Consider the following 57,671-nt stretch of genomic DNA (forward strand, 5'->3'; position numbering starts at 1 on the left):
AAAATTATTGTAAAATTTTAAACTTATAAGTCAAGTTAAATCAAATGCTTATGAAAAAAGTTTTAGTTCTTGGAGGAACAGGATTTATTGGGAGTTACTTAATACCTTATCTTTCAAAATCAGGTTATGAAATTTATCTTCTTACAAGAAATCCAGGAAAAGCAAAAAAATTTTCTTCAAAAATAAAAATAATAAAAGGAAATCCTCTGCAATTAAAAGATTGGAGTGAAATAGCTAAAAAGGTTGATATAGCTATAAATCTTGTAGGACAGAATATTTTCGGTAGATGGACAAAAAAATACAAAGAGCTAATTTTAGAAAGTAGAATAAAATCTACAGAAAATATTGTTTTTGCTTTAAAATCCGGAGCTATTCTTGTTAATGCTTCTGCAGTTGGATATTATGGAAATAAAGGGGAAGAACTTGTTACAGAAGAAAGCAAGCCAGGAAATGATTTTCTTTCTAAAGTCTGTATAGAATGGGAGAAAAAAGCTTTTGCTGGCAAAGAAAAAGATTTAAAAGTAATTATTCTTAGAATTGGTGTTGTCCTTGGAAAAGGAGGTATGTTTGCAAGAATATTACCTATTTTTAAATTAGGATTAGGAGGAACCATAGGAAATGGAAAGCAGTGGTTTCCCTGGATTCATATTGAAGATCTTGTGCAAGCAATTCATTTTTTAATACAAAAACCTTATGAAGGCATTTATAACCTTGTCTCTCCAAATCCTGTAACTAATAAAGAGTTTACAAAAATCTTGGCTAAAATCTTGAAAAGACCTGCTTTTTTAAAAATTCCTGATTTAATCTTAAAATTTATTCTGGGAGAGGTTTCTCAGCTTGCTATTGCAAGTATTAAAGCTTATCCCAAGGGTCTTTTAAGTCTGGGGTTTAATTTTAAATTTCCTTATCTGGAAGAGTCTTTGAGAGACTTAATTAAAAGGGAGAATTTATGAAATATGAATTATTAAAATTTTTAAAAAAAATTATTTTTTACCCTTTACTTAAAATAGGTGGAGTTTCTGTAAGCATTTTTTCTATTTTAAAATTCCTTCTTATTATATCTATCGGAATTTTTATTTTAAAATTTCTTAACCGTCGAATTAAAAAATTTTTTTCAAATAAACTACCTCTTCCAGAACATACTATAAATACAATTGTAACTATTTTTTATTATTCACTTTTGGTAATTTTATTTATAGTTGCTCTTTCTACAGTAGGGATTAATCTCACTCAAATAGGATTTCTCTTAGGTGCTCTTGGAGTAGGTATTGGATTTGGTCTTCAATCTATTTTTAGTAACTTTATTTCAGGGATAATTTTGCTTTTAGAAGGAAGTCTTAAAGTTGGTGATTTGGTGGAGCTTGAAGATGGTGTCTTAGGAGTGGTAAAAAAGATTGCTATGCGTTCCACTATAATTCGCACCTTTGATGGAAAGGATGTAATTGTTCCTAATTCTGAATTTATAACAAAACGCATTTCTACCTGGACTTATGAGGATGATTGGAGAAGAATTCACGTCCCTTTTGGTGTAGCTTACGGAAGTAACCCCGAAAAAGTAAGAGATGTAGTTTTAGAAGCAGCTAAAAAAGTACCCTTTACAAGTGAAGATTCTGAACATATTACCCAAGTAAGGTTTACTGAATTTGGGGATAATTCTTTAAATTTTGAATTAGTTGTATGGATTCGTCAAAGTCAAGTACGAAAAGCTTTAATAGGCATTAAAAGTGAATATTATTATGCTATTTACAAAGCTTTAGTAGAAGCTGGTATAGAAATTCCATTTCCTCAAAGAGATATTCATTTTAAAAGTTTAAGTCCTCAGATTTTAGAAGCTTTAAATGAAATTTTAAAGAAAAATAGTAATTGAATCTTTAAACTCTATAACAACTTTAATAAAGCTTCTTTTTCAGTTCTTTTTAAAAAAATTTAAAAGTTGCAAAATTTTTAATTAAAGATAAAATATTTTTTAATAAAATAAATTAATTTAGTTGGATATAATACAAATGAGCTCAGGACTTAAAGTTAGAAAAGCAGGGATATTTCTTTCTATAAGTTCTTTACCCTCATCTTTTGGAATAGGAGACTTTGGAGAGGAAGCTTATAATTTTGTTGATTTCCTTAAAAATAGCGGACAAAGTATCTGGCAAATTCTTCCTATCAATCCCACCTCTGAAAAATTTGGAAATTCTCCTTATCATGCTTTATCTCTTTATGCAGGAAATTATATCTTAATAAACCCGGAAAAGCTTCATCAAGAAGGGTTATTAAATAAAGAAGAGCTTAAAGATATTCCTTCTTTTCCAAAGGAAAAAATAGAATATAAAAAGATCTATAAATTCAAAGAAATGCTTTTAAGGAAAGCTTATAATAGATTTAAACCTGATTGGGAATATGAAAAATTTTGTCAGGAGAACAAAGATTGGCTTGAAGATTATGCTTTTTTTGAAGCTCTTAGGTTAAAAACAGATAAAGAATGGAAAGAATGGGATGAAGATTTAAAAAAAAGAAAATCTTCAGCTATTAAATCTGCTAAAGAAAAATTAAAAGAAGAAATAGGGTTTATTAAATTTATTCAATTCATTTTTTTTAAACAATGGTTTGCTCTTAAAAATTATGCCAATTCTAAAGGTATTCATATAATAGGTGATTTGCCTATTTATCCAGCTTATGAAAGTTTTGAAGTTTGGAAGAATCCAAAAATTTTCAAACTTGATAAAGAACTTAAGCCTTGTACTGTAGCAGGAGTGCCTCCTGATTATTTCAGTAAAACTGGACAATTATGGGGTAATCCTGTCTATAATTGGAGAAAATTAAAAGAAACATCTTTTGAATGGTGGATAAAAAGAATTGAACACAATCTAAAACTTTTTGATTTCATTAGATTAGATCATTTTAGAGGATTTATAGCTTATTGGGAAATTCCTGCGGGAGAAAAAACAGCAGTTAATGGTAAATGGATAAAGGCGCCTGCTGAGGAGTTTTTTGAGAGAATACTAAAAACATTTCCCTCAGCAGGTTTTATTGTTGAGGATCTTGGAGAAATAACCGAAGATGTAAAATACATTAAAAATAAATTCGATTTTCCTGGAATGAAAGTTCTTGAGTTTGCTTTTTATAAATCTAAAAGCCCTTATCTCCTTCATAATTGTGAAAGGAATTCTGTAATATACACATCAACTCATGATCTACCTCCTGTAAAAGCTTGGTTTAAAAAACTGGATAAAAAATACAAAGAAAAAATTTTTAAATATCTGGGAAAAAAAATAAAAGAAAGAGAAATAAGTTGGGAAATGATAAGGTTAGCTTATATGTCAAGATCAGCTTTTGTTATTATACCTATGCAGGATATCCTTTCTCTTGGAGAAGAAGCTATTATAAACACTCCTGCTAAACCTTTTGGTAATTGGGAATGGAAAATGAGTAAAAATTATTTTTCTTCTGAACTTATAGAAAAACTTCATGAGTATGTTTTGATTTTTGAACGTTAGGTTTTTTAAAATGAGATATATATGTATCCATGGACATTTTTACCAACCTCCAAGAGAAAATCCCTGGTTAGAGAGTGTAGAATTAGAAGATACAGCTTATCCTTATCATGATTGGAATGAGAGAATAACTGCTGAATGTTACGCTCCTAATACTGCTTCAAGAATTCTTAATCCTTATGGATTTATAGTTGATATAATAAATAATTACTCCAAAATAAGTTTTAATTTTGGTCCAACACTTCTTATCTGGCTAAAAGAAAATAAACCAGAGGTTTACAAAAAAATTTTAGAAGCAGATAGACTTAGTGCTAAGAGATTTTCAGGACATGGATCTGCTATAGCTCAGGCTTATAATCATATAATTTTACCCTTAGCTAATACTCAGGATAAGAAAACCCAAATTTATTGGGGTATAAGAGATTTTACCAGCAGATTTGAAAGATATCCTGAGGGTATGTGGCTCCCTGAAACAGCAGTAGATTATGAAACTTTGGAAATACTTGCTAAATACGGCATCAAATTTACTATTCTTGCTCCTCATCAGGCTAAAAGAGTTAAAAAAATAGAAAGTAAAGATTGGATAGAAGTAAATGAAAAAAATATAGACACAACCAAGTCTTATTTGTGCAAGCTTCCCTCTGGAAGAAATATAAATATCTTCTTCTATAACGGTAAGGTCTCTCATAAAGTTGCTTTTGGAAGGTTATTAGTAAATGGAGAAACTTTTGCAAAAGAATTAATCTTTAATTTAAAAAATGATAAAACAATTCCTCAAATAGTTAATATTGCTACTGATGGAGAAACTTATGGACATTATTATAGATTCGGAGATATGGCTTTATCTTATTGTCTTTATTATATAGAAACTAATCATTTAGCTGAGATAACCAATTATGCAGAGTATTTGATGAAATATCCACCGATTTATGAAGTGGAAATCAGAGAAAATACCTCTTGGAGTTGTATTCATGGAGTAGAAAGATGGAAAAATGATTGTGGATGTAATACTGGAAAGCATCCTCAATGGAATCAATCTTGGAGAAAACCCTTAAGAGAAGCCATGGATTGGTTAAGAGATCAACTTATATCTATTTATGAAGAAAAAGCCAGTAAGTATTTTGCTGATCCCTGGAAAGTAAAAAATGAATATATAGAAGTAATTCTTGATAGAAGTAGAACAGAAAAATTTTTTAAAACATATGCAATAAAAGAACTTAGTTTGGAAGAAAAAAGAGAGGCTTTAAAACTTTTAGAAATGCAAAGAAATGCACTTTTAATGTATACCAGTTGTGGATGGTATTTTGATGATATCTCAGGTATAGAATCTATTCAAATTATGAAATATGCTGCAAGAGCTATGCAACTTGCTGAAGAGATAACAGGAATTTCTTTAGAAGAAAAATATCTTGATATTTTGAAAGATGCTCTCAGTAATATACCCAAATTTGAAAATGGAGCCAAGGTTTATAAGTTATTTGTAAAACCAAGTATAGTGAAATTACAAAAAGTAGGTGTGCATTATGCTATATCTTCTTTATTTAGAGATTATACCCCTAAAACTCAAATATTTTGTTATACCATAGAAAAGAAAATGTATGAAAAATTTGAGGCTGGAAAGTTTGGATTAGCTATAGGAAGAGTTAAAATAACTTCTAATATTACTCTGGATGAGGAAATAGTTGATTTTGCTGCTTTACATTTTGGAGATCATAATAGCTGTGTAGGAGTTAGCTCATATAAAGATGACCAAATCTTTCAAAACATGTTTTTAGAAATAAAAAATGCTTTTGAGACAGGAGATATGACAGAAACTTTAAAAACTATTAATAAATATTTTAGTCCTGAGATTTATACATTGAGACATTTATTTAAAGATGAACAAAGAAAAATTTTAAAACAAGCTTTGAAGTTTGTTATAAAAGAAATAAAAAATATATTTAGAGATATATATGAAGAACAATATAATATTATGAATTTTTTAAGAACTTTGGATGTTCCTTTACCAGCTCCTATGTTTGTAGTAGCAGAGCTTGTAGTAAATGAAGAATTAAAAGATATGTTTAAAAAAGAAAAAATAAATATAGAAAATTTAGAAAAACTGGTTAAAGATGCTAAAAGATGGAAAATAAGATTACAGAAAGAAGGTATAGAGTTTCATGCTACTTCTTTTCTTGAAAAAAGAGCAGAAGAATTATATAACAAACCTGAAGATCTTCAAAACATGCAAGACTTAATAGCTATTTTGGATTTGTTAAAAGAAATTTCTATTGAGCCTAATCTATGGAAAATCCAAAATGAATGTTTTTATATCGCAAAGAAAATTTTCAAAATTGCAGAAAAAGAAGCAAAATCAGGAAATGAAAAATATCAAAAATGGCTTGAAAAATTTTTAGAACTTTGCAAAGTGCTAAAAATAAAAATAATAACATCTTAAATTCTTAATTGTAATATTAAAAAAACTTTAAAATAATAATTAAACTTGGTGTTTTAATAATTATATATTAAAATGTTAAAGTTATGAATTTTCAATTTTTTAAATATCTTAAAACAGTTGTTTTACCATTTTTCAAAAAAATTAATAAAGATGAAATTCCAGTGTATGCTCAAGCTTTAACTTTTAATACTTTACTTACTATTATTCCTATCCTTGGTCTTATAATTTCTTTAGCTCGTATTTTTGTGCCTCAACAAACCTTAGTTAATCAGATAATTTTAGAAGTAGCTAAATATTTAACACCTGAGGCTACTCAAAAAGTGATTAAAGTTATTTTTCAAATTTTAAAAGGTTTGGAGAAATTTCCCTTAGGTAAATTTAGTATTGTAACCTATTTTTTAATGGGTAGTGGTTTGCTTTTTCAAATAGAAGATGTTTTGAACAAAATTTTTGAAAGCTCAAAAAGAAGAACTTTTGTTCAAAGATTGACTTTTTTTTGGTTATTTATTACCCTTACTCCTTTAATCTTTTTAATGCCTCTTTCCTTTCATTCTTATATATCTAATTTCTCAAGTTTAATATTTTTTCTTATATTTCTTTTCTTTTTTTTAATGTATATCTATTTCCCTGCTAAAGATGTACCTAAAAAAGAAGCTTTAATAGGAGCTATATTTTCAACAGGTCTTTGGATCTTTTCTTCTTATATATATTCTATTTATATTAAATATGCTGTAAACTATTCTAAAATTTATGGATCCTTAGCTGCTATTCCACTTTTTCTTATCTGGATTTTTATAAACTGGTCTATTTTTCTTTTAGGTGCTGAATTAATTGTATTTTTAGAACAAAAAGCCTGGAAAAAAATTCACTTTGAATTACCACATTTATGGTTAAAACTTTACATAATGTATATAATTGGCAAAAATTTCTCTGAAGGTAAAAATTTAAATATCTATGAACTTTCAAAAATTTTAGATATTTCACCTATGTTAGTAGAATCAAGCCTGCAGGAATTGGAATCTCAGGGTTTTATCGTCATAAAAGAAGATAACATATTTTTAGCAAAACCCTTAGATAAAATTAAAATAACTGATATTATAGAATTAAAAACTTTATTACAAGCTCGCTCTTCAGAACTTAATGAATTTTTAAAAAAAGTTAAAAAATTGTTAACACATACTTTTGAGATAACTCTACAAGATCTTGTTACTTAGAGCTTTAAAATATCATCCCAGCTTAAAAGATGGACACCTTTTTCTTGTAAAATGGAAATACTTTTATCAAGATTATTTGTTTTTAAAACTACCACTGCTTTTTCCTTGGATTTTTCTACAAAGGCATAAATATATTCTACATTTATATCAGCATCATATAAATATTTTAATATTTCTGCCAAACCACCTGGTTCGTCTTTTACACCAACAGCTATAACATTGGTTATTTTTGTAGTAAATCCATTTTCCTCCAAAGCTTTTTTAGCTTCCTCAGGATTATTAACGATCATTCTTAAAATACCAAATTCAGAGGTATCAGCTATAGAAAGAGCCCTTATATTTATATTTTTATCTGCTACAGCTTTTAAAGCTTCATAAAGCCTTCCCTTTTTATTTTCTAAAAATACAGAAATTTGTTTTATTTTCATAACTTAGCCTCCTATTTTAAATTTCTCTTATCTATAATTCTTTTAGCCTTTCCTTCACTTCTTGGAATACTTTTAGGCTCAACCAATGTAACCTTTACTCTTACTCCTACAGCTTCTTCTACTCTTTTTTCCAATTTTTTACGAAGATTTTCTATAGTTTTTACATCATCAGAAAAAACCTCTTTTGACATTTCTACCTGAACTTCTATTTCATCCAAATAATGAGGTCTGGTAAGCACTATTTGATAATGAGGCTCTACTCCCTGCACTTCAAGAATAGCCTGTTCAATCTGATAAGGAAAAATCATTACACCTCTTACTTTTATCATATCATCACTTCTTCCTTTAATTCTTTCTATTCTGGCCAAAGTTCTTCCACAGTCGCATTTCTCTCTATGAAGAGTAGTTATATCTCTGGTTCTAAAACGTATCATCGGCATTCCTTCACGAGAGAGACTTGTTATTACAAGTTCTCCTTCCTGACCTTCGGGCAGAGTTTCTCCTGTCTCAGGATCAATAATTTCTACTAAGAAATGATCCTCCCAGATGTGCAATCCATTTTTAGCAGGACATTCATGAGCAACTCCTGGACCAATTATTTCGGTAAGTCCATAAACATTATACGCCTCTATTCCAAATCTTTTTTCAATTTCTTTTCTCATTTCTTCAGTCCACATCTCAGCACCAAAACTTCCTTTCTTAAGTTTCAAAGCTGAAGGATCAATCCCCATCTCTTCTTTGGCATATTCTGCTAAATAAAGAGCATAAGAAGGAGTGCAGGCAATTACTGTAGTTCCAAAGTCTTTCATAAGTTCAATTTGTCTTCTGGTATTTCCTGCAGAGGCAGGAACTACTGTTGCACCTATTTTTTGAGCTCCGTAATGAAATCCAAGTCCACCTGTGAATAATCCATAACCATAAGCAATTTGAATAATATCATCTTTAGTAACTCCTATCATTGTAAGAGAACGAGCTATCAGTTCTGCCCAAAGTTCTATATCCTTTCTGGTATAACCTGCTACAACAGGCTTACCTGTGGTTCCACTAGAGGTGTGAACTTCTACTATTTCACTTAAAGGCTCTGCAAATAGCCCAAAAGGATAGGCTTCTCTCATATCCATTTTACTTGTAAAAGGCAAATATTTTATATCATCTAAGGTTTTAATATCTTCTGGTTTTATCCCCTTTTCATCAAATTTCTTTTTATAAAAAGGAACTCTTTCATAAACTCTTTTAACTACTTCTTTTAATTTTTTTAATTGAAGCTCTCTTAACTTTTCTTCATCCATACATTCAATTTCTTTATTCCAAAACATAAAAACTTCCTCCTTTACTTTATATAATCCTTAGTAAGAAGATTATATCCATTATTTTTTAAGGCTCCAAGAGATTCTTCAAAATTATCAACCTCAAAAATAAAGAAGGCTTTTTTTCTACTTTCTGGAACATAAACTAAAGCATTTTCTATATTTACTCCTTTTGAAGAAATAAATTTAACTACTTCATGAAGCCCCCCTGGTTTATCTACTATTTCAATTCCTATAGCAGGAGTTATAGCTACAGCAAATCCCTTTTCTTTAAAAAGCTGATAGGCTTCTTGAGTTTTATCTACAAAAATTTTAATTACTCCAAAATCTTTAACACTGGTAATAGAAAAACCCAGAATATTTATTTGGCTATCAGCCAAAATTTTGGTTATTTTTTCTAATTTACCTGGCTTATTCTCTACAAATATAGAAATAATTTCTACTTTATGCATTTTATGCCTCCTATAAAGTCCTTTTATCTATTACTCTTTTCGCTTTTCCTTCACTTACTGGTAAGGTGCCGGGTTCTAATAATTCAACCTTTGGTCTTACCAAAATTGTCTTTCTTAATTTTTCTATAATTTCTTCTCTAAGCTTTAAAAGCCTTTCTACTCTACCATCAAAGAAATCTCTATCTATTTCTACTTTTACAATCATTTCATCATAATTTTCAAGCACAATTTGATAATTCTGAGCTACTCCTTTTATACTCATAAGCACAGCTTCTATTTGTTGTGGAAAAATATTTACTCCTCTAACTATAAACATATCATCGCTTCTTCCGAGAATTCTTGAAATTCTTCTATGAATTCTTCCGCAAGGACAAGGTTCGTTTATAAAATAAGTGAGATCTCTGGTTCTATATCTTATAAGAGGCATAGCTTCTCTATTAAGAGAAGTTAAAATCAGCTCTCCTATTTCTCCTTCTTTTACAGGTTCTCCTGTTTGTGGATTTATAATTTCTGCCAAGAAGGCATCTTCCCAAATATGAAGTCCATTTTTATAAACACATTCAAATCCAACACCAGGACCTCCCATTTCAGAAAGTCCATAACAATTATAGACATCTATCCCAAGCATATCTTCTATTTTTTTTCTTGTTTCTTCAGAATAAGGTTCAGCTCCTAAATAGGCTCTTTTTATTTTTAAATCTTTTCTTGGATCTATGCCTTTTTCCAGAATTACAGAAGCTACATAAAGGGCATAACTTGGTGTCATGTGAAAACAAGTAGTTCCAAAAGTTTTCATTAATTCTATTTGTCTTTCTGTATTTCCAGGCCCTGCAGGAATAACCATGACTCCTACTTTTTCAGCTCCATAATGCATTATAAAAGCACCTGTAAAAAGTCCATAGGTCATGGAATTTTGCAAAACATCTCCTTTAGTAGTTCCTGACATTACCAAACATCTGGCAATAAGTTCTGCACCAAAATCTATATCTTTTTTTGTAAAAAATATGGCTTTAGGTTTACCTGTAGTTCCACTGGAGGTGTGAAGCCTTATCACCTCTTCTTTTGGAACAGCTAAAAGTCCATAAGGATAATCCACAAAAAGATCCTCTTTTGTAGTAAAGGGTAGTTTTACAATATCTTCTAAGGTTTTAATATCTGAAGGTTTTACTCCTGCTTCTTCAAATTTTTTACGATAGTGAGGCACTTTATTATAAACAACTTCCACCACTCTTTTTAATCTTTCAAGTTGAAGTTTTTTTAGCTCCTTTTCTGGTAATGTCTCTATTTCCCGATTCCAGAAAGACACATCCACCTTTTATCCTCCTTTTTCTCAGTTTTCATATACTACTTTTCCCATATCTCTTATATCATATCCTCCTAATTTTATAACCATATTTCTAAAATCATTATCATTTCTTATAATATCAAGAAAAGCTTTTATAATTTCAAGATCTAAAAATTCCTTAGGAATGAGAATGTCATATCTCTCTTCTGTAAGAGGAATAAAATCCAGACCAAGTGCTTTTGCTGCAGCATATATACCTAATCCCACATCTGCTCTGCCGCTTAGCACTGCCTGAGCAACTCCCATGTGGGTATATTCTTCATTTTCATAGCCTTTTATTTTAATAGGGTCTATCCCAAGTTCTCTTAAATGTTTATCAAGAAGAAGTCTTGTTCCTGAACCTGACTGTCTGTTTATAAAAATTACATCTTTTCTAATAAGGTCTTCAAAACTTTTAATATTTTTGGGATTACCTTTTTTAATAATAAATCCCTGTGTTCTATAAACTAAGTTTATCAAAACTACTTTTTTTTCTGGTAAAAGTTTTTTTATAAAGGGTATATTATATTCTCCTGTTATTTCATCTAAAAGATGAGTGCCAGCTATATGAGCCTCTCTTTTTTTAATAGCAATTAACCCTCCCATAGAACCTACATGTGCAGAAGAAAGACTCACATGAGGATATTTTTTTCTAAGAAAATTATAAAGAATATCCAAGGTATTATCATGGCTTCCTATACAAACAATGGTATTATCTATCTCTTCTTTAGTTCTCCATAAATAAACCTCTACATTTTGGCCAGGAGAATATCCTTCAGAACCAGCAGGTATAACTATATAACCATCTGCTCTTACTACAGACATGAGAAGACCTGCTCCTCTTCCCATAGGAGAAACTATATACTTATTACCCACTTTACCGACTTTTACTCTTATAAATTCATCTACACCTATAGCTGATGAAATTTGTCTTGAAAGAATAGCTTGGATTCTTTCTTCTTTGGGAAGTTTTGTTCCCAAAAAAAGCTCCAAAAGAGGTCTTACAAATAAATAATAACAGAATATAGCTGAAACAGGGTATCCTGGAATACCTAAAACAGGTTTGTTATTTATAAATCCAGCTATAAAAGGTTTTCCTGGTTTAATAGCCACACCATTGATAATAACTTCACCAAGTTGGTTTATAATATAGTAAGTAAAATCCTCTTTCCCATAACCTGAACCTGCATTTAAAAGAACCATATCACATTCTTCCAAAGCCTTTAGAAGATTATTTTTTATATCATTTTCTTCATCCTTAGAAATAGAATAAACCTTAGGTTCTCCTCCATCTTCTCTTATAAGATTAGAAAGCACTGCAGAATTGTATTCTATAAGATATGGTGGTTTTAAAGTAAATTTTTTTAATTTTTCTGGTTCTATTAATTCCGACCCTGTAGGAATAATTCCTATTAAAGGTTTTTTTCTAACTTTTATTTCTGTGATACCACTTGCAAGAATAGCTCCGATTTCAACAGGTTTTATAAAATAATTCTCAGGAATTATCATTTCTGTAGCCACAATATCTTCCCCTATAGGCCGGACATCGTGATAAGGAGGATAGGATTTATAAATTTCTATATATCCATTTTTTATATTTACTTCTTCAACAGGAATTACAGCATCAAAGTTTTCGGGAAGAGGATCGCCTGTTTCAATCCAGATAGCTTCCTCTCCTATTTTTAGTCTCACAGGATCTTTTTCAGTAGCTGAAAATGTATCCTTTGATCTCACTGCATATCCATCCATAGCTGCAGAATGGAAATAAGGAGAAGAAAGCCTTGCAAAGACAGGTTCTGCCGTAATCCTACCTACAGAATCCTTTACACTTATAAATTCTCCTTCAAGAGGAAACTTGCACCTTTTTTCAAATTCTTTATTAAGTATATCAAGAGCAGCATTAAGGGTTATCAGCTTGTGAAAATGATGCCTTCCCATCTTTAAACCTTTCTTATACCCAGCACATTAGGAGACTTCCTTTCATAACCCCTTTCCTGTGCCACTACATCAAGAGGCAAACTTATAAGATCTATAAGAAATAGGTCTCTAAACCTATCAAATACATCTGCTTTAAAACTTTTTATATAACTTTTACAATTTTTGCACAAATCTATTCTTATTTCATCTTCATCCACAAGAAGGTCTATCTGGGTAGGATCTCTTACCAAACAATTTGCACAGCCTATCCTGAAAATTTTACCCCGAGTCTCACAAAGTGTGCAAACTATGTATCTGCGATTATCTTCGTCTATCAAGGCAAGAGAAGGAGAGCTTCCACATACTGGACACTTTCCCTCTTCAAAAGAGTATTCTCCTTTTCTTTCTGAAGCTAAATAAAAACCTTTCATTAAAATAAATAAAGACCTTTCAACTTCCTCTCCCTGCTCTTTTTCAAGAGGAAGATCTTTTAAACATAAAGGATTATTAAAGGGATCTTCGTTCAATTTCTTTATACTTTCTTTTAGAAAATCTACAAATTCATAGGGAACATCAAAAATCTCAGCAAAAGGGGTAAGCACTTCCTCTACTTTTGAAGCACCTTTAACTTTTTCCTTAAATTGCAAGAGCTTTTCATAAAGATTCAGTACCTCCTCCAAATGCGGTCTTTCTTTTTTTAAATTACTTATTAAAACACATTTATTCATTAATAATACCCCCTTATTAAGATTTAACCTTATCACAAAACTTGAGAAAAGACAAGAGAAGGGGAAAGGTTCTCTTTTCCTTTCCCCTTTTTATAATTTTTAAACTCTCACCAGAGTTTCTTTGCTTCCGAGAAACTTCCGGACTATAGAGGCATCAACTGGAATTCCTTTTTTGACAAGACCTCTAAGAAGTTCTCCTAAGGCTAACACATCTTCAGAAACTTTTGGATTTTCTACCAACTGATAAACCTTAGGAGGCTCATTAAGAGCGTATATTACTCCTAAACCACCTCTTTCTTTTTCTCCATATATGTATTTAAAGCCCTCTTTTTTGGCCTGAGCAATAAGTTCGTCTCTGTCTCCAAATCTGATAGCCCCTGTAGGACAGGCCTTGGCACAGGCAGGCTCAAGCCCTGCTTTAACCCTGTCAATGCACATGTGACACTTGGAAATTTTACCATTTTCGTCATATCTCGGAATATTGAAAGGACAGGCATAACTACATGCTCTACAACCAATACAAATACTTTTATCATAAAAAACTATACCTGTTTCCTTATCCTGCTGCAAAGCATGTACAGGACATACCTGTACACAAGCAGGATCTCCACAATGCCTGCATCTCTGACTTACAAAGAGCCATTTTAAATTGCCAAAGGCATCCGTAGTTTCTATAAAATGAATTTTATTATAAGTGCTTCCACTCAAATCTGGAGGATTTTCATGAGTTCCTCTATTTTTTGTTTTTTCAGCTGGCAATTGATTCCATGACTTACACGCCACCTGACAGGACCTGCATCCTATACAAAGCTCCGGTGTTATAAGCAGTGCCTTCCTTGCCATTTTTATACCCCCTTAAATTTCTTTTACATTTCTTTTTTGATAACAAGGGCAGGGCACAATCCCTGCCCTTATTTTATCTTTTTAAGCTTTTTCAATATTCACCATAAATACCTTGGTTTCAGGAATTGTTGTATTTGGATCACCCACATCCGGAGTAAGGAGGTTTGCACTGTCTCCACCACTTCCATCTTTTGGCCACTGCCAGCCAAAGTGCCAGGGAAGACCTACCACATGCACAGTCTTACCAAGCACCTTAAGAGGTTTAATTCTCTCAGTTACTATGGCAATTGCCCAGAGCTCACCTCTTGGAGACTTGACTATCACCTTGTCTCCAGACTTTATTCCTTTTTCCTGTGCAAATTCTTTGCTCATCTCCACAAAAATTTGTGGCTCAAGCTCAAGGAGCCAGTCCATGTGCCTTGTCATAACACCAGTTTGCCAGTGCTCAGTGACTCTGTAAGTGGTTCCCACAATGGGATATCTTGGATCATGAATAGCAAGTTTATCAACAGGTTTTGCCTTAAATATCTTGGCAAGTGGATTGAATTTGTACTTGGGATAAAGCGGGTTCTTACTAAGTGGGGACTCAACTGGCTCATAGTAAGTTGGGAATGGACCATCTGCCCTTCCCTTTCCAAAGATTACTCCCACTCCAAGAGGTTTCATAATAAAGGGCAGAACTCCTCCAAGGGCAAGAGGTGGCTGTGGGCCATCAGGCACATCTCCAACCCATTTCTTCTTACTTGCATCCCACTTAATAACTGGCCTTTCAGGATCCCAGGGCTTTCCATAAAGATCCACACTGGCACGGTTATAAAGAATTCTTCTATTAAGTGGCCAACACCAGGCCCACTTTGGATAAAGCCCAAGACCTGTAGGATCTTCTTTACCTCTCCTTGCCATCATATTGCCTTCTTCTGGATAGCTACCAGAATAGAGCCAGTTTCCACAGGCAGTAGAACCATCATCTTGGAGATATACAAAATTTGGCACCTGTTGACCCTTACTGAATTTCTTGCCCTTCACCACTTTATCAGCGGTAAAGTATCCATTGATCTCCTTGGCAATAATAGTGGTGTCAACTTTTTCATCTCCATAATTCCAGTTGAGGTGAAGAATAGGCTCTGGAAATACCCCACCTTCTTTCTCATAAAGTGCTTTTATTCTTTTATAAAGTTCATTCATTATTTCAGCATCGGGTTTACATTCACCGGGTGGTTCAACTGCCTTATAACGCCACTGGGCAAGTCTTCCAGAATTTGTAATACTTCCTTCCTTTTCTACAGATGCTGCACAAGGTAGGAAAAATACTTCTGTCTTTATCTTCTTGGGATCCATTCCAGGACCTTTCCAGAAAGAGGCTGTCTCATTGTCCCAGAGATTTACAGTTACCATCCAGTCAAGTTTAGCAAGAGCCTCTCTAACTTTATTAGCATTTGCTGTAGAGCATGCAGGATTCTGACCCCAGGCAAAAAATCCCTTAATCTCACCATTATACATGGCATCAAAAAGATTAAGCCAGGCATAACTTTTATTCTCATCCCTCTTGGGCAAATATTGATAACAGAACTCATTTTCAGGCTTAGCATAATTTCCATAAAATGCCTTAAGCAAGCTTACTATATACTTAGGACGATGTTTCCACCAGTTAAGGCTCTTTGGCTCCTTGGTGATAGGAGTATAGTTCTTGATATAGGTCTTTAAATCTACATCTGTTGCTTTTGGTGTAGGAAGATATCCAGGCAGGATGTGAAAGAGTATGCAATGGTCTGTTGAACCCTGCACATTAGATTCACCTCTAAGTGCGTTAACTCCACCACCTGCCATTCCGATGTTTCCAAGAAGAAGCTGGATAATGGCCATAGCCCTGATGTTCTGCACACCAGTTGTGTGCTGAGTCCAACCCATGGCATAGCACTCTGTCATCACCCTATTGGGTTTACCAGTAGAGGCAATAATTTCATAAATTTCAAGAATCTTATCCTTGGGGATACCAGTGATTTCAGAGACTTTTTCAGGGGTATACCTTGCAAAGTGCCTCTGAAGGAGTCTTAACACGCACCGAGGATGCTTCAGTGTAGGATCTTTCTTTGGCACTCCGTTTTCATCAAGTTCAAATTTCCATGTGGACTTATCATACTTCTTAGTCTTTGGATCAAAACCAGAAAATACGCCATCCAAATCATCAGGAAGCTTAAACTCTGGTACCACTATAAAAGGAGCATCTGTGTAATTTACCACATAGTCTTTAAAATAAAGTTCGTTGTCAATGATGTACTTAATAAGACCTCCAAGAAAAGCAATGTCAGTACCTGGGCGGATCTGGGCATAGATATCAGCTTTGGCAGCAGTACGGGAAAACTTGGGATCTATAACAATGAGCTTGGCACCTCTCTCTTTCTTGGCCTTCATTATCCATTTCATTGAGACTGGGTGGTTTTCTGCAGGGTTACCACCCATTACCAAAATTACATCGGAATTCTTGAGGTCAATCCAGTGATTTGTCATTGCGCCTCTTCCGAACGACTCTGCCAGAGCCGCCACGGTGGCGCTGTGTCATATTCGCGCTTGGTGTTCAATATAAACAATTCCTAATGCTCGCATGAGTTTTTGAAGAATGTAACACTCCTCATTATCAAGAGCAGCAGAACCTACATGAGCAATTGCCTCAATTCTGTTTACTACCCTTCCCTTTTCATCCTTGTGAATAAAATACTTGTCTCTGGTTTCTTTTACCAACTTAGCAATCCTATCAAGAGCCCAATCCCAGGAAACCTCCTTCCAGGTATCACTATAGGGAGCACGATAAAGTGGTTTTAGCACTCTGTAAGGATTGTTGACAAGCTGATAAAGAGATGAACCCTTAGGACAAAGGCTTCCCTCATTAATAGGGCTATCTGGATCACCCTCAGTAGCAACCACCTTACCACCCTTGGCATATACAATAATACTACAACCAACTGAGCAATAGGGGCAAACAGTGGTTATTTCTTTAGCATTTTTTATCCTGAGCTCCTTAGCATAGGCCTTAACAGAACTAAGATCCAAACTAAAGGAGCTCAGGACAAGGGAACTTATTGAAAGCTTTAGAAAATCTCTACGAGTTAACTTCATCTTTTCCCCTCCATTTTTAAAAGTATTTTTATAATATTTAGCTAATTTATAGTCTCTTTTAATAAATTTAAAAAATTCAGAACAAAAGGCAAGTTTAAAAATTTTATAAATAATTAAAATCTCTAAATTTATCATTTATTTTCCTTTATTTTAGAATGTTATTCTTTTAATTTTTGCAATTTTTTTAAGAAATTGCATAGTAACAGGCAACGCGATGTTCTTCACTATAAAGAATGGAGGGAGAAAATTTGCATTCCTCCATAGCCAAAGAACAGCAGAGATGAAACTTACAACCTGAAGAGGGATTTTTTGGATTGAGTGCATCTCCTAAAACTTAGGGATATCAACTGGAGCAAAGGTTCTTTCCTGTAAGGGCCAACTCCTCCTGCAGTCTGGTCAGGTCTGAAAAGGTACCCGAAAGAATTTTTTCAGGTTGCTTCTCTTGGAGTGAAATATATCTTATCAAATAAGAAGACTTCTCCTTATTCCACTAACGTCAGTAAACGCTTAATTAAAATCACCCAAACTTCATTTTGAGATACAGGATTAGCTCTCCGGCTTCCAAAAATACTATGCCTCTCTCGGAGAAATTCTTATAAGATGAAAAATAATAAAACTTTTAGAAATCAAGGCATCTTCTTATGTTCCTCTTAAAAAAATATCAGGTTTAAAGCAATTTTTAAAAGATTTTAAAGAAAGAGCTCTTTTGGGTTGATAGTTTATCCAAGAAAGAAAATTTTTAAGGCATCTGAAATATTTTTTTTATTTTCTGGAGCTCTGTGCTAATAAAAGAAAAAGGTGTATAATAACAAACATGCTGGATAAGGGTTATCTTTCAAGAAAAAAAGCCCTTGAACTGCTTTTATCTCACCTAAAATTTAGAGTTCTTGAAGCCGAGACAATTCCTATAGAAAAAGCCTATGGAAGGGTAGTTTACGAAGATATAAAAGCCCCTGAGGATCTCCCAGGGTTTGAACGCTCAACAGTTGACGGCTATGCTGTAAATGCTGCTGATACCTTTGGTGCAAAGGAAACATCCCCTACTTATCTCACCCTCAAAGGTGAAATCTCCATGGGAGAAATACCTTCCTTTGAATTAAAAAGGGGGGAGTGTGCCTACATCCATACAGGTGGAATGCTTCCTCCTGGAGCTAATGCAGTAGTAATGGTTGAGCATACAAGCCTGGCTGGAGGAAATTTGGTAGAAATTTTTAAAGCCGTTTCCCCATACGAAAATGTGATTCTAAGAGATGAAGACGCAAAAAAAGGAGAAGTAATAATACCTGCGGGAAAAAGGCTTAAACCTCAGGATATAGGAGCACTTGCAGGCTTAGGAATTTCTGAAATAAAGGTTGTTAAAAAGCCTAAAATTGCTATTATCCTTACAGGAGATGAAATTATTCCTCATACTGAAAAAATTACACCTGGAAAGGTCAGAGATATAAATTCTTTCACTTTATCTGGTCTGATAGATGAAACAGGTGGAGTTTCTTTAAAAATGGGAATTGTAGAAGATAATTATGAAAAAATTAAAGAAATGGTGCAGAAGGCATACGAATTAGCAGATATAATTTTAATTACAGGGGGAACAAGTGCAGGAACTAAGGATATGACAGCCCAAATTATTAATGAATTAGGTAAACCTGGTATTTTATTTCATGGAGTTTCTATAAAACCTGGCAAACCTATTATTGCAGGAATTTGCAATGACAAACCTGTTTTTGGATTGCCAGGACATCCTGTAGCGGTATATATTTGCTTTGATCTTTTTGTAAAACCTGTTATAGAAAAAATGATGGGATTAAATAAAAGATCCTTTAAGCCTAAGATAAAAGCAAAAATATCTAAAAGTATATATTCTCAAGCTGGAAGGACAGATTTTATAAGGGTTTTTTTGGAAAAAAGAGATGGAGAACTTTGGGCTGTTCCACTTTTAAGTAAATCTGGATTAATAATGAGCTTGGTTAAAGCTGATGGTTTAATTTGTATTCCAGAAAACTTGTTAGGATATGAAAAAGGAAAAGAAGTAGAAGTAGAGTTAATATAAAGAGGCCTCTTCATCTTATTTTGCTGAAGAGGCCTCTTCAATCTCTCAATTTTTAGAAGAAATAATAAAAACTTAACATAAAGCGATTAACAATCCCATCATCTCCATCACTTTTTCTGTAATCAGTAATAGCACGGAGATATTCAAACCCTGTTCCAAGTTCAGGCACGAACCTGTAAAGAAAATGTGCATAATACATCTGTTGTTGAAGTCTTGCACCAGGTACATACTTCAAGTCACTATTTAATGGATTATCCACACCCCATCCAAACCAGCTCTGAAGTTTTGGAGTGAGTTTCACTCCAAGTTCCACCCATCCTCCCACAGCATGAATAGGAGTAATAGAAACTATTTTATCTGCAGTTTTATCAAATTTAGTTAAATCTGTAGCATAAGCATAACCGCCTGCACTATTATCATAATATTTAATTCTTGCAGTTTGTCCTACAGCACCTGTATAATAACCGCCTAATCCCTGTCCATACCAGAATTCTCCTGAAAGAGTAGGTTTAAACTTTGCTAAAACTGGTAAAGGTAAACGCAATTCCAGTCCTGTAGAAAAACTTGTAGTTTTTACAGCTCCTGTTAGACTTTTATAGTCTTTTTTATATTCTTGTCCTGAATAATGACCAAACAAGGCAAATAAAGCGGGGCTGTCAAAGAGTTTAGTTTGATAAGCAACTCTTGCTTCAACCCCAGGAGCTCCAAAATCCGCATTAGGCTCGTTATCAAATACCACCACTCCATTTAATTTCCCAAAATTAAAAGGTTTATCAAGAGCTAACTGGAATTTTAAAAGATCTTTATTAGATAGTTTAAAGTTTTTTGTAAGCCTTATTTGAGTTAATCTATAACCCAAATTCCCCATATAAGATCCTGCTGGAAAGTTTGATAGATGAGGATAAAGCTGAGCAATGGTCATCCAGTCATGTCCAACTCTGAATTCCCAAGAATTTTTAATAACTTCAAGATAAGCAAGTCTTGCTCTTAAAGGAGCATGCTGAGGATTCCAGGGAGTTTGTTCTTCATTGTGAGATTCTGTGTAAAAATCCATCTCAAATTTTCCTTTTATAGTAAAATCTTTGTAAGGTTTTATTAAATCTAACCCAAATCTGCTGTGTCTAAAAGTAAGAGTTGAAGTAGAATCATGTCTTCCTTTGCTTTTTGGCAAAGCCCACAATAAGTATATTGTTCCTACTGAAGCAGAATCTTGCCAAATTAAATCACCCTTTATATAACCATAAAAATCTACTTTTGACTTTCCTGCACCATACCCACCTTTAGAAAAAAAGCCAGAAAGCATTCCTCCTTCTTTTGTTTTGGCAAGCTTTTCTTTAGTTTCTGCAACTTCTTTTTTAACTTCTTTAATCTCGACTTTCTGCTGGGCTTTTAATCTTTCAATTTCACTTTTTAAATACTGGTTTTCTTGCTTTAACTCTTTAACTTCCTTAATCAATTCTTGAACAAGTTTGTACATCTCTTCATCTGTTACAGAAAAACCCGAAGAAGGTAAAGAAAGAAGACCACAGGTTAATAAAATTGCTCCCAATTTCTTCATTTGATCTCCTCCTCTTTATAAAATTTTATTCTTTATATTTATTTAAATTTAAAAATTTTAAAAAAATTTCTATAACATTGTTTATCAATTTTTTCAAGACTTTGTTTGAAAAAATCTTTTAATTTAGAAATTTTTTACTTCTAATTGATGCTATTGCCAGTAGTAAAACACAAACAACTATAAAAATTCGTGCAACAATTAAATTCCAAGACATGTGTGAAAAATACTGAGGAAACTTTACAATTGCCCAGAAATAAAAAAGAACTCCTATAAAAATAAGAGACAAGCTATAAAATATATAAACAAAAATTTTGGGAATTCTTAAAAAGGCGTTTTTATTCAATTCTTTATGAAAAGAATCTACTCCAAAAAGCCATACAAAGGCAAAGATCTCTATAAAACCGAAAATAATAAGAAATAAAGTTCCTGCCCAGAAATCCAGCTCGTCAAGAAACTCGGGAATAAAAGCTGAAAGAAAAGCTCCTAAGGAAACCATAAGCACAGCTATACTTACAGCTTTATTATGAGACCATTTCATTTCATCTTCAAAAAGAGCAATTAATGGCTGAGTCAAAGCAAGGGATGAGGTTAAAGCTGCTATAAAAAGCAAAAAAAACCAAATAAAAGAAAGAAACCAGCCAAAAGGAAGACTCATCAAAATAGCAGGCATGCTTATAAAACCCAATCTAAAAGTGCCTTCATTGGCAAGAGTGGGAATAGAAGAAGCACCAAAGATTGCAAAAGCTGCAGGAATAGCAATAGATCCTCCTATTACTATCTCTACAAATTCATTTAATCCTGCAGTATAAAGACCTATTTTTAGAACATCTTCATTTTCTTTTACATAACTTGCATAAGTAGCAATAGCTCCCATAGCTAAGGATAAAGTAAAAAAAATTTGTCCTGCTGCTTCTACCCAGACTTGAGGATTCAAAAGTTTATTAAAATTAGGTTTAAAAATAAAACAAAGGCCTTCAAGGCCTTTCCAATGGTTCAAAGATAAAGAAACAATTGATAAAATTATTCCCATAAGAAAAAGGAGAGGAATTCCTATTTTAGCTGTAAATTCAATACCTTTTACAACCCCTTTATATAAAAGATAAGCATTAATACATAAAGTTATGATTAAAAACACAATAGCCCATAAACAGGGCCGAGTGTAATTCCTATAAAAATCCAAAAAGGGCATCATAGCTAATTGAGGATCGGAAGAATGTACAGGATGTGGCATTTTGTGAAAAATAGATAAAATAGCAAAACCCAAAGTCCAGGATTCAATATAGATATAATAACAAACTATAAGAAAAGGAATAGTAACCCCTAAGCTTCCAACAGCTCTTGCTAAGGATGATTGATTAAAAAATTCTCCCATAATGCCAGCCATAGAGCCATGGCCTTTAGAACCTGCATATCTACCTATTACCCATTCTAAGATCATAAGAGGAATTCCGAGAACTATCAAAGAGATAAAATAAGGAATAATAAATGCTCCGCCTCCATAAAGAGCAACCTTAGAGGGAAAACGAAGAATATTACCCAGACCTATAGCATTTCCTGCAGCAGCAAAAACAAGCCCTATTTTGGAAGCCCATGTTTCTCTTTTATGCATAATTTTTCAATATATATCGCTTAAAAAAATTTTTGTCAATAAGGTAAAAATACACTGCTTAAATTCCAGTTGAAAAGTTTAGAACCTGAAGTAAAATTCCTTTCAATTAAGCCCTGATTTTGATCAAAGCAGAAAAAGAGAATCGGCAAAGACTTTTATTTCTTATATTTTAGAATGTTTAAAAAATTCAAAAAATATAAAAATTTAATAGTCTTTATACTTCTTTATTTTTCTTTTAAACTTCTCTATCTTTATCACTTAAAACTTCCTTTGTCTTATGATGAAGCTTATTACTGGGATTGGTCAAGAATTTTAGATTGGGGATATTATAGCAAACCCCCTATGGTAGCTTGGCTGATAAAAATTTCTACTGAGATATTTGGAATATCTGAATTTGCTGTAAGATTTCCTGCTTTGGTTTGCAATACTCTCTCTTTGCTCTTTTCTTATCTCTTGGTTGATCGTTATTTTGAAAGAATTAAAGCAAATTATTTGGTTCTAACATTAGCTTTTCTTCCTATTTTAACAGTTTACAGTTTTATAATGACTATAGATCCACCTTTTATTCTTTTCTGGATTATAGCAACTTATTTCTTCTGTTTATATTTAGAAAACCCTAATTACAAAAATGCTTTTTTAACAGGTATTTTCACAGGACTTGGACTTCTAAGTAAACAAACTATGTTTGCATTCTGGATATTAAGTTTATTTTATTTAATATTTTTTAGAAAAAATTTAGCTTTTAAAAAGTCAAGCTTATTTTTAATCTTAATACCATTTTTGATTTATTTTCCTAATTTATGCTGGAATTATACACATCAATTTGTTATGTTTAAACACACAGAACATCATTTTTCCAAAATTGGTTTTTCTTTTGAAAAATTTTTTTCTTTTTTTATAGAATGTTTAGTAATTTATTCTTTTTTTCTTTTGATTTTTCTATATAAAGGCATAGAATATATTAAAAGAGAGAGTTTTTTTTCACAAATTTTAAATTTTTTGTATATTTTATCTTTTCCTTTAAGTTTATTTTTTATTTTAATAAGCATTTATATTAGATTGAATATTAATTGGATAATGCCTTTCATACTTTCTGGATTTCTTTTCACTTTTGCTTATTTAAAATTTGACAAAAATTATAAAAGTTTTTTTTATTTAAATCTAATTTTTATAATTTTAGTTTCTGGTATTACCTTATATTCGGGCTTTATATATAATAAAGCTCCATCTTTAATTCAGCCAATTTTTAGTAAATTCAAGGGTTGGAAAGAACTCGCTAAGGAAGTAGAAAAATTTTATAAACCAAATATTCCAATTGTTGTATCTCATAGAGAAATAGCATCTTCTTTAGCTTTTTATATAAAAGAACATCCTTATATTTATGTAATTAAAACTCAAAATTTTCCAGAAAATCAGTATCAAATCTGGAGAGATGATAGAGAACTTAATGGTAAAATAGTTTTGGTAGTTAAAAAATGGGGCTCTCCACCTGAATATTTAAAAAAAGCCTTTAAACTTTCTGAAATAAGAATTAAAATAACAGAAAAGAAATATAAGGATTATTCCATTTGGCAAGGAATTTGGAAAAAAAGTGATTGAAAAATGGCTTATTATTGTCAAGAGTGCGGTTATAAAAGTTTAAAATGGCTGGGTAGATGTCCTGAATGTGGAGCCTGGAATTCCTTTGTAGAAGAAAAAGCATCTAAAAAAAGAAAAATTTCTTCATTCAAGGCTAAGATCTTAAAACTTTCTGAAGTAAGATATGAAACTAAAAAAAGATTAAAAACAGGGCTTAGTGAATTTGATTTGGTTTTAGGCGGAGGCATAGTTCCCTCTTCTCTTATTCTTATTGGAGGAGATCCAGGAATAGGAAAATCTACTCTTCTTACCCAAATAGCTGGACTTCTTGCTGAAAAAAATTTAAAAGTTGTTTATGTTTCTGCTGAGGAATCTGCTGAACAGGTGAAATTAAGAGTTGATAGATTAAAGGTTAGCAAGGATTTTTATTTTATTTCAGATACAGATTTATCAGCCATTTTAGAGACTGCAGAAGAGATTAATCCTCAGCTTCTTATTGTAGATTCTATTCAGACCGTTTATCTTCCGGAATTACAGAGCTCCCCTGGAGGAGTCTCTCAAATAAAAGAATGCACCAATGCTCTAATGCGTTTAGCCAAAGAAAAAAACATAGTGGTAATTTTAGTAGGACATATTACCAAGGGTGGAATAATTGCTGGTCCTAAAATTTTAGAACATTTGGTAGATGTTGTGCTTTATTTAGAAGGAGAAAAAGAAACGGGTTTTAGAATTCTCAGAGCTGTTAAAAATCGCTTTGGTCCTGTAAATGAAATAGGTGTTTTTATAATGACAGAAAATGGTTTAATTCCTCATTCTCAGTATGAAGATATTTTTCTTGCTGGAGAAGAAGGAGCTATTTTTTGCATTATAGAAGGCACTCGTCCTCTTCTGGTAGAAGTTCAGGCTCTGGTAACAAAAAGTTATTTATCTATGCCAAGGAGAACAGCAGTTGGGTTTGATCCTGTAAGACTTTCTTTATTGGTAGCTATTTTGGAAAAAAAAGTTGGTTTTAATTTTAGCCAGCAGGATATTTATGTAAAAATATCAGGTGGTTTGAGAATAACTGATCCTGCAGCTGATCTTGCAGTAGCTATGGCTTTAATTTCAAGCTTAATAGAAAAAAGTCTACCTAAAAATACTGTTTTCATAGGAGAAATTGGCCTTTCAGCAGAACTAAGACCTGTTAGAGATATAGGTTTGAGGCTGAAAGAGGTCGAAAAAAAGGGTATGAAAAAAGCTTTTATCCCTGCAGGAGTTAGTTTAAACAAAAAAGAATTTAAAATGGAAATTGTTCCTTGTAAAAAGGTTTCTGAAGTCTGTAGATATATTTTTAAATGAGGCTTGAATGTTTGATCAATTTTTTTCTCTCTGGAACAATAGAGACGAGCTAAGAGCTTTTATTAGTATTCATCCTTATTTAGGAATTGTTGTATTTATAGCTCTTCAAGTTTTACAGGTAGTTATAGCTCCTTTGCCAGGAGAAGCTACAGGTTTTTTGGCGGGTTTTTTCTTTGGAGCATTTAAAGGGCTTATCATAAGCATGATAGGTATTATCATCGGTTCTTCCATAGCTTTTTATGTAGCGAAAGTCTGTGAAAAAAAATGGTTTAAAAAATACGAAAAATCTCCAATATACTTAAAAATAAAAAAAATCTTTAAAAAACATGGATTAACAGGAGTTTTTATTTTATATCTATTTCCGGGGTTTCCCAAAGATTTGCTTAACTATTTTTTAGGTTTTATGCCTATTACTTTTAAGGGTTTTATAACTATTTGTGCTTTGGGAAGGATACCTGCAACTTTTGCTTTAACCTTGCAAGGAGATGTAGTTTATAAAGGAGATCCTAAAAGAGTTTTAATAAGTTCTACTATTTTTGTAATAGCTTTTTTAACTTTTCTTTTAATAAAAAAAAGAATTTATTTTTGGCTGGAAAACAACGCTACCACTTAATTCTTACTTTAACTCCTCTATTATTTAGATAATCTTTTATTTCTTTTATAGAATACATACCATAATGAACCATGGAAGCAATTAAAGCTGCATCAGCCTTTCCTTTTGTTAAAACCTGATAAAGATGTTCTGGACACCCGGCTCCACCAGAGGCAATCACAGGAATATTAACCGCTTCTGCAATCATTTTGGTAATAGTTAATTCATAACCTTCTTTAGTTCCATCTGCATCTATAGAATTTAAACATATTTCTCCTGCTCCCAAGTTTTCTGCTTCCTTAGCCCACCAGACCGCATCAATTCCCATGGGTTGTCTTCCACCTTTTATCCATACTTCGTATCCAGAAGGGATTTTAGAAGAAGGCTCAACTTTTTTTACATCCATTCCAAGAACAATACATTGAGAGCCAAAAGCTTTAGCACCTTCATAAATCAGTTTAGGATTAAGTACCGCTGCTGTATTAATAGAAACTTTTTCTGCTCCTGCTAATAAAACATCTCTCATATCATCCAAACTTTTTATTCCACCCCCTACTGAAAAGGGAATGAAAATTCTTTCAGCAGTCCTACGAACTACATCAAGCATAATGCCTCTATGTTCAGCACTGGCTGTAATATCATAAAATACTATTTCATCTGCTCCTTCTAAATAATATTTTTCAGCCATTTCCACAGGATCTCCAACCTCTACGTTATTTTTAAATTTTACACCTTTAGTAGTTTTTCCATCTTTAACATCTAAACAAACTATAATTCTTTTACTAAGCATAGTTTCTACTCCAATTTTAAAGATTTTTTTAAAAAGATTACAATAAAGTTTTAAAATTAAAAGAGGGAAACCCCCCTCTTTCTAATTTTAAGCTCAGCTAAATCTACCGCTTCCACAAGAAAACCCGTTAGATTTACTTTTAACTGAAGAAAAACTTGTTACAAGTTTTTCTATTTTTTTAGAACCACAATAAGGACAATTTATTTCTTTTTCTTCTTCTCTTTTAAAGATTAATTTTTCAAAATTTTTACCACAATTATAGCATTTAAATTCATAAATAGGCATATTTATTCCCTCCTTTTTATTTTTAAAGCATTTAAGTAATATAAGAAATAACTTATGATTTTCAATATTCAAAAGATTATAACGATTTTCTTTAGATCAATAAAATTTTCAGGTATTAGGATTTTTCTGTTTCTTTAAAAAGCCAATTTATAAAACATTCAATTCCTTCTTTAATTTCAGAAAGTTGAACAATACAGGGACAGGTATAGGAATGTAGTTCTAAAATTTTCTGTTTTACCTTTTCATAAAGAGAAGAGCGGGTTTTAATAAATAAGATACTTTCTTTAGACTCTTCTATCTTCCCTTCCCACCAATACATGGAAATTACATTAGTATAAATATTTACACAAGCACTAAGTTTATTTTCAAGAAGAGCTTTAGCAATTTTTTTAGCCTCTTCTTCAGAACTACAGGTTACATAAACTAAAATAAGTTTATCTTCCATAAGTAAGCCCCTTTATATAAAATTTTAGATATATAAAATTATTTATAAAACCTAATTCTTTAAAGTCAAGTTTTACCACTTCTTAAAGCGGTAATAAGGTAGTTATAAAGTTCTTTTGCAGACAAATTATATTTTTTTGCTAAAATTTTAGCAATTTCTTTATGTTTTAATCCATCGGCTTTTAAATTTTTGACTTCTTCTTTAAGTTTTTTCCAATCTATCTTTTGTGGTTCTTCCTGTTTCTCTGGCATTATAATCAAAGTTATTTCTCCTAAAAATTCTTCTCTCTTACTAAGTGTTTGCAAATCTGTCCACAAAAGTTCTTCGTGTATTTTTGTTAATTCTCTGGCAAAAAAACAATCCCTGTTCCCAAAAATTTCTAAAAAATTTTTAAGGGTCTTATTTATTCGATGAGGAGCTTCAAAAATAACAATAGGTAAATTCTTAGGTAAACTTTCTAGAATTTTTTTCTGTTCCTGCTTTTTTCTTGGCAAAAATCCTAAAAATATGAAACCTTTATCTAATTGTATTCCTGAAGCACTCAAAGCACATGTTAAAGCAGATGGCCCTGGTATAGGAATAACTTTAATACTTCTTTTGTAAGCTTCTCTAACTAAATAAGATCCTGGATCAGAAATAATAGGAGATCCAGCTTCACTTACTAAGGCTACATCTATCCCCTCTTCTAAAAGCTTTAGAACCTTCTCGCTTTTTTCTTTTTCTACATCTTTATAAAAACTTATTAGCTTCTTTGAACTACATCCGTAATGACTTAAAAGTTTCTTTAAAGTCCTTGTATCTTCACAAGCTATATATTCCACAGTTTGCAATACATCTAAAGCTCTAAAAGTAATATCTCTTAAATTTCCTATAGGCAAAGCTACTACAAACAGCTGTCCTTTTTGGGTATTAGAATCCATTTTTAAATTATATTTTCATCTCTATGAGGAACCCAAACATATTTAAAAAATTTTTGCTCGTTTTTAAGCAATTCTTTAGGAACATTTTCAATTATATTTTTAGCCCAATCTTCAATTTTTTTACCAATTTCTTTTCCCCATTTTATAAAAATTTCTCTTTTATAATCTTCGGAAGAAAGAATTTTACCTGCTACATAAGGTTTACTATCATATGCTGCAAGTTTAAAAATATTAAAAGTCTTCCAATCAAGGGCTTCTAATTCTTTGCTTTTTCTTTTTTCTTCTTCAATTCTATAATTTCTTATAGAATGAGCTAATTTTTTAAAAATGGCATATTTTAAAGCTTCGGCAATCCCTATAGCCTCTGCTAAATCTTCTGGATATCCTAATTTTAAAGCTCTATATTTTTGTAAAGCAGCCATTTTAGGAAATCTGTTAATTACTATTTTTCCCATTTTAATTTTAAAATATAAGTCTAAAAATTAAAATTAACACCAATTTGTAGCTTTAAATCTCTGTGTTAAAATGATTAAAACTTTAACAGGAGATTCTATATGGAATATAAGAACAAAAAATTATTGAAACTTAAAGAATTTTTAGAAAAAAATCAACTTTCTGCTTTTCTTTTTTCTTCCTCTTCTAATGTATTTTATCTTTCAAAATTTAAATCTACTAATGCCTATATAATTATTACCAAAAACAATCAATATTTTCTTACAGACGCAAGGTATTATGAAAAAGCTAAAGAGGAAATAAAAGACTATGAAGTTATTCAAATAAAAGATAACACTATAAAATTTCTAAAAAATTTTTTAAGAAGCTTAGAAATTAAAACCCTTGGCTTTGAAAAAGACAAAGTAAGTTGTGAATTTAAAGAGAAATTAAGAACTAAAGGCATAAAACTGAAAGGCTTTTCTCGAGTGCTTAAAGATTTTAGAATAATAAAAGATGAAGAAGAGATAAAAATAATAAAAGATGGAATAAAAAAAACAGATAAAGTTTATAAAAGTTTTTTAGAGGAGCTAAAGAAACAATTAAAAAAACAAATTTTTCTGACAGAACTTAATTTAAGAGGGATTTTAGTTTATAAAATGTTTGAAGTTGGTGCTTCAGGAGAAAGTTTTCCTTCTATTATAGCCAGTGGTTCTCATTCTGCTATACCTCACTGGGAAAGTTCCTATCAAGAAATAAAATTAAATGCTCCTTTACTTGTAGACATGGGGCTTATCTGGAAAGGTTATTGCACAGATTTCACCAGAACCTTATTTATAGGAAAACCTGACGAGGAGTTTAAAAAGATGTATGAAATAGTAAAAACAGCTTGGTATAAAGGATTTGAAAGGGTTAAAAGAGGAGTCTCTATAGCAGAAATTGATAAAACTATAAGGGAATATTTCCAAGAAAAAGGTCTGGCAGAATACTTTATCCATGCTACAGGCCATGGGGTAGGTGTAGAAATTCACGAAGCTCCCAGAATTTTTTATAAAAATTCAGAAGAAGGAATCATAGAAGATGGTATGGTTTTTACTATAGAACCAGGTTTGTATTTTCCTGGAAAATACGGTATTCGTTTAGAGAATATAATCATAGTTGAAAATGGTAGAGGAGAAAATTTTTCAGAAATAGATCTGGATTTAAAAGTTATTGATCTTTTGTAAGGGATAGATTATGAAAATTATAAAAGTTGCACTGGTAGGAAATCCTAATGTAGGTAAAACAAGTATTCTTAATCACTTAGTTGGAACAAATTTAAAAATTGGAAACTGGTCAGGAGTAACTGTTGAAAAAAAGGAAGGTTATATCAATTATTTAGATTATAAGATCCATTTTATAGATTTACCAGGAGTGTATACTTTAGAAAATATAACTTCTGAAGACGAAAAAGTAGCTTTAGAATATTTAACCAAGGAAGATTATGATGTGATTTTAAATGTCATAGAGACCCCAAAAATAGAGAGGGACTTATATCTTACCTGTCAGCTTTTGGATTTGAATAAGCCTATGGTTTTAGCATTAAATATGATAGATGAAGCAGAAAAATTAGGAATTGAAGTTGATAAGGAAAGACTTTCGCAATTATTAAAAACAAAAGTTGTAAAAACCGTAGGTAGAACAGGACAAGGAGTGAAAGATCTTTTGCCTGCTATTGTAGAAACCTATGAAAACAATTTAAAACCAATAAATATAAAATATCCTGAAAAAGTAGAAAGATATTTAAAGAAAAAAGAAATGTTTAATACAAATATTTCTAAATTTAGTTTAGTAGAAAAAATAAAAGAAGAAAATCCTAGTTTATATGAATTAGTTAAAGCTAAAAGATTTAGATTTTCTCAAGGGGTTGCTAAAGAGGTTACTCGTAAAAAACTCATACCCAAACAAAATTTGAGTGATTTTTTAGATAGATTTTTACTTCACCCTTTTATAGGAAGCGTTTTATTTTTATTGATTATGTATTTATTTTTTAAAATTTCTTTTGATTTTTCTTCTCCTTTTATAGATTGGATAGATGGATTTTTAAATGAATTTTTAGCACCTTTAGTATATGAGGTATTCCATAAAATAGGTACACCAGAATTTTTAAATAATTTCTTTTCTGAAGCTATTATAGGTGGGGTAGGAGCAGTATTAACCTTTTTACCACTTATTTTTATTATGTATTTTCTTTTAACTTTACTTGAAACTTCCGGTTATTTACCAAGAGTAGCCTTTTTAATGGATAGTTTTACTCATAAAATTGGGTTACATGGACAAAGTGTAATTCCTTTAATGCTTGCTTTAGGGTGTAATGTGCCTGCAGTTATTGCTACAAGAACTTTTCAAGATATTAAAGATAAACTTTTAGTAATAGCTATGATTCCTTTCATTTCTTGTCCAGCAAGATTGGTAGTTTTTGCCTATATATCCTTTTTATTTTTCAAAAATCCAGTATTTATAATATTTTCTTTATATTTATTAGGAATTCTTTTTTCTATTTTAACAAGTGTAATTTTAAGAAAAACCTTCTTAAAAAAAACATTGGCTCATTTTGTAATGGACTTACCTCCTTATCGTATTCCTTCATTTAAAGTAATTTTTAATATAACCATGGTTTATGTAAAAGAATTTTTATACAGAGCAGGAACTATAATATTTTTTGTATCCATAGTAGTTTGGCTTTTGTTAAATTTACCTCCAGGTGAAAAAAATATAGAAAACACTTATGCAGGAAAACTTGGGAAAACTTTAAGTTATGTATTTAAACCTATTGGCTTAGGAGACTGGAGAATCACCACTTCTTTACTTTCGGGATTTCTGGCAAGAGAGGCTATAATAAGCAATATGGGAGTAATCATTTCAAAGGAAAAGGGGAAAAAACCTAAAAATATTGAAATAACAATAGCTTTTAAAAAACAAATAAAAAATCTGACTTCAACTATTAAAAATGCAATAATAACCTTATTAGATCCTTTACCTAAATCCTTAGAAATAAAAAAAGAAGATATAGGAATAAAAAAACAAATAAAAAAAATAATAAATTCTAAAGAAGCTATATCTCTATTGCTTTTTGTTTTAATTTATAATTCCTGTGTAGCTACAGTAGTTGCTATGGGAAAAGAAGGGAACTGGAAATTTGCATTAGGATTTTTGATTTATAGTTTTATCTTGGCCTGGTTAGCAGCTTTTATAAACTGTTTGATTTGTAATTTTGTTCATTTATAAATAAATTTTTCAGTTGCCCTTTCAAATTTTAAAAAAATTTTTGAAAATTTTTATTTTAAGAGGGTTTACTCCAAATGTGATATTCTAAAATAGTAATCAAGTGTGCCATTTTAAAATTGTAACCACAATTGGATAAAAAACACTTGACTTAATAAAAAAATTATGTTACGATGGGTTTTATGAATTTTTATTTTTTTACTAAATATTTTTTTATAAAAATCTTTATTGTTTTATATTTAATTTTAAATTTATTTCTCAGTTTGGGTATATGTGCAGAAAGTGCAAAAACTCCAAGTTCTGAAGAAGCGATTTTACAAGAAAAAGGTGGAGTTTTACTTCCAAAAGGCACTTTAGTTATTGAACCAGGATTTCAATACTCGCATACATCAAGAGCAAGAATAGCTATAAGTGGATTTACCATTTTAGAAGCGATAGTAATAGGTAAAATCAAGACAGAAGATATTAAAAAAGATGTGTTTATGGGATATCTTAATTTTCGTTATGGCCTTTTAAATAATCTTCAATTAGAAGCACAGGTCCCTTATATGTATCGTAAAGAGCGCTATGCTTACAAAGAGGATTCTTCTACTACAGAAAAAACAGTTACAGATTCAAACATTGGTGATATCTCTTTTGGCGCTTCCTATCAAATTTTGTATGAAAAAGGAAGTATTCCGGATGTGGTGCTTAATTTTAAAGTTAAAACAAAAACTGGTAAAGATCCTTATCATATAGAAACCAATGATAAAGGTATACCCAAGGAACTTCCTACAGGAAATGGTCACTGGGGAATTTCTGGAGGTATAACATTAGTAAAAAGAAGCGATCCAGCTGTTTTGTTTGGTAGCTTAGCCTATTTTTATAATTTTAAACGGAATGTAGAAGGCTACGGAGAGATGAAACCTGGTAGCAGCATTGATTTTAGTATAGGTATGGCTTATGCTTTAAATGAAAAACTTTCTACTTATATTTCGTATGATCAAAAAATATATTCTCATACAACACAAGAAGGTGAAGATGTTGTAGGAACTGATTTTAATGTAGGTATGCTTTATTTTGGGACTTCTTATGTAATATCCCCTAAAACATCTCTTAATTTTTCAGTAGGAGTAGGACTCACTAATGATGCTCCGGATGTTACTGTTGAGATCAGACTTCCTATAAAATTTTAATTTTATTTAGGTATGTTTATTTCGTAATATTTGATAAGATTATAGATTGTTGGTCTACTTACATTCAAAGCTTTAGCTGTTTTACTTATGTTAAAATTGTAATTTTCAAGTGTTTTTATCAGTTTATTTTTATCTATATATGATCTTCTTCTATATTTTTTATTTTCTTGAGAAAAATTTATCATTGGTTCTGTTAATTCATCAATCCCGAGATCTTTAGAGGTGACTTCTGTACTTTCAGATAATACTAAAGCTCTTCGAATTTTATTAATCAACTCTCTTACATTTCCTGGCCAATCATATTCCATAATAGCTTTTTTGGCATCCTCAGAAAATTGTTTAAAATTTATATTATATTCTTTAGCAAATCTTTTTAAAAAATAATTAGCTAAAACAATTTTATCATTTCCTCTATCTTTTAAAGATGGCAGCTCTATAGTAAATACACTTAAACGGTAATATAAATCTGCCCTAAAATTCCCATTTTTTACTTCATTTTCAAGATCTCTATTTGTTGCAGCAATAACTCTTACATCAACTTTTTTAGATTTTTCACTTCCTATTCTTTCAACAATTCCATCTTCTAAAAATCTTAAAATTTTTGCTTGTAAAGATAAAGGCAGTTCTCCTATTTCATCAAGGAAAAGTATTCCTCCATTAGCTAATTCTACTTTTCCGTTTTTAACATTATATGCTCCTGTAAAAGCACCTTTTTCATATCCAAAAAGTTCTGCTTCCAGTAAATTTTCTGGAATAGATGCGCAATTTATTACTATAAAAGGTCTACCTTTTCTCGAACTCTTTTCATAAATAGCTTTAGCTACCAACTCTTTACCTGTGCCACTTTCTCCCAAAATCAAGACCGGAATATCTAATGGAGCTACTTTTCTTATTAGAGAAAAAATTTTTAGCATCTTCTCACAAGTCCCTACAAATTCTACATTTTCATCATAATTTCCTTTGGATAACAAAGATTTATTAAAGTTTATGTAAAATTCAATTAAATCATCAATTTTTATTTGATTTGATAAGTTTTTAAGTCTATATAAAAATGTCTGTTTAAAATGATTAAACACATATTCAGAATTAAATATTTCTAAAGAAAAATGACAATTTGGACAAACAACGTCATTATCAAGTAAAGAATTACAATATGGACAAGTTTCCCAAGAAGTAGAATATAAATTACTACAGATGAATTTCCAAAGCTTTAAAAATATTTCTTTTTCTGTAATTAAAAATTCTAAAGCAGTTCCTTTATCATCTTCTCTTATCTTCTTTGCAGGAATTCTTAATTCTGTATCTTTATAAGGTATTAAAATTTCTATAATATCTTTTTTTGATGGAATTTTATTTTTTAAAAAACATCCGCTTAAACTTAAGCCTTCTAATATTACTCTTTTTTTTTCAAATTCTTCAGAAGATATAATAGCATTTACAGGTTTTTTAAGGCGAATATCTAAACGCATTTTTAATTATCTTTATTTAATAAATTATTTTATAATAAAAATGTCTATAATAGATTTTAAAATAATGCAAAAAAATATAGTTTCAAGGAATAAAAAAACAAAAAATTTAAAGTATTTTTATAAAACTGTAATATAGTCAATTTACAATCTTTTACATCTTTTTACATTTTTTACACATTTTACAGTTTCTATTTTCTCTTTCATTAAGGAAATCCACAGTTTAAGTTCTGGCATGATTATTGCGGTATATAAAATATTATGAAAATAAAATCCAAAATAAAAAATTTAACTATTATAAGCCTGCTCACCTTTTTCTTACTTTTACCTAACATTGGGGAAAGCGAAGAAAATTTATTTTTATACCCTGATCTTAAAATTTTTAATTCCCGTTCTTTAAATGAGGTAATTGGTGGTAAAGAAACTGGATCTATTTATTACATAGAAAAAAATAAAATTATTTTATGGGATGAAGCTAATGAAGCTAAAAAAGTTAAAATTACCCAGTTAAACATTTTTAAAGGTGATAATAACATAGGTTACTCTACACTTATAATATCTTCTAAATAGGAGAAACATGATGAAAAAATTAGTAATAACTTCAATAATCTCTCTTTTATTTCTTAGTAGTGGAGTCTTGAGTGGAGAAATTAACAAAACCACAATTACAGATCATGTATTTTCAGGTGCTTCTGGAGTAGCAGGGATAAATATGGCTTCTGGAAATAACCATGTTCAAGCTAATACGTGGAGAATAGGATTAGGAGAATATAATTTTGGACTTTTAAAACAGGATACAATATGTGTGAGTAAACCACCTGATAAATCTATAGATTTAATTGGAGGCAATGCTTTTTCTGGTGTAAAAGGCATTTTTTCTATAAATCAGGCTTCTGGTTCTGGAAGCGCTGAGGCTAATTTAGTTTCTATTTCTTTTGGTAAAAAATTGGGAAGTTCAGCTCTTGCTCAAACTGTAGCAAAAATAGATAAGCAAAATCTATATTCTGGTGAATCTTTAGATATTATTTCTGGAGCAGCCTTTTTTGAATCAAAAGGGGTAATACAGGTTAATCAATCAGCTGGGATAGGAAATGGTATTGCCAATACCTTTCATTTAAATTTTAACAGGGCAACTCTTAAATAACATAAAAAACTTAAAAGGAGGTGTATGATGTTAAAAAGAGTGCTTAGAAAAAAATTGGTTTTAGCAGGTGTTTTAGTAGTTTCAGTATCTTTATTAGCTCCTATGGGAGTTAAAGCTCAAGATGGAAATGGATATTGTGATGAGTCTTGTTCAGAATCACAGATTGGGAATTATGAAGTATCTCAAATAATGAACATTGAAGACACGCAAAGTTATTCTTCTACCATCATTACTGAAATTTCAATTACAGGTGAAGATGTAGAAGTAAGCGGATTAGTAAGAGCTCTCAGTAAAAATGATCAATTTGTTATGTTCAATGAGATTGATAATTACGGAACTAAAAACGAAGGCTCAGTAAGTGGTGATGTTCTTAGTGGAGCGCAGGGTAACATAGGTACTAATGTAGTAGCAGGTGATTTTAATGCACAAAGTAATATAGTTGCAATTGCTACTGGAGAACAAGAAACTTCATTAGTTGAATCTAAGACTTTCAGTGTTCAAAAGGCTGAGTATAACTATGTAAATAATGAAGGAGTAACAAATACTGCTTCCGCAAGTGATAATGTATTATCAGGTGCACAAGGAAATATCGGACTTAATATTGCTGCTGGAGTTGATAACGCTCAAACAAATCAATTAGGTATAGCTGTTGGTTCAGCTAAGGTTGGAATAGCTGTAGCATATGTTCAGCAGAAATCTAAGTATAACATAGTAAGCAATCAGCCTATCGTAGAAGAAACAGAAGGAGAAGGAATTCCCATTGAATTGGAAGTTCAAATGAACGAAGATATTTCTGGTAATTTGGATGGTAGTTATACTGGAACAGAAGAAGGAACAATATGGGATAGCTTTGGTAATCCAGAAAATACTTATACTGGAGATGCAGAGGGGACAGTTAGTGGAGATATAGGTATAGAGAATATTGAACTTACTGGAACTATTACAGGTTCTATACCTATAGGTATAGCAAATATTAACACCACAAATACAGCTTCTTTAAGTGGTAGTGTACTTTCAAGTGCAGTAGGGAACATAGGTGTTAATGTTGCAGCAGGAAGCAACAACCTTCAGACAAATACTCTTTCTGTAAGTTATACATCCGCAGGTGAATCTGTAATTCCTGTTTCATCTGGAATTTAAGTAATATTTAAATATGTTATAAAGGGGGGACTTTGTCTCCCCTCATTTTTGTTTTTAGGAGTTTTTAAAAAATGGTTTTTAAGATAATAAAAAATTTAAGTTTGAGTTTCTTTTTCTTTAGCTTTTTTCTATATCAAGGTGCTTATTCAGGAGAGGTAGAAGTTAAAACAGGTTCTTGTGGAGGTTATATCCAAAAACATGTATTGAGTATGAAAGAACTTCGTTTTAAAAATCTTATCAAACAAAAATATGATCTAAGTTGTGGAAGTGCTGCTCTTGCTTCTTTACTTAAATATTATTACAACTTTGATATTAATGAAGAAAATATAATAAAAAATATTTTAAAACACGCTGATATAAAAAAAATCAAAGCTCGTGGCTTTTCAATGTTAGATTTAAAAAAAGGAGCTGAAAGATTAGGTTTCAAAGCAGAAGGTTATAAAGTACCCTTTGAAAAGTTGTCTTTAATAAATATTCCTACTATCGTTCTTTTAAATATTAACAATTATAAACATTTTGTAATTTTAAAAGGTGTAAAAGGTAATAAAGTATTTTTAGCAGATCCAGCTTATGGTCATAAAGTAATGGATTTAAGTCAGTTTAAAAAGTCTTGGAATGGTATTCTTCTTGCTGTTTTTGGAAAAAGGCCAAAAGAAACAGTTTGGAAACTTGATAATAAAAAAGTTCCAAAAGAAAGTATTTGGGCATTAGAAAATAGTGTTATTACAAACTTTTTTTTAATAAAACAACCTTTTGAAATAAAACCTTAAAGGAGATTTGATATGTTTAAAAAAACTTTTTTAATTATAAGTTTTATATCAGTAATAACTCTATTTATAGGAGTATTTAAAGGATTTGCAATTGAAAATGAAATTAACAACATTTTTAATGACGAAAAATTAGTTAAAAGTGAGTCTTTACAGGAAATAAGAGGCGGTTATAAGGGGATTTATTTTCAAGTAATTTTTACAGGATATTGGGATGATTTGGGACACGATGTTCGTATAGAAGGTAGTAATGACTTTATAGGTATGAAAAATAATCAAGATACTTCTGACTTTTCAAAAAATACAGTTTCTTCATCTGGAGTAAAAGTAAAAAGTTTTGCTATTATAGGAAATTTTAATGGAGCAAATGGAATTTTCCAGATCAATCAAGTTCCAGGTTCAAATAATATTGTAAGAAATAATTTAATAATAAATATAAATATATTTAATGATCAAGAACCACCTACTAAATCTTTAAATGAAATGTTCGGGAATATGCCATTAAACTTATAAATTTCATTATTTAAAAATGAGATATTAATTTATATAAAGTTTATCAAAAAACCTTATATAAACTTTCCCAAGCACTTGACAAAATAAATAAAGCGGTTATTTTAAAAATTAACTTAAAAAGTGGGGCCGTAGCTCAGAGGGAGAGCGCGTGAATGGCATTCACGAGGTCGTGGGTTCAAGTCCCACCGGCTCCACCAAAAGTGAGTTCTTTATTTCGGTTAAATTATCATAAAGATTTATTCCTTCTGTTTCAAAAAAGATTTTAATCTCCAAAAAACTGTTTGTTTATTAATAAAAACTATAACTAATAAATTGAAATTTATTTTTTTCTAACCATAATTTTTATATACTATTGATAAAAATAAAAAAAGGTTTATTTTTATTGAAATGTTAAACAAATTTTTTTCCACAAAGGGTTTAAATTATGGCTAACAAAATTGTTAATTTAGATCAAAAAGTAAAAACATCTGAAGAAACTAAATTATCTCCTTTAGATGAAATTACTCTTAGAACCACCAAAGAAATTGTTATTAAATTTATAGAAATGGGGAGATGCTCTCCTGGGACTTTTGAGGAGGTTTTTACTCAGGTTTTTAATGTAATTAAAAAAACTCTTACCAAATCTTAAAAAATTTAATGTATCTTCTTGCTATTCATGGTAGTCCCAGAAAAAATGGAAATACAGAAATATTATTAGATGCTTTTTTGAATGGAGTAAATCAACATTTTATTGTTGAAAAAATCAGACTTTCAGAACTAAATTATCAGCCTTGTTTAGAATGTGGAAAATGCGAGAAGCAAGGAACTTGCATTCTTCAAGACGATTTTCAGCTCCTTTATGAAAAAATCTTAAAAGCTGATTTTTTAGTAATTGCTACCCCTGTATTTTTTTATAATCATACTTCTTATGTGCAGGCTTTTTTTGAAAGATTTCAAGTTTTTTGGGTAAGAAAATATCTTCTAAAATTGCCCCATCCTTTTAATAAACAACCCAAAGGAATACTGTTATCCTTAGGTGCTACTAAAGGTGCTAAAATTTTTGAGGCTACTATAAGAAGCTTTAAATATGTCTTAGATACTATTTATGGAAAATATGTAGGAGGTTTATTTTTTAGAAACATAGAAAAAAAAGGAGAAATTTTAAATTATCCAGAATATTTAGAAAAAGCCAAAAATTTGGGAATTCAAATAGCTACTCTACCTGAAGAAAAGTGGGAATTATAAAAATAACTTGCTATATTCTTCTGCTCTTTTTTTTATATCTTTAGCCTGCCAGATATCACTTACCACTGCTATCATATCTGCCCCAAGAGAAACAAGTTCTTTAGCTCTTTCTAAGTTTATTCCACCTATAGCACAAATTGGAATTTTTAAAATCCTTTTGGCTTGAACTAAAATATCCTTAGAAATTACCTTAGCTTCTGGTTTAGTTGGTGAAGAATAAAAGCTTCCAAAAGTTACATAATTTACTGAGAGAGATTCCATAAATTTAGCTCTCTCAAGATCTCCATAACAAGATACACCTATAATTTTGTTTTTTAAAATTTTACGAGCTTCTTCTGGAGGAAAGTCATCTTTGCCTAAGTGAACTCCATCTGCATTTACTTCTAAAACCAATTCTATTCTATCATCTATAATAAATAAAGCTCCATATTTTTGGCAAAGATTTTTTAATTTTTTAGCATAAGGAATTAAAAAATTATTGGAATGAGTTTTATCTCTTAGCTGAACAATTTTAGTCCCGCCTTTTAGAGCTTCCTCTACTTTTTTTAAAATTTGGTTATTTTCATAAGGGGTAAGTTTTTCGTCTGTTATTACATAAAAACCTTTTAAACTCATATATTTAATATCTTTTAATAATTTCTGCTTCTGGTAATTGAGTTTTTAAAAATGTACTTATTTCCTGATAAAATTCTTCAGAATAAGGAGTAACTTTTTCTCCACTTAATGTTTCTTCTGCTGGAACATATTTTTGGATAGCAATAAATTTAAAATCTTTTAAATAGGGAAGCATTTCTTTCAGATCCTTCTCTGTAATCAAAGGAGGATAACAGGTTATCCTTATTTCCACTTTTTCTGGAATTTTTTTTAAAATTTTAAAGGTTTCTTTAACTTTAGTAAAATCTCCTTTTACTTTGTGATATTTTTGAGGAGAAGTTTTAAAATCCACTGCCCAGAAATCCACAATATCCATTTCTACAAGAGATTTTACTAAATCAGGAGCAGAACCATTGGTATCAAGTTTAACAGGAAGCTCTATTTCAAAGCGAATTCTTTCTATGAAAGTGATCAACCTTCTTCCCCAGAGAGTTGGTTCTCCTCCTGTAATAACCACACCTTTTATAAAACCTTTTCTTCTTTCAAGTTCTTTTAAAATCGCTTCTTCTGGTATATCTTCCAGAAGATTAAATCTTTCTGGAAGAACCAGATCAATATTATAGCAATAGGGACAGCGAAAATTACAGCCGTAAGTAAATATTACAGAAGAAATCCTTCCAGGGTAATCAACCAAACTGGTCCCACGAAAACCTTTAATCATGAAAGAAAGTATAAAAGAAAAATAGAAAAATAAAAGGGGCAAAAGCCCCTTTTTTTGTTTAGAAGTTATAAAAAGCTGATAAAGTGAAACGATTACCTGTATCTACATTATTATCACGCTCTGTTTCTATATGAACAACCTCTGCGCCTACCTTTACATTCTCAGTAAATTTATACCAGAGATTAGCAAAATATTGAGTATTTTTAGTAAATTGTCTATCATTTAAACCTGCAATAGTGGTTCCTTTTAAAAGCTCACTATCATTGGGATTATCTATACCAGCACCTATGGTAAAAGTCCAGCGAGGAGCAAAAAACCAGGTTAAATCAGCCCAACCACCCCAAGCTTCTATAGGATTTCTTGTATTAGAATTTACATCCAGATCATAGCGCAAAAATTCAGCACCCAAGCCTTTTCCTGTCCAGGCTTCTCCTTTAAATAAAAATTTCTGCTCAGCTAATTTAAAATTAAATTTCCATTCTCCTGCCAAAAGCCAGCAATCCACATCATCTATAGAGCTATCATGTCTGCCATGTTTATATCCACCACCAAGAGCTATCATATTTCCTTTTCCAAGAAATCCATCTTTATATTGAATTCTTGATAAAACCCAAGGCATACGCTCTTTAGACGATGTATGCTGTCTTCTATGCTGCATAACTGAAACCAAAATCTGCCAGTTATTGTTTAAATCTTTTCTTAAAGTAACCTGAGGAATACGCCACCAAAGGTTTCCTGCAGCAGTTAAAATTCCAAAGTCTACGGTAGACGGATTAAGTTGTGCTACAGGGATCCAGTCCTGCCCCACTCTTAAATCCAATCTTTTTTGAAAGTTATTAAAATCTATATAAGCTAATCTAAGACGAGGAATCAAATTGTTTCCTGAATTAGTTCCATAAAAATCTGCTTCTATTCTTCCTTTTATTAACCAATTTCCTTTTTTATGACTAATAATAGCTCCTATTCTTGTATCTCTTGGATTGAAATTGGAAGAATCGTTTTTATAATCTGCATGAGTTTCTCTATTAGCTATAGCACCCACGAAATCATTATATTTTTCTATACGAGCAGTATCATAATGATAATCAATTTTTACTCTTCCATAAAGCTTCCATTCTAAACCAGGTTTAGCTTTTACTACACCTGTTTTTTCAGGAACTGTTACTTTTTCTGTTTTGGCTTGCATCTCTTGCAGTTTTTTTTGTAAATTAGTAATTTGAGCTTGCATAACAGCCATCTGCTGTTTTAAAGCTTCAATTTGTGCCTTTAATTCCTCTGGTGTTTCTCCAAAGGATACTTTAGCAAAAGAACACACTCCAATTAAAGCTGAAGCTAAAATTTTCATTCCTTTACCTAATTTCATTCTTCACCTCCTACCTATTTTTAATTCTATAAGCTTATAAAAAATTATCTTTTTAGTTTAACATTGTAAAAGTTTATACTATATTTTGAGAAATTTTTCTCAAAAAACTCTTATCATAAAAATGTTTTTAAAATTTTTAATTTAAAAAACAATTGATTATTTTCTCAAAAAATTTATTTTTATATCCAAACCTTAAAATAAAAAATTACCACTTCGTAAGTGGTAATTTAGAGGTGAGATTATATGCAGGTTTTGGAAAAAGAAAGTGTTTTTAAGCTTAAAGCAAATATAGAACCAAAAGGAGATCAACCTAAAGCTATTAAAAATTTGGTAGAAGGAATTAAAAAAGGAATTAAACATCAGGTTTTACTTGGAGTAACAGGATCCGGAAAAACCTTTACCATGGCAAATGTTATTGCAAAGGTCGGTAAGCCCACCCTTATAATAGCTCCCAATAAAACCTTAGCAGCTCAGCTTTATAATGAATTCAAAAAACTTTTCCCAGAAAATGCAGTAGAATATTTTGTTTCTTATTATGATTATTATCAGCCAGAAGCCTATGTTCCTGTTACAGATACTTATATTGAGAAAGATGCCTCTATAAATGATTTTATAGATAGACTCAGACACTCTGCTACTGCAGCAGTTCTTTCAAGAAGAGATGTAATTGTAATAGCAAGTGTTTCATGCATTTATGGTTTGGGCTCCCCTGAAGAGTATTTTCAAAAGCATCTCTACTTGAGAAAAGGAGCAGAAATTAGTAGAGATGAATTGTTAAGAGCTCTTGTTACCATGCATTATGAAAGAACTGAGATGGATTTTACTCGTGCTACTTTTAGAGTAAGAGGAGATATTATAGAGATTTTCCCTTCTAATGAAGAAAAAAAAGCAGTAAGAGTAAGTCTCTGGGGAAATGAAATAGAGGAAATAAAAATTATAGATCCTTTTAGAGGAAAAATTCTGGGAAAAGTAAATGAAATTGTCATTTTTCCAGCAAGTCATTATGTAACTTCAGAAGATAAACTTCGCAGAGCTATAAAAGAAATTCGCAAAGAACTAAAAGAAAGAGTAGAATACTTTAAAAGCCAGGGACTATATCAATACGCAGAAAGATTGGAAAAGAGAACCCTTTATGATTTGGAATTATTAGAAGAGGTGGGTTATTGTAAAGGTATTGAAAACTATAGTAGATATTTAGATGGAAGAAAACCTGGAGAACCTCCTTATACTCTTTTAGATTATTTTCCAGACGATTTCCTTCTTTTTGTAGATGAAAGCCATATCACAATCCCTCAGATAACAGGAATGTATAGAGGTGATAGAAGTAGAAAGGAAACCTTAGTGGAGTATGGATTCAGACTTCCTTCTGCTCTTGATAATCGTCCTCTCACTTTTGAAGAATTTGAAGAAAGAATAAATCAGGTTATTTATGTATCTGCTACTCCTGGAGATTATGAAATTGAAAAAGCAGAAGGAAGGATTATAGAACAAATCATCCGTCCAACAGGGTTATTAGATCCTAAGGTTGAAGTAAGATCCTCTGAAAATCAGGTAGAAGATCTTTTCTTTGAAATAAAAAAACGTGCTAAAGCAGGAGAAAGAGTTCTGGTCTGCACTTTAACCAAACGTATGGCTGAAGAATTGACAGATTATTATAAAGAATTTGGTATTAAAGCCTGTTATATGCATTCTGATTTAAAAACCCTTGAAAGAGCAAGAATTATAAGAGATTTAAGAAAAGGAGTTTATGATGTTTTAATAGGAATAAACCTTTTAAGAGAGGGGCTGGATTTACCTGAGGTTTCTCTTATTGCTATTCTTGATGCAGACAAAGAGGGATTTTTAAGATCAGAAAGAGCCCTTATTCAAATGATAGGAAGAGCTGCCAGAAATGTTAATGGAACTGCTATTCTTTATGCTCAAAGCATAACCCCTGCTATGAAAAAAGCTATAGAAGAGACAGAAAGAAGAAGGAAAATTCAGGAAGAGTATAATAAAAAACATGGCATAACTCCCAAAACTGTGGTAAAATCTTTGGAAGACCCCTTAATGAAAATGGTAGAAGCAGATTTTGTAAATCTGGAAAAATTGTTGGAAATTGAAGAGGTTTTTAACTCCTTGGAGGAATTAAAAGCTGAAATAGCTAAACTTGAAAAAGAAATGAAAGAAGCAGCTAAAAATTACGAATTTGAAAGAGCAGCTATTTTAAGAGATAAGCTCTTTTCTCTAAAACAAATGGCTTTACAATGGGAATAATTTATGCCAAGACTTCCTAAAACCAATCCAAGAGCAGTTGCTCTTAAGATTTTAATTCGCTGGGAAAAAGGAAAACCACTTCTTGATGAAATCCTTTCTCAGGTTTTAACCAAAAGTGTTCTTCCTGATGAAAGGGATAGAGCTTTGGTTGGCGAGCTGGTTAATGGTGTAATAAGGTATCTCTATTATATAGATTTTGTAATTTCGCGTTTTTCTGATCATTCCTTAGAAAAAATGGATCCAGAGGTTAGAAATATATTGCGTCTTGGAACTTATCAACTCCTTTATACTCGCATTCCTGAAAGAGTTGCTTTAGCAGAAAGTCTAAAAATACTCTCACATAGAAAAAGAGGACAATGGATTAAAAATTTAGTAAACGCTATTTTACATAAAATTGCAGAAAATAAAAATAATCTTCCCGAACCACCTGATTTTAATCCAGTTTATTATCTTTCTGTAAAATATTCTTTTCCTGAGTGGTTGGTTAAAAGATGGCTTGATAGATTTGGATTTAAGGAAACCAAAGCTTTACTTATAGCAAGTAATGAACGTCCACCTCTGGTAATCCGTGTAAACATTTTAAAAGTAAGCAGAGATAATTTCCTTGTCTATCTTCAAAAAGATGAGGTTCCTCAGGCTAAAGCCTGTCCTTATAGTCCTGCAGGAATAATTTTAGAAGGTTTTAGAGGAAAGGTTACAGAGCTAAAAGCCTATCATTTTGGATGGATAAGCGTGCAGGATTCAGCCAGCCAGCTGGTTACTTATCTTTTAAATCCTAAACCAGGAGAAAAAATACTTGATGCCTGTGCAGGAGTTGGTGGAAAAACTACTCATATAGCAGAACTTATGAAAAATAAAGGCTTTATATGGGCTTTTGATCTTTATCCCTGGAGATTGGAAAAACTTAAAGAAAATTTTCAAAGGCTTGGATTAAAGGAGCCTAAGGTTTTTCAAGGAGATGTAATAGATGAGCTTCAAAAAATGAAAGCTCCTTCCTTTGATAGGATACTTATAGATGCTCCATGTACTGGAACAGGAGTAATAAGAAAACATCCTGATATTAAATGGGCTCGTACACAAGAAAATTTTTTAAAAATTCCAGAAAAACAGCTTAGACTTTTAGAAGGACTTGCTCCCTTTCTCAGATCTAAAGGAATTATGGTTTATGCTACCTGTAGTTTGGAACCCGAAGAAAATGAAGAAGTAATAACAAAATTTCTGGAAAAACATCCTGAATTTGAAATAGAGAATCCTTTAATCGTGCTTGAAAAATCTTGCGGAAATAAAATCAAAGAATTAATAGAAAAAAATAAATATCTAAAAACTTATCCTCATAAACATAATTTAGACGGATTTTTTGCAGTAAGACTTAGAAAAAGATAAAAAGGGGGTTGTAAATGGAACCCTTTATGAAGTTCTTTCAAGATGTGAGTCATTACTTGAATTTTATTATTTTAGGTGTTCCTATTTATAAAATTGCTTTAAGCATAGGAGTATTTCTTTTATCAATATTTTTAAGAAAAGTTTTTGTAGTAGTTATTTTTAGAGTTGTTGAACGTTTTGTTAAAAAGACCTCTACTGAAATAGACGATATAATTTTACAAATCATTTCAAAGCCTTTGACTTTTCTTTTTATAATAGGTGGTATATTCTTTGCTCTTCTGATCTTAGGTATAGAACATATTATAATATCAAAAATTTTGAAAACTCTTTTTATCTTTGTTTTTGCCTGGATTTTATACAATGCTGTAATAATTTCAGAGAGTTACATATATTCTTTTGCAGAAAAGTTTGGGAAAGAAATTAGCCAAGAGATTGGCAGTTTTTTTATAAAGTTATGCAAAATATTCATAATAGGTCTTGCGACTTTATCTATTCTTCAAGACTGGGGAATTAATGTTAGTGCTGTAATTGCTTCCTTGGGGTTGGGAGGACTTGCTTTTGCTCTTGCTGCTAAAGATACGGTGGCTAATTTGTTTGGTGGATTAACTGTGCTTATAGATAAAACTATGAAAATAGGAGACTGGATAAAAATTGGTGATATGGAAGGAATTGTAGAAGATATAGGCTTAAGAACCACTAAAATAAGAAGTTTTGAAAAAAGTTTAATCACTATACCCAATCAAATGCTTGCCAATCAGTTCTTAGAAAATTTCTCTAAAAGGAATGTAAGAAGAATAAAAATGATTATTGGTGTAACTTATGATACCACAAGAGAGCAAATGGTTAAAATTCTTGAAGAAATAAGAAATATGTTAAAAAATCACCCAAAAATTGCTAAAGATCAGCTTTTAATGGTATATTTTACAGATTTTGGGGATAGTTCTTTAAATATTTTTATCTACTGTTTCACTAACACAGCTGTATGGGAAGAATATTTAGCTATAAAAGAAGATGTAAATTTAAAAATAATGGAAATAATTGAAAGAAACGGAGCTTCTTTTGCTTTTCCAAGCACATCTATCTATGTAGAAAAACTTCCAGAACTCCCACTTTATCAATCTAAGGAACGAAAAAATTTCTAAATAAGTCCATAATTTTCTTTTAAAATCTTTTTTAATTGCTCTAAGGAGTTTTCAGCTAAACCTGCTAATGGAGGTCTTACTTCTGGAGTTTCAATTTTACCCATAAGCCAAAGAGCATATTTAGCAGGCACAGGATTGGTTTCAATAAACATAGCTTTGTAAAGTGTATAAAGTTTAAGATTTAATTTCTGAGCTTTTGCTACATCCCCTTTTAAAGAACTCTCCATAAGTTCTGCCATTTCTTTTGGTATAACATTAGCAGCAACTGAAATAACTCCCTTTCCTCCAAGCATTACAGTAGCATAAGCTGTAAAATCATCTCCTGAAAGAATAGTAAAATCCTCAGGACATTTAAGTAAGAGTTCAGTAACCTGCTTAATATTTCCACAGGCTTCTTTGATAGCTACAATATTCTCAATTTGAGCAAGCTTAGCTGTAGTATCAGGTAAAAGATTTACAGAGGTCCTTCCAGGAACATTATAAAGAATAATGGGTATATTTGTATTTTTTGCAATGTAACTATAGTGTTCATAAAGTCCATTTTGAGTAGGTTTATTATAATATGGTGTAACAATTAAAGCTGCATCAAAACCCATTTCTTCTGCCATCTTGGTATATTCTAAAGCTAATTTAGTATTGTTTGTTCCTGTTCCTACTATTAAAGGAACTTTTCCTTTAACTTCTTCTAAAGCTATTTCCATTATTCTTTTTCTTTCCTCTTTGTCTATAGTTGCAGCCTCTCCAGTTGTTCCAAGAACTAAAATCCCATGAGTTCCCTCTTGAATATGCCATTTTAAAAGATTTCTAAAAGATTGTTCGTCTACTTTTCCATCCTTAAAAGGTGTTATTAAAGCAACTATAGAACCTTGTAGATTCATATTATCCCCCCTTCCTTAATTTTTTTATCTTAAGGCATCTTCTTTTATTTTACCTTCAAAAACAAAAATAGTATCCCCTTCTAAATATATTTTATTCTCTATTTCATCTATGTATATAGTTAGAACTTCTCCCCCACGTGTTAAAACATTTACAGGATTTTCTATTAACCCAAGCTTATAAGCTATATAAGCTGAAGCAGAAGAACCTGTTCCACAAGCTAAGGTTTCTGCTTCTACTCCTCTTTCATAAGTTCTTACTTTTAAAAATTTTTGGCCATTCTTTTCTTCTATTTTGACAAAATTTACATTGGTGCCAGATGGTTTAAACATTTCATGATACCTGATTTTTGCTCCGATTTCTTCTATAGGTAATTCTTCAAGTTTATCCCAGAAAATAACCACATGGGGAACACCTGTGTTTACAAAATGAGAAACAAAATTCTGTTGATTTATTCTTATTGATAAATTTATTTGCAAATCTTTTGGCTCAGTAAGTGCCACTTTTACTCTTTTGCCTTTTACTTCAGCATAAATAAGACCTGCCTTGGTTTCAAAATAAAATGGACTTTTAAATAACCCTATTTCTTCTACCAATCTCGCTACACATCTTGCTCCATTTCCACACATTTCTGCTTCACTTCCATCAGCATTAAAAAATCTCCAAGCAAATTTAGCCTCAGGACTAACAGGATTTTCTAAAAAAATTAAACCATCTGCAGAAATTGAAAATTTATAACGACAAAGCTTTTTAGCCAAAAATTTGCCTTCTTCTGGAGAGATCTTTTTATCAAAGTTTAAAATAATAATAAAATCATTGCCAGAAGCACATAATTTATAAAAATTTAAATCTATAAATCTTCGCAAATCCTCCATAAATAATTCCTTAACTATTTAACTTTGTTTTATAAAATTTTAGCTTAATTCTTGTAAAACTTCAAGAATTTTTTCCTTAGGAGGTTCTTCATAAAAAACAAATTTACCGATTTTTTTCAAAAGAACTATAGTAAGCTTTCCTTTTGCTACTTTTTTATCTTTTCTCATGTGTTTAATTAAATTTTCTATATTTAAATTTTTAGGAAGTTTAATAGGCATTTCAAGTTTTTCAAGCAAATTCTTTAAAGGCTGATAAACTTCTTCTTCTGCTACCCCAAGTTTTTCAGATAATTTTGCTTCGGCAAGCATTCCTATGGCAACTGCTAAACCATGGGCAATAGTATAATTAAGTTCTGTTTCTATAGCATGTCCCACAGTGTGTCCAAAATTTAAAACCCTTCTTAATCCCCCTTCCTTTTCATCTCTGGAAACTACATAAGCTTTAGTTTTACAGCTTTCATAAATAATATATTCTAAGTCATCAGAATTGAGCTTATAGATATTTTTCCCTTTTTTTGCAATAAAATTAAAGAGCCTTTTTTTCATAATACAACCATATTTAATAACTTCTGCCAGTCCGTTTTTAATTTCTTTTAATGGTAATGTTTTTAATACCAAAGGATCTATATAAACTCTGACAGGTTGATAAAAAGTTCCTATAAGATTTTTACCTTCTGGTAGATCAACCCCTGTTTTACCTCCCACAGAACTATCCACTTGAGCAAGCAAAGTGGTAGGTATTTGCACATAAGGTATTCCTCTAAGATAGATACTGGCAAGAAACCCCGCTATATCTCCTGTCACCCCACCTCCTAATGCAATTATCATATCCTTTCTATCATAATTTTTTTGTATCATTTGTCTACCAAGAGAAATAACTGTATCTATATTTTTAGATCCCTCTCCTGCTGGAAAAGAAAAAATTTCAGCTTTTATACCCTTTTTTTGGAAATTTTTTAAAAACTTTTCTCCATAAAGTTTTTTAACATTTGAATCTGTAATAATAGCAACTTTACCAAAATTGAAATTAACCTTAAGATCATCAGGTATTTTTGATAATAAATTTTCTTCTATTAAAATCTCATAAAAAGGTTTGGTTTTTACTTCAAGAATTTTCATCAGAAAGTTTTTAAAATTTTGAGAAATTCTTTAACTTTTGCAGGTGCTTTTTTCCCTTTTTCTTCCACAATTTTTACAATAGCACTTCCAACTACCAAAGCATCTGCATAAGGAGAAAGCATTTTAACATGCTCTGGTTTTGAAATGCCAAAACCTACTGCTACAGGTATAGAAGAGAGACTTTTTACCAGTTGCAAACGCTCTAACACATCCTCTGGCAATTTATCTCTTGCACCTGTAATACCTGTTAAAGAAACATAATAGAGAAATCCTGAAGATTTTTGAGCTATTTTTCTAATTCTTTCCTCAGAAGAAGTAGGTGCTGCTAAAAATATAGTAGCAAGACCTTTTCCTTTGTTTGCTTTTAACCAGGGATTAGCCTCTTCTATGGGTAGATCAGGTATAATAAACCCAGAAAGACCTGAATCTAAAGCAAATTTAACAGCTCTCTCAAGTCCAAATCTATAAAAAATGTTATAATAGGTCATACACACAAGTGGTATAGGATATCCTTTATCATTGAGCCTTTTTACAAATTCAAAAAAATTTTCCAAAGTTGGTTTATGTTCCAGAGCCCTTACTACAGCTTTTTGAATAGTTGGACCATCTGCTACTGGATCGGAAAAAGGAAATCCCAGCTCTATACAGGCAGGACTGACTTCAGCCATTTCCCATAAAATAGCCTCTGTGGTTTCAAGATCAGGATCCCAGCAAGTAATGTAAGGTATAAGAGGAATTTCTCCTTTTCTTTTTAAATCTTTTATAGATTTTTCTATAAAAGTAGCCCCTTTTAACATAACTCCTCTATTTTTTTTCTTCCAGGTATTTTTTAACAGAACTTACATCTTTATCTCCTCTTCCAGAAAGATTAATAACTACTATAGTTCCCTTAGCTAAATTCTTAGCAATTTTCATCAAATAGGCTACAGCATGAGAGGATTCAAGAGCAGGTATAATTCCTTCAGTTTCAGATAAAACCTGAAAAGCTTCCAAAGCTTCTTCATCTGTTACAGATACATATTGTGCTCTTCCTGTATCTTTAAAATAGGAATGCTCAGGCCCTACTCCTGGATAATCAAGACCAGGAGCTATGGAATGAGCTCCTTTAATTTGTCCTACTTTGTCCTGAAGAAGATAACTTAAGGTGCCATGTAAAACTCCTGGCTCACCCACACATAAACTTGCTGAATGAAAATTGGTATCAAGTCCATGACCAGCAGCTTCAACTCCTATAAGCTTAACCTCTTTGTCTCTAACAAAAGGATAAAAAATACCCATAGCATTAGACCCACCACCTACACAAGCCATAATAATATCAGGAAGTTTACCCTCTTTTTTAAGGATTTGTTTTTTTGTTTCTATTCCTATAATACTTTGAAAATCTCTTACCATCATAGGATAAGGATGAGGGCCTACTACAGAGCCTATTACATAAAAAGTATTTTTAACATTTGTAACCCAGTCTCTTAAAGCTTCATTTATAGCATCTTTGAGAGTTTGAGTCCCAGAATAAACTGGAATAACTTCAGCTCCAAGGAGTTTCATACGAAAAACATTTAAAGATTGTCTTTCTGTATCCTTAGCTCCCATATAAACCACACAGGGTATATTAAAATAGGCACAAGCTGTAGCAGTTGCAACTCCATGCTGACCTGCTCCTGTTTCTGCAATAATTCTTGTTTTGCCCATCTTTTTAGCAAGAAGAACCTGCCCTATTGTGTTATTGAGTTTATGAGCTCCACTGTGAAGCAAATCTTCTCTTTTTAGATAAACCTTTATATGCCCACCAAGATATTTAGAAAAATTAGCTGCATAGGTAAGTGGGGTTGGTCTTCCTGCATACTCTTGTAAAATTTCCCTCCATTCTTTCCAGAAAGAAGAATCTTTTCTAAAACGATAATAGGCTTCCTCTAATTCATAAAGAGCTGGAATAAGAGTTTCAGGAACAAACCGTCCACCAAATTTGCCAAAATATCCTTTCTTATTAGGTACCTTCATAAGTCATCAGTATAAAACGTTTTTTATTTTTAGCAATAGAACAGCGTTGATTTTTTATATTTTAAAGAAATCTACTTAAAAATTTTATACCAGAAAAGAGAGAAGACTATTTCTACTATTTTTTCAGAAATATAATGAGAAATATAAGCTCCTATAGGAGCTACTATTACAGAGCCAAAAATAATAGGAATAGCAGTTTTGAAATCAATTAATCTCCTTTTCAAATTATAGAGGGTTACAGATGAAGTTGATATAAAGTTAGTGAAAAGCCCTGCAGTTCTGGCTATAGGAAAAGAAATGCCGAGGAATACCAAAATAGCATATCATTGTTATACATCTCTTTTTAAGTATCTCAAGACTTAATAAATCTCTTACAGATCTTTACGCATTAATTGATGAGCTTCTTCAATTGAATTTATCTCTTTTATTTTTCCTTTGATTAAAACTGAAAAGGTATCTCCTATTATTTGAGCTTCCACAGGATCATGAGTTACATAAATTACTGGTATATTAAGAAATTTTAAAACTTCTTTAAATTTTTCAAGCAATTTTTCTTTTATAGCTAAATCAAGATCACTTAAAGGCTCATCTAAAAGAATAACTTCTGGTTGAGAAACTAAAGCCCTTGCCAGAGAAACTCTGCTTTTGTATCCTCCACTTAAAATATCTGTTTTTTTCTCTAAATATGGTTCTAAATCAAGCATTTTTACTAACTGATCAGCAAGTTTTTTAGAACCTCTTTTATTTTTAAGTGAATAGTAAATATTTTCTTTAACTGTGAGATGAGGAAATAAAGCTGGATGCTGAGGAACATATCCTATGTTTCTATCTTCGGGATCTAATTTTGTAATATCTTTATCATTGATAAAAATTTGACCTTCATCAGGTTGAATAAGCCCTGCTATAATTTTCAAAAAAGTTGATTTTCCACTTCCATTTAATCCCATAATTACTTTTATTTCTGAAGGATTAACTTTAAGATTTACTTTATTTAAAATTACATTTTTACCAAAAAATTTTTTTAAATTTTCTATTCTAAGCATCTTTCTTTCTCAGACTTAAAAGTGTTACTATTGAAAAAGACAAAATTATACAAAAAACACTGGCTGTTATAGCCATTTCAAGTTCTCCTTCTTCAACCTTCGTAAAAACATAGGATGCTAAAACCTGAGTTTTCCCAGGCAAATTTCCTCCAAACATAACAACTGCAGCAAATTCACTTAAAGATCTTGAAAAAGCAAGCACAATAGCAGAAAACAGTGCTTCTTTTAAATTTGGTAAAACTATTCTAAAATAAACCTTAAGTGGTGAATCTCCCAAGGTGCGAGCCACATCTATTATTTCTTTATCTATTTTATCTAAAGCCGAGGCTATACTCCTTGCAGCTAAAGGATAAGAAACAAAAAACATGGCAAGTATAACTGCTAAAATGGTAAAAGCTAAACCAGTTTCTCCTATAAATCCAAAATTTTTTCTTCCAAAAGCAACTAAAAGTGCCAAACCTGCTACAGTATGAGGAATAGCTATAGGCAAATCATTCATTAAATTTGATAGTTTGTAAATTATGGTATCTCTATAAAATAGATAACAATATCCAAACCCTATAGCCAAAATTAAACCTAATAAAGCTGCTAATAAAGCTGCTATTATAGTATTTTTAAAACTAAGCCAAAAATAAATATCAGAAAAAGTTTTTTTTATACCTAAAAAATCCAAGTTTATAAAAAGAGAAAAAACAGGATAAACAATCAAAAACAGAAACGAAACAAAAAAAATTAAAAGTAAAAAATTTTTCTTAAAATTTTTCATTTTCATATTTATTCCATCCATACTTATTAAAAATATTTATATTATGACAAAGGAAATTATAAAACTTTTCAGCTAATTTTATATTTCCTCCTTTAATTAAACCCACTCCATAAACTATTTGACCTGTGATACTTTCAGGCAAAATCTGAACAGGTTTTAATCCATATCCATAAGCTACACTTTTATAGATAAACCCTGCATCTACCTGATCTTCCTTTACCATAATAGCTACCTGATTAACAGTGCCTGGTCTTGTTTTAAGGTTTCCTATAGCAAGAATTTTATCCCATAAACCAAGCTTTTTTAAAGCCCTTTCTGCATAAACTCCAACAGGAGCCTTAGGATCTGCTACAGCTAAAATAACTCCTGGTTTGATTAGATCATTTATAGACTTAATTTTCTTTCTACCGGTCTTTGAAACTACTAACACTAATTTATCTGTCAAAAATTTTTCTCCTTTTATCAATCTTCCTTGATTTTCAAGCCTTTTTACATATCTCCAATCAGCACTAAAATACAAATCACAAGGCTGACCCTGAATAATTTGAGTATAAAGTCCACCTGAAGCTCCATAATTAACACGAATCTCAATATCTGGATATTTCTCTTTAAACTTTTGTATAACCTCATCCATAGGTTTTTTAAGACTGGCAGCTACATACAAATTTAAAACTTGTTTATTAGATTTCATAAAGTCGAAGAAAGCATAAGAATCATTTTTAAAAACAAATAATCCTATGATAATCAAAAAAATTTTTAGAAAATTTTTCATATAATATTTTTTTTCATTATATTTTTATAAATATAACGAAATTAATTATAGAAATTAAAAAGATTTTGTCAAGACTTTATAAAAGCTGTTTAAAATAAAATATTTGACCAATTTTCCAAATTTGTTTAAAATTAAAACTATGAAAAAAAGAGGGAGAAAAAGAAAGAAAGATCCTCATTTACTGTGTATCTTAGAAAGTGAAGAAAAAAAGGATTTTCAATTAAAAGGAAAACTCTGGATTGAAGGAAAAGAAGGCACTTTCCTTGGTTGTGGTAGAATAGCTCTTCTTGAAAAAATTAAAGAATTAGGATCTATTTCAAAAGCTGCTAAGTCCATGAATATGTCTTATAAACATGCCTGGGATTTAATAAATTCTATGAATAGACAGGCTAAAACCCATTTAGTAGAAACTAAAATAGGAGGGAAAAAAGGAGGAGGAACTCATTTAACTGAAGCTGGAGAAAAAGCAATTCAACAATTTAAAGAAATATATAGAGAGTTTCAAGAATTTTTAAATAAAACTGTGAAAAAACTAGATTTATAATATTTTTATTCTCTATGATAAGGAATCCCTTTGATTATAGTAAAACTTCTATAAATAGCTTCCAATAATACTAAAAGAGCTATTTCGTGATTTAAGGTAAATTTAGATAAACTTAAAAGTTCTTTAGCTTCTTTTTTAAAATTCTCTGAAATACCATCAGGTCCACCGATTACAAAAGCTATTTGAGAAAAATTTTCTATCAAATTTTTTAAATATTTAGCCAATTCTTGGCTTTTAAAAATTTTTCCTTTTTCATCAAGAATTATAAGATAATCTTTTTTTGAAATATATTTCTTTAAAATCTCCTCTTCTTTTTGTAATCTCAGTTTTTTATTCAGCTTTTCAGTTTTTACCTTAGGAGCTATAATCTCTAAATCTATAAAAGGTTTTATTTTTTTTGAATAGTATTCTAAACCTTCTTTTATAAAATTAAATTTTATAGGACCTGGAATAAGGACTTTTATTTTATGAGACATATTTAATATCCGAAACCATAACCTCCCAGACCTTTTAATTCAAATCTAAAAAAGAATTTGGTATCTCTTGGAGTTACATCCATTCCCAAGCCAATAAGATAACATTCATGTAAATATACTCCCTCTAATCTCATTTCAGTAGTTTCTTTTTTAATAAGATTTCTGCTTATAAAAAAGTTGCTTTGAAATCTGTTGAAAAAGGTAGATCTTAAATTTAATGTTAATTGTCTTGTATGCCAAGCAGAATCATCTTGATAACCAAGATTTATAGAATCTATTAAAATATTTCTTAATCCCAAGGTGAGAGAATGTTTCTTAAATCCAAGTCCATAAAAATTATAAGTTCCATCATATCTTACATTTAAATATGGGGCATAATTTATCAAAACTTGCAAGTATAAATCGGAAAGTGCTCTATCTTCAGGGCCTGTAGCTGTAGCAGAGCGTTCAGCTTTAGTAAAATCATATTGTTGATATGCTCTAATTATAAAGAGATTTTTATGATGAGGGAAACTAAAAAATTGCCATAAACCAAATTCTATAGCATTGGTTTTATCGCTAATTAAATCTTCATAGGTAAATTGAGGAACATCTGTTTCACTGGGTCTATTTCTATAAAAATAGCTAATATAGGGCTTTAAAATATGTAAAAATTCAAGATTCTGGTTAAATATAGTCAAAAATTTATAATTTTTTAAAAGAAAAACGTAAGAAGTTAAATTGAATTCATAAAAATTTCTGGATAAACTTTTTTTACCAAAATCCCCTTTTTTGCTTAGATTATAAAAATCCAAATTATATCTAAAAACTATCTCATTAAAAATCTGAGAAAAATTAAATGGATAAGAAAGTTCTATTTTTGAGTTTAATTTATGACCATAATATCCCTCTTTTCTGGTATTATAAAAATAGTTTAAAGCTAAATGAGCAAGGATATTTTTATATATATCGAAAGGTAATAAATCTGCTTGTAGACTTAACACAGGTTGTAAAATTTGGTCTTCATCCAAATTTCCATGATAATCCAAATATCTGCTTTCTACTTTAGTATATATACTATTTTTAAAATACTGAATCCAAAATTTTGAAGTTCTGTATTCCTGTGATTTATCTTCTATATCTCTGTTAAATCTTTGCAAAAATAAAAGCCTGTTATTGGTATAACTCCCTTCTCCAACATCAAATTCTTGTAAAAAGTCCTTTTCTGAAACAACATCTATATCTAAATGTGCATCCAAATTTGATTTAAAAACAGAATCTATTTTCCCAATAACCCACCATTTATGTCTTTTTTCTTTAGAAGATACATATTCTTGTTTTTTAGTATCATTTAAATACCGAATTTTAAAAATACTTTGAAGTCCTTCAGATATTTTAAATTCGTTTTCTAAATCCCACAAAAGTCCTCTTTGAGTTAAATACATAGGAGAAATAGTAAAATCAAGTTGATCTGTAATAGCCCAGAAAAAAGGAAGCTGTATTCCAAAACCCAATCTGTTACCCTGAGCAAATCCAGGAGTTAAAAAACCGGTTTTTCTTGGAGGAGCAATAGGTAAACTCACCTTGGGAAAATAAGCAGTTTTTGGAATATAAACTACAGGTATCTTTTTTATTCTAATTTTGGTTGAATCCCCGCTACTTATACCTTGAGAAGTTAAAACAATATTGTCTAACTCTACACTCCACGGTGGAAAATCCTTTTCTTTTTCACAATCTTCTAAACTACAAGTAGTTATAAGTGCTTTCTTAGCAAAATATTCATTTAAGGAATTTTTATGGAAGTCCTTGGCTTTAATCCTTATTCCTTGTTTTTTTAAAAAAATAAATATGTGATCTGACCATAATTCCCCATTTCTAACATCTAAAAATCCCTTATCTCCTTCTGCTATAATCTGTCTTTCTTTATCAAAGATTTTAAAATTTTTTAAAATTACATATCCGGTTTTGATTTCATATTTAACTTCCTGAGCCCAAATTAAAATAGTTTTATCACCTATTACAACATCACCTTCAGCAATAATAACTCCGAAATTATTAAAAGTTTCTATTTTTTTAGCAGTAATCTCAAAACGACTTTTAGGTGCAGCAAAAATAGAATTATTAAAAATAATAAAAAAAAGGAATAATAACAAAAATCTTATTTTTTTTAAAAAACACATCTATCATCTAAAATAAGAAATATTTTAAAATTTCTGTCTTAAAAACTT

At 30.9% G+C, this 57,671-nt stretch carries 53 protein-coding genes and 1 tRNA gene; 24 read left to right on the forward strand and 30 right to left on the reverse strand.

The window, feature by feature from the left end; genetic code table 11:
* Nucleotides 1-44 precede the first annotated feature (44 nt).
* The 5 genes from CC87_RS06575 to CC87_RS06595 all read left to right on the forward strand — a co-directional run bounded on the left by CC87_RS06575 (nucleotide 45) and on the right by CC87_RS06595 (nucleotide 7,136).
* The gene (locus CC87_RS06575; protein WP_051920685.1) at nucleotides 45-953 is read left to right on the forward strand and encodes a TIGR01777 family oxidoreductase; all 909 of its coding nucleotides are present in this window, start codon (nucleotides 45-47) and stop codon (nucleotides 951-953) included.
* On the forward strand, nucleotides 950-1,867 hold the full coding sequence (locus tag CC87_RS06580) for a mechanosensitive ion channel family protein (RefSeq protein ID WP_038057398.1): 918 nt from the start codon (nucleotides 950-952) through the stop codon (nucleotides 1,865-1,867). The genes CC87_RS06575 and CC87_RS06580 overlap by 4 nt, the downstream gene beginning before the upstream one ends.
* A 136-nt stretch (nucleotides 1,868-2,003) precedes the next feature.
* Nucleotides 2,004-3,488 (forward strand): 4-alpha-glucanotransferase, encoded by a 1,485-nt coding sequence (gene malQ, locus CC87_RS06585; RefSeq protein WP_038057400.1) that lies wholly within the window; start codon nucleotides 2,004-2,006, stop codon nucleotides 3,486-3,488.
* Nucleotides 3,489-3,498: 10 nt separating this feature from the next.
* Nucleotides 3,499-5,922: a DUF3536 domain-containing protein gene (locus CC87_RS06590; protein WP_038057401.1), complete on the forward strand. Its 2,424-nt coding sequence runs from the start codon at nucleotides 3,499-3,501 to the stop codon at nucleotides 5,920-5,922.
* 83 nt (nucleotides 5,923-6,005) lie between these two features.
* Nucleotides 6,006-7,136: a YihY/virulence factor BrkB family protein gene (locus CC87_RS06595; protein ID WP_038057403.1), complete on the forward strand. Its 1,131-nt coding sequence runs from the start codon at nucleotides 6,006-6,008 to the stop codon at nucleotides 7,134-7,136.
* Here CC87_RS06595 and CC87_RS06600 read toward each other — a convergent pair.
* The 8 genes from CC87_RS06600 to fdnG form a co-directional block, all read right to left on the reverse strand.
* Nucleotides 7,133-7,564, reverse strand: coding sequence for an ACT domain-containing protein (locus CC87_RS06600; protein WP_038057405.1), 432 nt, complete (start codon nucleotides 7,562-7,564; stop codon nucleotides 7,133-7,135). The two genes, CC87_RS06595 and CC87_RS06600, sit on opposite strands and share 4 nt — an antisense overlap.
* An 11-nt stretch (nucleotides 7,565-7,575) precedes the next feature.
* Complete coding sequence (locus tag CC87_RS06605; protein WP_038057407.1) at nucleotides 7,576-8,880, reverse strand: phenylacetate--CoA ligase family protein; 1,305 nt, start codon at nucleotides 8,878-8,880, stop codon at nucleotides 7,576-7,578.
* 14 nt (nucleotides 8,881-8,894) lie between these two features.
* Nucleotides 8,895-9,323 (reverse strand): ACT domain-containing protein, encoded by a 429-nt coding sequence (locus CC87_RS06610; RefSeq protein ID WP_038057409.1) that lies wholly within the window; start codon nucleotides 9,321-9,323, stop codon nucleotides 8,895-8,897.
* A gap of 10 nt (nucleotides 9,324-9,333) precedes the next feature.
* Nucleotides 9,334-10,629, reverse strand: coding sequence for a phenylacetate--CoA ligase family protein (locus tag CC87_RS06615; RefSeq protein ID WP_051920708.1), 1,296 nt, complete (start codon nucleotides 10,627-10,629; stop codon nucleotides 9,334-9,336).
* Nucleotides 10,630-10,653: 24 nt separating this feature from the next.
* Nucleotides 10,654-12,585, reverse strand: a complete 1,932-nt coding sequence (locus tag CC87_RS06620; RefSeq protein ID WP_038057413.1) for a molybdopterin biosynthesis protein — start codon at nucleotides 12,583-12,585, stop codon at nucleotides 10,654-10,656.
* Nucleotides 12,586-12,587: 2 nt separating this feature from the next.
* A complete protein-coding gene (locus CC87_RS06625; protein ID WP_038057415.1) occupies nucleotides 12,588-13,292 on the reverse strand; it encodes a formate dehydrogenase accessory protein FdhE domain-containing protein in 705 nt (234 codons plus the stop codon).
* Between the two features lie 99 nt (nucleotides 13,293-13,391).
* Nucleotides 13,392-14,135 (reverse strand): 4Fe-4S dicluster domain-containing protein, encoded by a 744-nt coding sequence (locus CC87_RS06630; protein ID WP_038057417.1) that lies wholly within the window; start codon nucleotides 14,133-14,135, stop codon nucleotides 13,392-13,394.
* A gap of 81 nt (nucleotides 14,136-14,216) precedes the next feature.
* Nucleotides 14,217-17,249: a formate dehydrogenase-N subunit alpha gene (gene fdnG / locus CC87_RS06635; protein ID WP_084222228.1), complete on the reverse strand. Its 3,033-nt coding sequence runs from the start codon at nucleotides 17,247-17,249 to the stop codon at nucleotides 14,217-14,219.
* 814 nt (nucleotides 17,250-18,063) lie between these two features.
* Here fdnG and CC87_RS06645 point away from each other — a divergent pair.
* On the forward strand, nucleotides 18,064-19,296 hold the full coding sequence (locus tag CC87_RS06645; protein ID WP_038057421.1) for a molybdopterin molybdotransferase MoeA: 1,233 nt from the start codon (nucleotides 18,064-18,066) through the stop codon (nucleotides 19,294-19,296).
* Between the two features lie 52 nt (nucleotides 19,297-19,348).
* On the opposite strand, the gene CC87_RS06650 is transcribed toward CC87_RS06645, so the two are convergent.
* On the reverse strand, nucleotides 19,349-20,854 hold the full coding sequence (locus tag CC87_RS06650) for a hypothetical protein (RefSeq protein ID WP_038057423.1): 1,506 nt from the start codon (nucleotides 20,852-20,854) through the stop codon (nucleotides 19,349-19,351).
* A gap of 118 nt (nucleotides 20,855-20,972) precedes the next feature.
* The gene (locus tag CC87_RS06655; RefSeq protein WP_038057425.1) at nucleotides 20,973-22,463 is read right to left on the reverse strand and encodes a sodium-dependent transporter; all 1,491 of its coding nucleotides are present in this window, start codon (nucleotides 22,461-22,463) and stop codon (nucleotides 20,973-20,975) included.
* Nucleotides 22,464-22,637: 174 nt separating this feature from the next.
* Between CC87_RS06655 and CC87_RS06660 the strand changes: the two genes are divergently transcribed.
* Genes CC87_RS06660 through CC87_RS06670 form a run of 3 tightly spaced genes read left to right on the forward strand, consistent with a single transcriptional unit; the run spans nucleotide 22,638 to nucleotide 25,992 of the window.
* A complete protein-coding gene (locus tag CC87_RS06660) occupies nucleotides 22,638-24,062 on the forward strand; it encodes an ArnT family glycosyltransferase (RefSeq protein WP_038057427.1) in 1,425 nt (474 codons plus the stop codon).
* Between the two features lie 3 nt (nucleotides 24,063-24,065).
* Complete coding sequence (radA, locus tag CC87_RS06665; RefSeq protein ID WP_038057429.1) at nucleotides 24,066-25,379, forward strand: DNA repair protein RadA; 1,314 nt, start codon at nucleotides 24,066-24,068, stop codon at nucleotides 25,377-25,379.
* 7 nt (nucleotides 25,380-25,386) lie between these two features.
* Complete coding sequence (locus tag CC87_RS06670; RefSeq protein ID WP_038057431.1) at nucleotides 25,387-25,992, forward strand: TVP38/TMEM64 family protein; 606 nt, start codon at nucleotides 25,387-25,389, stop codon at nucleotides 25,990-25,992.
* Here the strand turns inward: CC87_RS06670 and hisF are convergent.
* From hisF to CC87_RS06695, 5 genes are all read right to left on the reverse strand, one after another.
* A complete protein-coding gene (gene hisF / locus CC87_RS06675; RefSeq protein WP_038057433.1) occupies nucleotides 25,982-26,761 on the reverse strand; it encodes an imidazole glycerol phosphate synthase subunit HisF in 780 nt (259 codons plus the stop codon). The two genes, CC87_RS06670 and hisF, sit on opposite strands and share 11 nt — an antisense overlap.
* A gap of 93 nt (nucleotides 26,762-26,854) precedes the next feature.
* On the reverse strand, nucleotides 26,855-27,046 hold the full coding sequence (locus CC87_RS06680) for an FmdB family zinc ribbon protein (protein WP_038057435.1): 192 nt from the start codon (nucleotides 27,044-27,046) through the stop codon (nucleotides 26,855-26,857).
* A 115-nt stretch (nucleotides 27,047-27,161) separates the two neighbouring features.
* Nucleotides 27,162-27,491 carry a divalent-cation tolerance protein CutA gene (gene cutA, locus CC87_RS06685; protein ID WP_038057437.1) on the reverse strand — a complete coding sequence of 110 codons (330 nt, stop codon included), beginning with the start codon at nucleotides 27,489-27,491 and terminating at the stop codon, nucleotides 27,162-27,164.
* Between the two features lie 65 nt (nucleotides 27,492-27,556).
* Nucleotides 27,557-28,411 (reverse strand): 16S rRNA (cytidine(1402)-2'-O)-methyltransferase, encoded by an 855-nt coding sequence (gene rsmI, locus CC87_RS06690; RefSeq protein ID WP_038057439.1) that lies wholly within the window; start codon nucleotides 28,409-28,411, stop codon nucleotides 27,557-27,559.
* Between the two features lie 2 nt (nucleotides 28,412-28,413).
* Nucleotides 28,414-28,866: a hypothetical protein gene (locus tag CC87_RS06695; RefSeq protein ID WP_211248404.1), complete on the reverse strand. Its 453-nt coding sequence runs from the start codon at nucleotides 28,864-28,866 to the stop codon at nucleotides 28,414-28,416.
* Nucleotides 28,867-28,965: 99 nt separating this feature from the next.
* On the opposite strand from CC87_RS06695, the gene CC87_RS06700 reads away from it, so the two are divergent.
* The 3 genes from CC87_RS06700 to CC87_RS06710 all read left to right on the forward strand — a co-directional run bounded on the left by CC87_RS06700 (nucleotide 28,966) and on the right by CC87_RS06710 (nucleotide 33,282).
* A complete protein-coding gene (locus tag CC87_RS06700; protein ID WP_038057441.1) occupies nucleotides 28,966-30,069 on the forward strand; it encodes an aminopeptidase P family protein in 1,104 nt (367 codons plus the stop codon).
* Between the two features lie 10 nt (nucleotides 30,070-30,079).
* Complete coding sequence (gene feoB / locus CC87_RS06705) at nucleotides 30,080-32,110, forward strand: ferrous iron transport protein B (RefSeq protein WP_038057443.1); 2,031 nt, start codon at nucleotides 30,080-30,082, stop codon at nucleotides 32,108-32,110.
* A gap of 179 nt (nucleotides 32,111-32,289) precedes the next feature.
* Nucleotides 32,290-33,282, forward strand: a complete 993-nt coding sequence (locus CC87_RS06710) for a transporter (RefSeq protein ID WP_051920686.1) — start codon at nucleotides 32,290-32,292, stop codon at nucleotides 33,280-33,282.
* Between the two features lie 2 nt (nucleotides 33,283-33,284).
* Here the strand turns inward: CC87_RS06710 and CC87_RS06715 are convergent, their stop codons facing one another.
* Nucleotides 33,285-34,751 (reverse strand): sigma-54 interaction domain-containing protein, encoded by a 1,467-nt coding sequence (locus CC87_RS06715; RefSeq protein ID WP_038057445.1) that lies wholly within the window; start codon nucleotides 34,749-34,751, stop codon nucleotides 33,285-33,287.
* A gap of 258 nt (nucleotides 34,752-35,009) precedes the next feature.
* Between CC87_RS06715 and CC87_RS06720 the strand changes: the two genes are divergently transcribed.
* The 8 genes from CC87_RS06720 to CC87_RS06755 all read left to right on the forward strand — a co-directional run bounded on the left by CC87_RS06720 (nucleotide 35,010) and on the right by CC87_RS06755 (nucleotide 39,536).
* Nucleotides 35,010-35,318: a hypothetical protein gene (locus tag CC87_RS06720; RefSeq protein ID WP_038057447.1), complete on the forward strand. Its 309-nt coding sequence runs from the start codon at nucleotides 35,010-35,012 to the stop codon at nucleotides 35,316-35,318.
* A 10-nt stretch (nucleotides 35,319-35,328) separates the two neighbouring features.
* Nucleotides 35,329-35,892: a hypothetical protein gene (locus CC87_RS08740; RefSeq protein WP_051920688.1), complete on the forward strand. Its 564-nt coding sequence runs from the start codon at nucleotides 35,329-35,331 to the stop codon at nucleotides 35,890-35,892.
* Between the two features lie 27 nt (nucleotides 35,893-35,919).
* Nucleotides 35,920-37,032 (forward strand): autotransporter outer membrane beta-barrel domain-containing protein, encoded by a 1,113-nt coding sequence (locus CC87_RS06730; protein WP_038057449.1) that lies wholly within the window; start codon nucleotides 35,920-35,922, stop codon nucleotides 37,030-37,032.
* Between the two features lie 71 nt (nucleotides 37,033-37,103).
* A complete protein-coding gene (locus CC87_RS06735; RefSeq protein ID WP_051920690.1) occupies nucleotides 37,104-37,802 on the forward strand; it encodes a C39 family peptidase in 699 nt (232 codons plus the stop codon).
* A 12-nt stretch (nucleotides 37,803-37,814) separates the two neighbouring features.
* Entirely contained in the window at nucleotides 37,815-38,312 is a 498-nt protein-coding gene (locus CC87_RS06740; RefSeq protein ID WP_038057451.1) for a hypothetical protein, read from the forward strand.
* Between the two features lie 122 nt (nucleotides 38,313-38,434).
* Nucleotides 38,435-38,509: transfer RNA gene (locus tag CC87_RS06745), tRNA-Ala, on the forward strand.
* A 227-nt stretch (nucleotides 38,510-38,736) separates the two neighbouring features.
* On the forward strand, nucleotides 38,737-38,940 hold the full coding sequence (locus tag CC87_RS06750; RefSeq protein WP_038057453.1) for a hypothetical protein: 204 nt from the start codon (nucleotides 38,737-38,739) through the stop codon (nucleotides 38,938-38,940).
* Between the two features lie 8 nt (nucleotides 38,941-38,948).
* On the forward strand, nucleotides 38,949-39,536 hold the full coding sequence (locus CC87_RS06755) for a flavodoxin family protein (protein WP_051920692.1): 588 nt from the start codon (nucleotides 38,949-38,951) through the stop codon (nucleotides 39,534-39,536).
* On the opposite strand, the gene thiE is transcribed toward CC87_RS06755, so the two are convergent.
* Genes thiE through CC87_RS06770 form a run of 3 tightly spaced genes read right to left on the reverse strand, consistent with a single transcriptional unit; the run spans nucleotide 39,531 to nucleotide 42,214 of the window.
* Nucleotides 39,531-40,151: a thiamine phosphate synthase gene (thiE, locus tag CC87_RS06760; RefSeq protein WP_038057455.1), complete on the reverse strand. Its 621-nt coding sequence runs from the start codon at nucleotides 40,149-40,151 to the stop codon at nucleotides 39,531-39,533. The genes CC87_RS06755 and thiE overlap by 6 nt on opposite strands.
* Before the next feature lie 4 nt (nucleotides 40,152-40,155).
* The gene (locus tag CC87_RS06765; RefSeq protein ID WP_038057521.1) at nucleotides 40,156-40,851 is read right to left on the reverse strand and encodes an anaerobic ribonucleoside-triphosphate reductase activating protein; all 696 of its coding nucleotides are present in this window, start codon (nucleotides 40,849-40,851) and stop codon (nucleotides 40,156-40,158) included.
* A 58-nt stretch (nucleotides 40,852-40,909) separates the two neighbouring features.
* On the reverse strand, nucleotides 40,910-42,214 hold the full coding sequence (locus CC87_RS06770) for a hypothetical protein (RefSeq protein WP_038057456.1): 1,305 nt from the start codon (nucleotides 42,212-42,214) through the stop codon (nucleotides 40,910-40,912).
* A gap of 243 nt (nucleotides 42,215-42,457) precedes the next feature.
* Between CC87_RS06770 and uvrB the strand changes: the two genes are divergently transcribed.
* From uvrB to CC87_RS06785, 3 genes are read left to right on the forward strand one after another with little or no spacing between them, the layout of a single operon-like run.
* Nucleotides 42,458-44,470: an excinuclease ABC subunit UvrB gene (gene uvrB / locus CC87_RS06775; RefSeq protein ID WP_038057458.1), complete on the forward strand. Its 2,013-nt coding sequence runs from the start codon at nucleotides 42,458-42,460 to the stop codon at nucleotides 44,468-44,470.
* Nucleotides 44,471-44,473: 3 nt separating this feature from the next.
* Entirely contained in the window at nucleotides 44,474-45,853 is a 1,380-nt protein-coding gene (gene rsmB, locus CC87_RS06780) for a 16S rRNA (cytosine(967)-C(5))-methyltransferase RsmB (RefSeq protein ID WP_038057459.1), read from the forward strand.
* A 14-nt stretch (nucleotides 45,854-45,867) separates the two neighbouring features.
* Complete coding sequence (locus CC87_RS06785; RefSeq protein WP_051920694.1) at nucleotides 45,868-46,995, forward strand: mechanosensitive ion channel family protein; 1,128 nt, start codon at nucleotides 45,868-45,870, stop codon at nucleotides 46,993-46,995.
* On the opposite strand, the gene dapA is transcribed toward CC87_RS06785, so the two are convergent.
* The 9 genes from dapA to modA all read right to left on the reverse strand — a co-directional run bounded on the left by dapA (nucleotide 46,992) and on the right by modA (nucleotide 54,444).
* The gene (dapA, locus tag CC87_RS06790) at nucleotides 46,992-47,873 is read right to left on the reverse strand and encodes a 4-hydroxy-tetrahydrodipicolinate synthase (protein ID WP_038057461.1); all 882 of its coding nucleotides are present in this window, start codon (nucleotides 47,871-47,873) and stop codon (nucleotides 46,992-46,994) included. The two genes, CC87_RS06785 and dapA, sit on opposite strands and share 4 nt — an antisense overlap.
* Before the next feature lie 24 nt (nucleotides 47,874-47,897).
* Nucleotides 47,898-48,746 carry a diaminopimelate epimerase gene (gene dapF / locus CC87_RS06795; RefSeq protein ID WP_038057462.1) on the reverse strand — a complete coding sequence of 283 codons (849 nt, stop codon included), beginning with the start codon at nucleotides 48,744-48,746 and terminating at the stop codon, nucleotides 47,898-47,900.
* Between the two features lie 39 nt (nucleotides 48,747-48,785).
* A complete protein-coding gene (gene aroB / locus CC87_RS06800; RefSeq protein ID WP_038057464.1) occupies nucleotides 48,786-49,865 on the reverse strand; it encodes a 3-dehydroquinate synthase in 1,080 nt (359 codons plus the stop codon).
* Nucleotides 49,865-50,662, reverse strand: a complete 798-nt coding sequence (gene trpA / locus CC87_RS06805; protein ID WP_038057465.1) for a tryptophan synthase subunit alpha — start codon at nucleotides 50,660-50,662, stop codon at nucleotides 49,865-49,867. The genes aroB and trpA overlap by 1 nt, the downstream gene beginning before the upstream one ends.
* A 7-nt stretch (nucleotides 50,663-50,669) precedes the next feature.
* On the reverse strand, nucleotides 50,670-51,863 hold the full coding sequence (trpB, locus tag CC87_RS06810) for a tryptophan synthase subunit beta (protein ID WP_038057467.1): 1,194 nt from the start codon (nucleotides 51,861-51,863) through the stop codon (nucleotides 50,670-50,672).
* Nucleotides 51,864-51,934: 71 nt separating this feature from the next.
* Complete coding sequence (locus CC87_RS06815; RefSeq protein ID WP_051920698.1) at nucleotides 51,935-52,177, reverse strand: sulfite exporter TauE/SafE family protein; 243 nt, start codon at nucleotides 52,175-52,177, stop codon at nucleotides 51,935-51,937.
* 57 nt (nucleotides 52,178-52,234) lie between these two features.
* On the reverse strand, nucleotides 52,235-52,906 hold the full coding sequence (locus tag CC87_RS06820; protein ID WP_038057469.1) for an ABC transporter ATP-binding protein: 672 nt from the start codon (nucleotides 52,904-52,906) through the stop codon (nucleotides 52,235-52,237).
* The gene (locus CC87_RS06825; protein WP_245605496.1) at nucleotides 52,899-53,693 is read right to left on the reverse strand and encodes an ABC transporter permease; all 795 of its coding nucleotides are present in this window, start codon (nucleotides 53,691-53,693) and stop codon (nucleotides 52,899-52,901) included. Before CC87_RS06825 ends, CC87_RS06820 begins: the two co-directional genes overlap by 8 nt.
* Nucleotides 53,659-54,444: a molybdate ABC transporter substrate-binding protein gene (gene modA, locus CC87_RS06830; RefSeq protein ID WP_038057470.1), complete on the reverse strand. Its 786-nt coding sequence runs from the start codon at nucleotides 54,442-54,444 to the stop codon at nucleotides 53,659-53,661. The genes CC87_RS06825 and modA overlap by 35 nt, the downstream gene beginning before the upstream one ends.
* Nucleotides 54,445-54,583: 139 nt before the next feature.
* Between modA and CC87_RS06835 the strand changes: the two genes are divergently transcribed.
* Entirely contained in the window at nucleotides 54,584-54,988 is a 405-nt protein-coding gene (locus tag CC87_RS06835) for a winged helix-turn-helix domain-containing protein (protein WP_051920700.1), read from the forward strand.
* Between the two features lie 5 nt (nucleotides 54,989-54,993).
* Here CC87_RS06835 and CC87_RS06840 read toward each other — a convergent pair whose 3' ends face one another.
* Nucleotides 54,994-55,464, reverse strand: a complete 471-nt coding sequence (locus CC87_RS06840; protein ID WP_038057472.1) for a 23S rRNA (pseudouridine(1915)-N(3))-methyltransferase RlmH — start codon at nucleotides 55,462-55,464, stop codon at nucleotides 54,994-54,996.
* Nucleotides 55,465-55,466: 2 nt separating this feature from the next.
* Nucleotides 55,467-57,623 (reverse strand): LPS-assembly protein LptD, encoded by a 2,157-nt coding sequence (locus tag CC87_RS06845; RefSeq protein ID WP_038057474.1) that lies wholly within the window; start codon nucleotides 57,621-57,623, stop codon nucleotides 55,467-55,469.
* Nucleotides 57,624-57,671 lie beyond the last annotated feature (48 nt).

This window comes from Thermodesulfobacterium hydrogeniphilum, assembly GCF_000746255.1.
GTDB classification, from domain to species: domain Bacteria; phylum Desulfobacterota; class Thermodesulfobacteria; order Thermodesulfobacteriales; family Thermodesulfobacteriaceae; genus Thermodesulfobacterium; species Thermodesulfobacterium hydrogeniphilum.

Bases quoted from the DNA above. Each gene is read 5' to 3' on its own strand.
- CC87_RS06735 (WP_051920690.1), top strand. From the start codon at position 37,104: ATGGTTTTTAAGATAATAAAAAATTTAAGTTTGAGTTTCTTTTTCTTT.
- radA (WP_038057429.1), top strand. From the start codon at position 24,066: ATGGCTTATTATTGTCAAGAGTGCGGTTATAAAAGTTTAAAATGGCTG.
- CC87_RS06700 (WP_038057441.1), top strand. From the start codon at position 28,966: ATGGAATATAAGAACAAAAAATTATTGAAACTTAAAGAATTTTTAGAA.
- CC87_RS06720 (WP_038057447.1), top strand. From the start codon at position 35,010: ATGAAAATAAAATCCAAAATAAAAAATTTAACTATTATAAGCCTGCTC.
- CC87_RS06845 (WP_038057474.1), bottom strand. From the start codon at position 57,623: ATGTGTTTTTTAAAAAAAATAAGATTTTTGTTATTATTCCTTTTTTTT.
- CC87_RS06630 (WP_038057417.1), bottom strand. From the start codon at position 14,135: ATGGCAAGGAAGGCACTGCTTATAACACCGGAGCTTTGTATAGGATGC.
- rsmI (WP_038057439.1), bottom strand. From the start codon at position 28,411: ATGGATTCTAATACCCAAAAAGGACAGCTGTTTGTAGTAGCTTTGCCT.
- cutA (WP_038057437.1), bottom strand. From the start codon at position 27,491: ATGGAAGATAAACTTATTTTAGTTTATGTAACCTGTAGTTCTGAAGAA.
- CC87_RS06580 (WP_038057398.1), top strand. From the start codon at position 950: ATGAAATATGAATTATTAAAATTTTTAAAAAAAATTATTTTTTACCCT.
- CC87_RS06785 (WP_051920694.1), top strand. From the start codon at position 45,868: ATGGAACCCTTTATGAAGTTCTTTCAAGATGTGAGTCATTACTTGAAT.
- hisF (WP_038057433.1), bottom strand. From the start codon at position 26,761: ATGCTTAGTAAAAGAATTATAGTTTGTTTAGATGTTAAAGATGGAAAA.
- CC87_RS06575 (WP_051920685.1), top strand. From the start codon at position 45: ATGCTTATGAAAAAAGTTTTAGTTCTTGGAGGAACAGGATTTATTGGG.
- malQ (WP_038057400.1), top strand. From the start codon at position 2,004: ATGAGCTCAGGACTTAAAGTTAGAAAAGCAGGGATATTTCTTTCTATA.
- CC87_RS06625 (WP_038057415.1), bottom strand. From the start codon at position 13,292: ATGAATAAATGTGTTTTAATAAGTAATTTAAAAAAAGAAAGACCGCAT.
- CC87_RS06770 (WP_038057456.1), bottom strand. From the start codon at position 42,214: ATGAAATTAGGTAAAGGAATGAAAATTTTAGCTTCAGCTTTAATTGGA.
- feoB (WP_038057443.1), top strand. From the start codon at position 30,080: ATGAAAATTATAAAAGTTGCACTGGTAGGAAATCCTAATGTAGGTAAA.
- rsmB (WP_038057459.1), top strand. From the start codon at position 44,474: ATGCCAAGACTTCCTAAAACCAATCCAAGAGCAGTTGCTCTTAAGATT.
- CC87_RS06595 (WP_038057403.1), top strand. From the start codon at position 6,006: ATGAATTTTCAATTTTTTAAATATCTTAAAACAGTTGTTTTACCATTT.
- trpB (WP_038057467.1), bottom strand. From the start codon at position 51,863: ATGAAGGTACCTAATAAGAAAGGATATTTTGGCAAATTTGGTGGACGG.
- CC87_RS06765 (WP_038057521.1), bottom strand. From the start codon at position 40,851: ATGATTAAAGGTTTTCGTGGGACCAGTTTGGTTGATTACCCTGGAAGG.
- dapF (WP_038057462.1), bottom strand. From the start codon at position 48,746: ATGGAGGATTTGCGAAGATTTATAGATTTAAATTTTTATAAATTATGT.
- CC87_RS06620 (WP_038057413.1), bottom strand. From the start codon at position 12,585: ATGGGAAGGCATCATTTTCACAAGCTGATAACCCTTAATGCTGCTCTT.
- CC87_RS06730 (WP_038057449.1), top strand. From the start codon at position 35,920: ATGTTAAAAAGAGTGCTTAGAAAAAAATTGGTTTTAGCAGGTGTTTTA.
- CC87_RS06820 (WP_038057469.1), bottom strand. From the start codon at position 52,906: ATGCTTAGAATAGAAAATTTAAAAAAATTTTTTGGTAAAAATGTAATT.
- CC87_RS06600 (WP_038057405.1), bottom strand. From the start codon at position 7,564: ATGAAAATAAAACAAATTTCTGTATTTTTAGAAAATAAAAAGGGAAGG.
- CC87_RS08740 (WP_051920688.1), top strand. From the start codon at position 35,329: ATGAAAAAATTAGTAATAACTTCAATAATCTCTCTTTTATTTCTTAGT.
- modA (WP_038057470.1), bottom strand. From the start codon at position 54,444: ATGAAAAATTTTCTAAAAATTTTTTTGATTATCATAGGATTATTTGTT.
- CC87_RS06695 (WP_211248404.1), bottom strand. From the start codon at position 28,866: ATGGGAAAAATAGTAATTAACAGATTTCCTAAAATGGCTGCTTTACAA.
- CC87_RS06605 (WP_038057407.1), bottom strand. From the start codon at position 8,880: ATGTTTTGGAATAAAGAAATTGAATGTATGGATGAAGAAAAGTTAAGA.
- thiE (WP_038057455.1), bottom strand. From the start codon at position 40,151: ATGAGTTTAAAAGGTTTTTATGTAATAACAGACGAAAAACTTACCCCT.
- trpA (WP_038057465.1), bottom strand. From the start codon at position 50,662: ATGTTAAAAGGGGCTACTTTTATAGAAAAATCTATAAAAGATTTAAAA.
- CC87_RS06750 (WP_038057453.1), top strand. From the start codon at position 38,737: ATGGCTAACAAAATTGTTAATTTAGATCAAAAAGTAAAAACATCTGAA.
- CC87_RS06670 (WP_038057431.1), top strand. From the start codon at position 25,387: ATGTTTGATCAATTTTTTTCTCTCTGGAACAATAGAGACGAGCTAAGA.
- CC87_RS06835 (WP_051920700.1), top strand. From the start codon at position 54,584: ATGAAAAAAAGAGGGAGAAAAAGAAAGAAAGATCCTCATTTACTGTGT.
- CC87_RS06610 (WP_038057409.1), bottom strand. From the start codon at position 9,323: ATGCATAAAGTAGAAATTATTTCTATATTTGTAGAGAATAAGCCAGGT.
- CC87_RS06680 (WP_038057435.1), bottom strand. From the start codon at position 27,046: ATGCCTATTTATGAATTTAAATGCTATAATTGTGGTAAAAATTTTGAA.
- CC87_RS06715 (WP_038057445.1), bottom strand. From the start codon at position 34,751: ATGCGTTTAGATATTCGCCTTAAAAAACCTGTAAATGCTATTATATCT.
- CC87_RS06825 (WP_245605496.1), bottom strand. From the start codon at position 53,693: ATGGATGGAATAAATATGAAAATGAAAAATTTTAAGAAAAATTTTTTA.
- CC87_RS06710 (WP_051920686.1), top strand. From the start codon at position 32,290: ATGAATTTTTATTTTTTTACTAAATATTTTTTTATAAAAATCTTTATT.
- CC87_RS06645 (WP_038057421.1), top strand. From the start codon at position 18,064: ATGCTGGATAAGGGTTATCTTTCAAGAAAAAAAGCCCTTGAACTGCTT.
- CC87_RS06755 (WP_051920692.1), top strand. From the start codon at position 38,949: ATGTATCTTCTTGCTATTCATGGTAGTCCCAGAAAAAATGGAAATACA.
- CC87_RS06650 (WP_038057423.1), bottom strand. From the start codon at position 20,854: ATGAAGAAATTGGGAGCAATTTTATTAACCTGTGGTCTTCTTTCTTTA.
- dapA (WP_038057461.1), bottom strand. From the start codon at position 47,873: ATGAATCTACAAGGTTCTATAGTTGCTTTAATAACACCTTTTAAGGAT.
- CC87_RS06660 (WP_038057427.1), top strand. From the start codon at position 22,638: ATGTTTAAAAAATTCAAAAAATATAAAAATTTAATAGTCTTTATACTT.
- CC87_RS06590 (WP_038057401.1), top strand. From the start codon at position 3,499: ATGAGATATATATGTATCCATGGACATTTTTACCAACCTCCAAGAGAA.
- CC87_RS06740 (WP_038057451.1), top strand. From the start codon at position 37,815: ATGTTTAAAAAAACTTTTTTAATTATAAGTTTTATATCAGTAATAACT.
- CC87_RS06840 (WP_038057472.1), bottom strand. From the start codon at position 55,464: ATGTCTCATAAAATAAAAGTCCTTATTCCAGGTCCTATAAAATTTAAT.
- CC87_RS06655 (WP_038057425.1), bottom strand. From the start codon at position 22,463: ATGCATAAAAGAGAAACATGGGCTTCCAAAATAGGGCTTGTTTTTGCT.
- uvrB (WP_038057458.1), top strand. From the start codon at position 42,458: ATGCAGGTTTTGGAAAAAGAAAGTGTTTTTAAGCTTAAAGCAAATATA.
- aroB (WP_038057464.1), bottom strand. From the start codon at position 49,865: ATGAAAATTCTTGAAGTAAAAACCAAACCTTTTTATGAGATTTTAATA.